Annotated in this window: 51 protein-coding genes and 1 pseudogene; 37 read left to right on the top strand and 15 right to left on the bottom strand. The window is 71.1% G+C overall.

All coding sequences use genetic code 11. From position 1 onward, the window contains the following. The 3 genes and pseudogenes from D3P35_RS14905 to D3P35_RS14915 all read left to right on the top strand — a co-directional run. A pseudogene (locus D3P35_RS14905) lies at positions 1 to 245 on the top strand (hypothetical protein); the annotation flags it as partial. Continuing rightward, positions 235 to 1,782 carry a F0F1 ATP synthase subunit alpha gene (locus D3P35_RS14910; protein ID WP_118135539.1) on the top strand — a complete coding sequence of 516 codons (1,548 nt, stop codon included), beginning with the start codon at positions 235 to 237 and terminating at the stop codon, positions 1,780 to 1,782. The pseudogene D3P35_RS14905 and the gene D3P35_RS14910, both read left to right, overlap by 11 nt. 118 nt (positions 1,783 to 1,900) lie before the next feature. Further along, complete coding sequence (locus D3P35_RS14915) at positions 1,901 to 2,749, top strand: F0F1 ATP synthase subunit gamma (protein ID WP_118135540.1); 849 nt, start codon at positions 1,901 to 1,903, stop codon at positions 2,747 to 2,749. Positions 2,750 to 3,100: 351 nt separating this feature from the next. On the opposite strand, the gene D3P35_RS14920 is transcribed toward D3P35_RS14915, so the two are convergent. The 3 genes from D3P35_RS14920 to D3P35_RS14930 are packed head-to-tail and all read right to left on the bottom strand — an operon-like array spanning position 3,101 to position 7,766. Beyond that, the gene (locus tag D3P35_RS14920; RefSeq protein ID WP_118135541.1) at positions 3,101 to 4,801 is read right to left on the bottom strand and encodes an alkaline phosphatase family protein; all 1,701 of its coding nucleotides are present in this window, start codon (positions 4,799 to 4,801) and stop codon (positions 3,101 to 3,103) included. Between the two features lie 56 nt (positions 4,802 to 4,857). After that, entirely contained in the window at positions 4,858 to 5,877 is a 1,020-nt protein-coding gene (locus tag D3P35_RS14925; RefSeq protein WP_118135542.1) for a TAXI family TRAP transporter solute-binding subunit, read from the bottom strand. Continuing rightward, the gene (locus tag D3P35_RS14930) at positions 5,874 to 7,766 is read right to left on the bottom strand and encodes a TRAP transporter fused permease subunit (RefSeq protein ID WP_118135543.1); all 1,893 of its coding nucleotides are present in this window, start codon (positions 7,764 to 7,766) and stop codon (positions 5,874 to 5,876) included. Before D3P35_RS14930 ends, D3P35_RS14925 begins: the two co-directional genes overlap by 4 nt. A gap of 160 nt (positions 7,767 to 7,926) precedes the next feature. On the opposite strand from D3P35_RS14930, the gene D3P35_RS14935 reads away from it, so the two are divergent. Next, positions 7,927 to 8,766 (top strand): helix-turn-helix domain-containing protein, encoded by an 840-nt coding sequence (locus tag D3P35_RS14935; RefSeq protein ID WP_157982164.1) that lies wholly within the window; start codon positions 7,927 to 7,929, stop codon positions 8,764 to 8,766. Beyond that, positions 8,741 to 9,712, top strand: coding sequence for a threonine dehydratase (locus D3P35_RS14940; protein WP_118135545.1), 972 nt, complete (start codon positions 8,741 to 8,743; stop codon positions 9,710 to 9,712). The genes D3P35_RS14935 and D3P35_RS14940 overlap by 26 nt, the downstream gene beginning before the upstream one ends. Here the strand turns inward: D3P35_RS14940 and D3P35_RS14945 are convergent. After that, on the bottom strand, positions 9,709 to 10,032 hold the full coding sequence (locus D3P35_RS14945) for a hypothetical protein (RefSeq protein ID WP_118135546.1): 324 nt from the start codon (positions 10,030 to 10,032) through the stop codon (positions 9,709 to 9,711). The genes D3P35_RS14940 and D3P35_RS14945 overlap by 4 nt on opposite strands. A 142-nt stretch (positions 10,033 to 10,174) precedes the next feature. Next, on the bottom strand, positions 10,175 to 10,561 hold the full coding sequence (locus tag D3P35_RS14950; protein ID WP_118135547.1) for a RidA family protein: 387 nt from the start codon (positions 10,559 to 10,561) through the stop codon (positions 10,175 to 10,177). A 251-nt stretch (positions 10,562 to 10,812) separates the two neighbouring features. Between D3P35_RS14950 and D3P35_RS14955 the strand changes: the two genes are divergently transcribed. The 10 genes from D3P35_RS14955 (at position 10,813) to D3P35_RS15000 (ending at position 19,801) form a co-directional block, all read left to right on the top strand. Next, the gene (locus tag D3P35_RS14955) at positions 10,813 to 11,805 is read left to right on the top strand and encodes an ABC transporter substrate-binding protein (protein WP_198670634.1); all 993 of its coding nucleotides are present in this window, start codon (positions 10,813 to 10,815) and stop codon (positions 11,803 to 11,805) included. 67 nt (positions 11,806 to 11,872) lie between these two features. Continuing rightward, positions 11,873 to 12,652: an ABC transporter ATP-binding protein gene (locus D3P35_RS14960; protein ID WP_118135549.1), complete on the top strand. Its 780-nt coding sequence runs from the start codon at positions 11,873 to 11,875 to the stop codon at positions 12,650 to 12,652. Then, complete coding sequence (locus tag D3P35_RS14965; RefSeq protein WP_118135550.1) at positions 12,649 to 13,506, top strand: ABC transporter permease; 858 nt, start codon at positions 12,649 to 12,651, stop codon at positions 13,504 to 13,506. Before D3P35_RS14960 ends, D3P35_RS14965 begins: the two co-directional genes overlap by 4 nt. Before the next feature lie 5 nt (positions 13,507 to 13,511). After that, positions 13,512 to 14,783, top strand: a complete 1,272-nt coding sequence (locus D3P35_RS14970; RefSeq protein WP_118135551.1) for a cytosine deaminase — start codon at positions 13,512 to 13,514, stop codon at positions 14,781 to 14,783. Next, complete coding sequence (locus D3P35_RS14975; RefSeq protein WP_118135552.1) at positions 14,780 to 16,183, top strand: FAD-binding oxidoreductase; 1,404 nt, start codon at positions 14,780 to 14,782, stop codon at positions 16,181 to 16,183. The genes D3P35_RS14970 and D3P35_RS14975 overlap by 4 nt, the downstream gene beginning before the upstream one ends. Beyond that, on the top strand, positions 16,180 to 16,764 hold the full coding sequence (locus D3P35_RS14980) for an NAD(P)H-dependent oxidoreductase (RefSeq protein WP_118135553.1): 585 nt from the start codon (positions 16,180 to 16,182) through the stop codon (positions 16,762 to 16,764). Before D3P35_RS14975 ends, D3P35_RS14980 begins: the two co-directional genes overlap by 4 nt. Beyond that, positions 16,764 to 17,369, top strand: coding sequence for an NAD(P)H-dependent oxidoreductase (locus tag D3P35_RS14985; RefSeq protein ID WP_118135554.1), 606 nt, complete (start codon positions 16,764 to 16,766; stop codon positions 17,367 to 17,369). The genes D3P35_RS14980 and D3P35_RS14985 overlap by 1 nt, the downstream gene beginning before the upstream one ends. Then, positions 17,366 to 18,283 (top strand): isopenicillin N synthase family oxygenase, encoded by a 918-nt coding sequence (locus tag D3P35_RS14990; RefSeq protein ID WP_118135555.1) that lies wholly within the window; start codon positions 17,366 to 17,368, stop codon positions 18,281 to 18,283. Before D3P35_RS14985 ends, D3P35_RS14990 begins: the two co-directional genes overlap by 4 nt. After that, a complete protein-coding gene (locus tag D3P35_RS14995) occupies positions 18,283 to 19,077 on the top strand; it encodes a creatininase family protein (RefSeq protein ID WP_118135556.1) in 795 nt (264 codons plus the stop codon). Before D3P35_RS14990 ends, D3P35_RS14995 begins: the two co-directional genes overlap by 1 nt. 76 nt (positions 19,078 to 19,153) lie before the next feature. Beyond that, entirely contained in the window at positions 19,154 to 19,801 is a 648-nt protein-coding gene (locus D3P35_RS15000; protein ID WP_118135557.1) for a class II aldolase/adducin family protein, read from the top strand. Positions 19,802 to 19,917: 116 nt separating this feature from the next. Here D3P35_RS15000 and D3P35_RS15005 read toward each other — a convergent pair whose 3' ends face one another. Then, positions 19,918 to 21,306 (bottom strand): PLP-dependent aminotransferase family protein, encoded by a 1,389-nt coding sequence (locus D3P35_RS15005; protein ID WP_198670635.1) that lies wholly within the window; start codon positions 21,304 to 21,306, stop codon positions 19,918 to 19,920. Between the two features lie 161 nt (positions 21,307 to 21,467). On the opposite strand from D3P35_RS15005, the gene D3P35_RS15010 reads away from it, so the two are divergent. From D3P35_RS15010 to D3P35_RS15035, 6 genes are all read left to right on the top strand, one after another. Continuing rightward, positions 21,468 to 22,787, top strand: coding sequence for a hydroxymethylglutaryl-CoA reductase, degradative (locus D3P35_RS15010; protein WP_118135558.1), 1,320 nt, complete (start codon positions 21,468 to 21,470; stop codon positions 22,785 to 22,787). A 46-nt stretch (positions 22,788 to 22,833) separates the two neighbouring features. Beyond that, entirely contained in the window at positions 22,834 to 23,886 is a 1,053-nt protein-coding gene (gene dctP / locus D3P35_RS15015) for a TRAP transporter substrate-binding protein DctP (protein ID WP_118135559.1), read from the top strand. Between the two features lie 88 nt (positions 23,887 to 23,974). Further along, a complete protein-coding gene (locus tag D3P35_RS15020) occupies positions 23,975 to 24,481 on the top strand; it encodes a TRAP transporter small permease subunit (RefSeq protein ID WP_118135560.1) in 507 nt (168 codons plus the stop codon). After that, entirely contained in the window at positions 24,478 to 25,800 is a 1,323-nt protein-coding gene (locus tag D3P35_RS15025; protein WP_118135561.1) for a TRAP transporter large permease subunit, read from the top strand. The genes D3P35_RS15020 and D3P35_RS15025 overlap by 4 nt, the downstream gene beginning before the upstream one ends. A gap of 57 nt (positions 25,801 to 25,857) precedes the next feature. Then, positions 25,858 to 26,202: a TfoX/Sxy family protein gene (locus D3P35_RS15030; RefSeq protein WP_118135562.1), complete on the top strand. Its 345-nt coding sequence runs from the start codon at positions 25,858 to 25,860 to the stop codon at positions 26,200 to 26,202. Positions 26,203 to 26,371: 169 nt separating this feature from the next. Continuing rightward, positions 26,372 to 27,265 (top strand): alpha/beta hydrolase, encoded by an 894-nt coding sequence (locus tag D3P35_RS15035; RefSeq protein WP_118135563.1) that lies wholly within the window; start codon positions 26,372 to 26,374, stop codon positions 27,263 to 27,265. On the opposite strand, the gene D3P35_RS15040 is transcribed toward D3P35_RS15035, so the two are convergent. Next, positions 27,253 to 28,200 carry a LysR family transcriptional regulator gene (locus D3P35_RS15040; RefSeq protein ID WP_118135564.1) on the bottom strand — a complete coding sequence of 316 codons (948 nt, stop codon included), beginning with the start codon at positions 28,198 to 28,200 and terminating at the stop codon, positions 27,253 to 27,255. The two genes, D3P35_RS15035 and D3P35_RS15040, sit on opposite strands and share 13 nt — an antisense overlap. 131 nt (positions 28,201 to 28,331) lie before the next feature. On the opposite strand from D3P35_RS15040, the gene D3P35_RS15045 reads away from it, so the two are divergent. The 9 genes from D3P35_RS15045 (at position 28,332) to D3P35_RS15085 (ending at position 37,693) form a co-directional block, all read left to right on the top strand. Beyond that, a complete protein-coding gene (locus D3P35_RS15045) occupies positions 28,332 to 30,599 on the top strand; it encodes a xanthine dehydrogenase family protein molybdopterin-binding subunit (RefSeq protein WP_198670636.1) in 2,268 nt (755 codons plus the stop codon). Then, positions 30,596 to 31,564 (top strand): dihydrodipicolinate synthase family protein, encoded by a 969-nt coding sequence (locus D3P35_RS15050; RefSeq protein ID WP_118135565.1) that lies wholly within the window; start codon positions 30,596 to 30,598, stop codon positions 31,562 to 31,564. Before D3P35_RS15045 ends, D3P35_RS15050 begins: the two co-directional genes overlap by 4 nt. 57 nt (positions 31,565 to 31,621) lie before the next feature. Beyond that, positions 31,622 to 32,170 carry a 3-hydroxyanthranilate 3,4-dioxygenase gene (locus tag D3P35_RS15055; RefSeq protein WP_118135566.1) on the top strand — a complete coding sequence of 183 codons (549 nt, stop codon included), beginning with the start codon at positions 31,622 to 31,624 and terminating at the stop codon, positions 32,168 to 32,170. 77 nt (positions 32,171 to 32,247) lie between these two features. Beyond that, positions 32,248 to 33,417, top strand: coding sequence for an ABC transporter substrate-binding protein (locus D3P35_RS15060; protein ID WP_118135567.1), 1,170 nt, complete (start codon positions 32,248 to 32,250; stop codon positions 33,415 to 33,417). A gap of 85 nt (positions 33,418 to 33,502) precedes the next feature. Beyond that, positions 33,503 to 34,423 (top strand): branched-chain amino acid ABC transporter permease, encoded by a 921-nt coding sequence (locus tag D3P35_RS15065; RefSeq protein WP_198670643.1) that lies wholly within the window; start codon positions 33,503 to 33,505, stop codon positions 34,421 to 34,423. Beyond that, positions 34,416 to 35,441 (top strand): branched-chain amino acid ABC transporter permease, encoded by a 1,026-nt coding sequence (locus tag D3P35_RS15070; protein ID WP_118135569.1) that lies wholly within the window; start codon positions 34,416 to 34,418, stop codon positions 35,439 to 35,441. Before D3P35_RS15065 ends, D3P35_RS15070 begins: the two co-directional genes overlap by 8 nt. Continuing rightward, on the top strand, positions 35,438 to 36,193 hold the full coding sequence (locus D3P35_RS15075; RefSeq protein ID WP_118135570.1) for an ABC transporter ATP-binding protein: 756 nt from the start codon (positions 35,438 to 35,440) through the stop codon (positions 36,191 to 36,193). The genes D3P35_RS15070 and D3P35_RS15075 overlap by 4 nt, the downstream gene beginning before the upstream one ends. Further along, the gene (locus tag D3P35_RS15080; protein ID WP_118135571.1) at positions 36,193 to 36,894 is read left to right on the top strand and encodes an ABC transporter ATP-binding protein; all 702 of its coding nucleotides are present in this window, start codon (positions 36,193 to 36,195) and stop codon (positions 36,892 to 36,894) included. The genes D3P35_RS15075 and D3P35_RS15080 overlap by 1 nt, the downstream gene beginning before the upstream one ends. Continuing rightward, complete coding sequence (locus tag D3P35_RS15085; RefSeq protein WP_118135572.1) at positions 36,881 to 37,693, top strand: aspartate dehydrogenase; 813 nt, start codon at positions 36,881 to 36,883, stop codon at positions 37,691 to 37,693. The genes D3P35_RS15080 and D3P35_RS15085 overlap by 14 nt, the downstream gene beginning before the upstream one ends. A 659-nt stretch (positions 37,694 to 38,352) precedes the next feature. On the opposite strand, the gene D3P35_RS15090 is transcribed toward D3P35_RS15085, so the two are convergent. From D3P35_RS15090 to D3P35_RS15120, 7 genes are all read right to left on the bottom strand, one after another. Next, positions 38,353 to 39,177 (bottom strand): sulfite exporter TauE/SafE family protein, encoded by an 825-nt coding sequence (locus D3P35_RS15090; RefSeq protein WP_118135641.1) that lies wholly within the window; start codon positions 39,175 to 39,177, stop codon positions 38,353 to 38,355. Positions 39,178 to 39,272: 95 nt separating this feature from the next. Further along, positions 39,273 to 40,859, bottom strand: a complete 1,587-nt coding sequence (locus D3P35_RS15095) for a gamma-glutamyltransferase family protein (RefSeq protein ID WP_118135573.1) — start codon at positions 40,857 to 40,859, stop codon at positions 39,273 to 39,275. A 22-nt stretch (positions 40,860 to 40,881) separates the two neighbouring features. Continuing rightward, on the bottom strand, positions 40,882 to 41,889 hold the full coding sequence (locus D3P35_RS15100) for an ABC transporter ATP-binding protein (protein ID WP_118135574.1): 1,008 nt from the start codon (positions 41,887 to 41,889) through the stop codon (positions 40,882 to 40,884). Beyond that, positions 41,886 to 42,845: an ABC transporter ATP-binding protein gene (locus D3P35_RS15105; protein WP_118135575.1), complete on the bottom strand. Its 960-nt coding sequence runs from the start codon at positions 42,843 to 42,845 to the stop codon at positions 41,886 to 41,888. Before D3P35_RS15105 ends, D3P35_RS15100 begins: the two co-directional genes overlap by 4 nt. 2 nt (positions 42,846 to 42,847) lie before the next feature. Next, positions 42,848 to 43,717, bottom strand: coding sequence for an ABC transporter permease (locus tag D3P35_RS15110; RefSeq protein WP_118135576.1), 870 nt, complete (start codon positions 43,715 to 43,717; stop codon positions 42,848 to 42,850). Beyond that, on the bottom strand, positions 43,717 to 44,664 hold the full coding sequence (locus tag D3P35_RS15115) for an ABC transporter permease (protein ID WP_118135577.1): 948 nt from the start codon (positions 44,662 to 44,664) through the stop codon (positions 43,717 to 43,719). Before D3P35_RS15115 ends, D3P35_RS15110 begins: the two co-directional genes overlap by 1 nt. Then, entirely contained in the window at positions 44,664 to 46,271 is a 1,608-nt protein-coding gene (locus D3P35_RS15120) for an ABC transporter substrate-binding protein (protein WP_118135578.1), read from the bottom strand. Before D3P35_RS15120 ends, D3P35_RS15115 begins: the two co-directional genes overlap by 1 nt. Before the next feature lie 281 nt (positions 46,272 to 46,552). Between D3P35_RS15120 and D3P35_RS15125 the strand changes: the two genes are divergently transcribed. The 7 genes from D3P35_RS15125 to D3P35_RS15155 all read left to right on the top strand — a co-directional run bounded on the left by D3P35_RS15125 (position 46,553) and on the right by D3P35_RS15155 (position 53,919). Then, positions 46,553 to 47,203 carry a GntR family transcriptional regulator gene (locus tag D3P35_RS15125; RefSeq protein ID WP_118135642.1) on the top strand — a complete coding sequence of 217 codons (651 nt, stop codon included), beginning with the start codon at positions 46,553 to 46,555 and terminating at the stop codon, positions 47,201 to 47,203. 172 nt (positions 47,204 to 47,375) lie between these two features. Further along, positions 47,376 to 48,404, top strand: a complete 1,029-nt coding sequence (locus D3P35_RS15130; protein ID WP_118135579.1) for a LacI family DNA-binding transcriptional regulator — start codon at positions 47,376 to 47,378, stop codon at positions 48,402 to 48,404. Then, positions 48,401 to 49,423: a PotD/PotF family extracellular solute-binding protein gene (locus tag D3P35_RS15135; protein ID WP_198670637.1), complete on the top strand. Its 1,023-nt coding sequence runs from the start codon at positions 48,401 to 48,403 to the stop codon at positions 49,421 to 49,423. Before D3P35_RS15130 ends, D3P35_RS15135 begins: the two co-directional genes overlap by 4 nt. Before the next feature lie 72 nt (positions 49,424 to 49,495). Further along, the gene (locus tag D3P35_RS15140; RefSeq protein ID WP_118135580.1) at positions 49,496 to 50,320 is read left to right on the top strand and encodes an ABC transporter permease; all 825 of its coding nucleotides are present in this window, start codon (positions 49,496 to 49,498) and stop codon (positions 50,318 to 50,320) included. Further along, the gene (locus tag D3P35_RS15145) at positions 50,320 to 51,099 is read left to right on the top strand and encodes an ABC transporter permease (protein WP_118135581.1); all 780 of its coding nucleotides are present in this window, start codon (positions 50,320 to 50,322) and stop codon (positions 51,097 to 51,099) included. Before D3P35_RS15140 ends, D3P35_RS15145 begins: the two co-directional genes overlap by 1 nt. Further along, positions 51,092 to 52,120, top strand: coding sequence for an ABC transporter ATP-binding protein (locus tag D3P35_RS15150; protein ID WP_118135582.1), 1,029 nt, complete (start codon positions 51,092 to 51,094; stop codon positions 52,118 to 52,120). Before D3P35_RS15145 ends, D3P35_RS15150 begins: the two co-directional genes overlap by 8 nt. 8 nt (positions 52,121 to 52,128) lie before the next feature. After that, positions 52,129 to 53,919: an adenine deaminase gene (locus D3P35_RS15155; protein WP_118135583.1), complete on the top strand. Its 1,791-nt coding sequence runs from the start codon at positions 52,129 to 52,131 to the stop codon at positions 53,917 to 53,919. 3 nt (positions 53,920 to 53,922) lie between these two features. Here D3P35_RS15155 and D3P35_RS15160 read toward each other — a convergent pair whose 3' ends face one another. Further along, positions 53,923 to 54,942 carry a LysR substrate-binding domain-containing protein gene (locus D3P35_RS15160; protein WP_198670638.1) on the bottom strand — a complete coding sequence of 340 codons (1,020 nt, stop codon included), beginning with the start codon at positions 54,940 to 54,942 and terminating at the stop codon, positions 53,923 to 53,925. Between the last annotated feature and the right edge of the window lie 221 nt (positions 54,943 to 55,163).

Raw genomic sequence — 55,163 nt, forward strand, 5'->3', positions numbered from 1 at the left:
GCGCCGGGCTCGGCGCCGACGGGCCCCTGCCGCTGCGCGCCGCCCGGCCGCTCTCGCAGGCCGAGGCGCGCGCCTGTGCCGAGGCGCTCTCGGGCGTGCTGGGCCGGCCGGTCAGCCTCGCGGTGGAGGCGGACGCGGCCCTCATCGCCGGGCTGGAGCTCGCCCTGCCGCACGCGCGGGTGCGCAACTCGTTCCGCGCCGATCTCGACCGCATTGCCACGGAGCTCACCCGCCATGACGACTGACCGGACCGACGACTGGCTGGAGGACGGCCGCGCCCGCCTCGCCCGTGCCACCCTCGCGCCGGAGGCCGAGGCCGTGGGCCGGGTGGAGCAGGTGTCGGACGGCATCGCCCGCGTCTCCGGCCTGCCCGACGTGCGGCTCAACGAACTGCTGCGCTTCGACGGCGGGCGCTTCGGCTTCGCCCTCAGCCTCGACGCCGATTCCATCGGCGCCGTGCTGCTCGACGGCGAGGAGGGTATCGCCGCGGGCAGCCCGGTGCGCGGCACGGGCGAGGTGGTGGAGGTGCCGGTGGGCCCGGGCCTTCTGGGCCGTGTGCTCGACCCGCTGGGCCGCCCGCTCGACGGCGGCGGCCCGGTGGAGGCGGAGGCGCATGCGCCCGCCGAGCGCCCCGCCCCGGCCATCATCGAGCGCGACCTCGTCTCCGCGCCGATGGAGACCGGCATCCTGGTGGTCGACGCGCTCTTCGCCCTCGGCCGCGGCCAGCGCGAGCTCATCGTGGGAGACCGCGCCACCGGCAAGACCTCCATCGCGGTGGACGCGATGGTGAACCAGAAACACTCGGAGGTGATCTGCGTCTATGTCGCCGTGGGCCAGCGCGCCACGGCGGTGGAGCGGGTGATCGAGGCGGTGCGGGCGCATGGCGCGCCCGAGCGCTGCATCTTCGTGGTCGCCCCCGCCGCCACCGCGCCGGGCCTGCAATGGATCGCACCCTTCGCCGGCATGACCATGGCCGAATATTTCCGCGACCGGGGCCAGGACGCGCTGATCATCATCGACGATCTCACCAAGCATGCCGCCACGCACCGCGAGCTTGCCCTGCTCACCCGCGAGCCCCCGGGGCGCGAGGCCTATCCGGGCGACGTGTTCTACGTGCATGCCCGGCTGCTCGAGCGGGCGGCGAAGCTCTCGGCGGCGCGGGGCGGCGGCTCGCTCACCGCGCTGCCCGTGGCCGAGACCGATGCGGGCAACCTCTCCGCCTACATCCCCACCAACCTGATCTCGATCACCGACGGGCAGATCGTGCTCGGCGCGCGGCTCTTCGCGGCAAACCAGCGCCCGGCGGTGGACGTGGGGCTGAGCGTGAGCCGGGTGGGCGGAAAGGCGCAGAAAAAGGCGCTGCGCGCGGTCTCCGGCCGGGTGCGGCTCGACTATGCGCAGTTTCTGGAGCTGGAGATGTTCACCCGCTTCGGCGGCATGTCCGACACGAGGGTGAAGGCGCAGATCGCGCGCGGCGAGCGCATCCGCGCCCTGCTCACCCAGCCGCGCTTCGCCGGGCTGCGCATGGCCGACCAGGTGGCGCTGCTCGCCGCCCTGGCCGACGGCGCGCTCGACGCCCTGCCGCCCGAACGCTTCCCCGCGCTGCGCGCCCGCCTGCCCGGCCATCTTGACGCCACCGCCGGCCCCGCCCTCGCCGCCCTCGGTGAGGGCGACGCGCTGGAGGACGCGGTGCGGGCCGAGCTCGTCGCCGCCGTGACGGCACTGGCGCAGACGCTTGCGGCCGAGGCCGGGAATACCGCCGAAACCGGGGCCGCGCCATGAGGCCGGAGCGCGCCGCGCCGGCCGGGAGGGGCCCAGCGGCGCCGCCGCGCGCCGGCCGCTGCCGCCCCGGGGGCCGGCTGTCCGAGGCTCTCCACCGCGCCGGCCCCGGAGCGCCGGCATGAGCGGCCGGCGGGGCGATATCGCCGCGCGCATCGAGACGGTGCAGAGCCTCTCCTCGGTGATCTCGGCCATGCGCGGCATCGCCGCCGCCCGCACGCGCGAGGCGCAAACCTACCTCGAGGGCATCCGCGCCTATGCCGCCACCGTGGGCACCGGCATTTCCGAGGCGCTCGCGCTGCTGCCCGAGGAGCGCGATGCGCCGCCCGCGCGCGACGGCCAGCACATCATCGTGGCGCTCTGCGCCGAGCAGGGCTTTGCCGGCACGTTCAGCGAGCGCGTTCTCGACGCGGCGGAGGCGCAGATGGCGGGGCCTGCCTCCGGGCTCTGCGTGGTGGGAGACCGGGGGCTGATGGCGGCCTCGGCGCGCAACCGCCCGGTGCTGCGCTCCGAGCCGATGATCGCCCACCCCGGGCAGGCCGCACTGCTGGCCGGCCGCCTCACCGATGCGCTGTGGAGCGGGCTGGCGGAGGGCGGGCTTGCCCGGCTCACCCTCGTGCACGCGGTGCCCGACCCGCAATCGGCGCTGCGCATCGAGACCCGCCGGCTGGTGCCCTTCGACTTCTCGCGCTTCCCGCCCGCCACGGGCCGGCCGCTGATCACCCTCCCGCCGCGCGAGTTGCTTGACGCGCTGGTGCAGGAATACGTCTTCGCCGAGTTCTGCGAGGCGATCACCCTCTCCTTCGCCGCCGAGAGCGAGGCGCGGATGCGCGCCATGGTGGCGGCGCGCAACAATGTCTCGAACACGCTGGAGGAACTCGTCGCCACCGCGCGCCGGCTGCGGCAGGAGGAGATCACCTCCGAGATCGTCGAGCTTGCCTCCGGCGCGCTGGCGCAGCGCGGGCGCTGAGGGCGGGCGCTTTCGCAGCAGGGCCGCGGGCGGTACGTGGGGATGGCCGCGGACCTACCGGGCGCGGCCGGGAGAGCACGGCTGCTGCATGCCACGTGCCCCCGTACGTGCCGCACGCCGGGCTGGCCCTGCCGCACCGCGGGGTGAGACCTGCGCAGGACTGCCGCTGCGGGCCATCCGTCCTCGCGCGTGCCGCCTGCCGCGCAGACCCTGCCTCACCGCCGGGTGAGACGCGCGGAGGACGGGCCCGGCTGCTGCGCTCCACGCTGCATTCATGCGCCGTTTTCCGGTCACCGCGCGGGGCTCCTCCGGGTTGGTCGCAGGCTCGCGGCGATGCTCGCCGCTGTCGCGCTACTCGCCGGGCGTGGTCTCCGGCCGGGCCGGTTCGGGACTCGGCTCGGGGCTTGGGGCCGGGCCGCGGTAGCGGACGGTGAGCTCCTCGGGCACTTCCGAGCCGTCGTAGAGCCCGAGCAGGATGCCGGTGCGCCGCGACTTGCCGCGCATCGACAGGATCTCGCCGTCCGAGATCGTGGTGCGCTGCGCCATGCGCCGGGCCCAGCGGCCGAGCCGCTCGTACATCACCTCGATGATGCCGGCATGGGCGGGGCTGGCGCCGAGGTCGGTGAGCTCGCCCGGGTCGGCCTGCATGTCGAAGAGCATCGGCCGGAAGCCGCCCTCCGCATGCATGAACTTCCAGCGCTTGTCCGCGATCATGAACAGCCGCGCATCACGCGGGGCGAGGCCGAGGTTCGCCGCCATCGGCGTGGCGGAGAAATCGTATTCCGACACCGCGAATTCGCGCCACTCCGCCGGCTCCTCCCCCTCGAGGAAGGGCATCAGCGAACGGCCCTCGACGATATGCTCCGGCACCTCGCCCCCCGCCGCCTCGATGAAGGTGGCGGCGAGGTCGATCTGCTCGACCAGTTCGTCGCAGACCGTGCCGCGGGTGTCATCGGCCTCGGCGCGCGGATCGTAGACGATCAGCGGCACCTTCACCGAGCAGTCGTGGAACAGGTCCTTCTCGCCCAGCCAGTGGTCGCCCAGATAGTCGCCATGGTCGGAGGTGATCACGATCAGCGTGTCCTCCATGCGCCCGCTCTGCTCGAGATAGGCGAAGAGCCGGCCCATCTGGTCATCGCATTGTTTTATCAGGCCCATGTAGGCGGGGATGACCTTGTCGCGCACCTCGTCACGCGAGAAGGCGCGGCCGATGGCGTTGTTCATGTATTGCTCGTAGACCGGATGCGGCGCCTCGCGCTCGGCCGGGCTGCGCGTGGGCGGCACCACCTGCGCGGGGCCGTACAGCGCGTGGTAGGGCGCCGGCACGATGTAGGGCCAGTGCGGCTTGATGTAGGAGAGATGGCACAGCCAGGGGGCGCCGCCGCGCTTCTCCTCCATGAACTCGATGGCGCGGGAGGTGAGCCAGGGGGTCTCGGAATGCTCCTCGCGGATGTTGGCCGGCCGGTCGGCGTGCTGCATCAGCCAGCCGGAGGCCATGTCGCCCGCCTCGGTCACGCCCGAATTTGCGTTGTCGTGCCAGGGGTTGGCGCTGGGGTAGCCCTGCGCCTTGAGGTATTCGTTGTAGGGGGAGCGCTTGCGGTCGTAGAACCCGTCCGGCCCCTCGCCCCAGAGGCCGTCGTCGCGCACCCAGGGGTCGAAGCCGCATTCGGCCACGCGCGCGCCGATCACGCCCTCGCGGCTCAGGCCCAGCTCCTCCATGCCCGCGTCATCGGCCTTCATGTGGGTCTTGCCGATGAGCCAGCTCTCCATCCCGAGGCGGCGCAGGTGGCTGCCGAGGGTGCGCTCGCCCACCTTCAGCGGGAAGTTGTTCCAGGCCGCGCCATGGCTGCTCACGTAGCGGCCGGTGTAGGTGCTCATCCGCGACGCGCCGCAGACCGGCGACTGCACGTAGGCGCGCGAGAAGCGCACCCCGCGCGCGGCCAGCGCGTCGATATGCGGGGTCTCGAGGAAAGGGTGGCCGGCGCAGCTCAGGTAGTCCCAGCGCAGCTGGTCGAACATGATGAAGAGGATGTTGCGGATCTGTCTGGTCATGGCGTGCCTGGGCAAACGGGGGTGGTTCGGGGGGCCGGGCAGCCCCCCGCGGGGTGTCAATCGGCGAGCGAGGCCTCGGGGATCTCCACCCCGATCTCCTCGTAGTAGCGCGCAGCACCGGGGTGCAGGGCCATGCCGCCCGGGCTCACCGCATAGTCGAGCGTGATGCGCTTGAGCCAGGGCGCGCTGTCGCGCATCTTCTCTGCCCCTTCCCAGAAGGCTTTCGTGATGGCGTAGACCGTGTCCTCGTCGAGGTCGGCGCGGGTGGCGACACCCACCACCGAGCCCAGCGAGTAGACGTCGTCGGTGTTCACCACGTTCGGCCCGTAGGTGCCGGCGGGGATGGTCTCGAGCGAGCGGCCGGGGATGCGCGAGGGGGCGAGCTGGTCGTCGCTCTGCGCCTCCACCTGCGCCTTGTCGGGGCCGAGCAGGCGCAGCTTGCTGGTGGCGGTGAGCTGCTCGAGCTGCGGGAAGGGCGGGATGCCGCCCACGGCATAGACATCCACCTGCCGGTCCTGGAAGGCCTGGAAGGCGGAGGACCAGGAGCCCTTGAAGTTCTCGTAATCCTCGCCCGGCTTCATGCCGGTCTGCGCCTCGATCCACTGGCGCGCGGTGTTCCAGGCCCCGCCGCCGGGGGGGCCGAGAAACACCTTCTTGCCGCGGATATCCTCCAGCGAGGTCATGCCGTCATCGGCATAGGTCACGAAATGATAGGTGCCGTAGGGAAACCAGAACACGAGGCGGACATTGCCGGCCAGCTCCGGCGCCGAGGAGAGCTTCTGGTACATGAAGCTGCCGGTCTTCATCGCGTCGTAGACCGTGGGCGAGGACATCACGAAGTCGAGCTTGCCCTGCGCGAGGTCGACCATGTGCTTGGTCGCGGCCCCGGTGGCGTCGACCGTGATCTCGTAGTCGTCCTGCTCCTGGTTCACGATGGTCGCCATGGTCGACATGGTGAGATAGGCCGAGGAGCCCGGCGCGATGGTGGCCATGCGGATCTTCTCCGCCGCCCCGGCACCCGTGCCGAGCGCTGCGAGGGCCGCGGCCGCAAGGGCCAGTTGGCGCATGGGTTTCATTCCTGTCCTCCCGTGTTTCGTGTGAGTTTTGTTGGCGCGGAGAGCGGCGCGCCGCGCCAGCGGTGCAGCGCCATGGCGGCAGCGGCGAGCCCGAAGCCCGCGACGCTCGGCTCCACCCCCGGCCAGAGGATGGCGAGGGCGGCGGCGAGCCGCAGCGCCACCTCCCACAGCTCCAGCCGCCGGGTGTCGAAGCGCGACAGCGCGGTCGCGATCATCCAGGTGGCGGAGAAGAAGCACAGCACCGCCCAGGCGAGGCCCGCCACAGTCACCCCCTCGATGATCAGGATGTCGGGGTGGTAGACGAAGAGGAACGGGATGATGAACCCCGCGATGGACAGGCGCAGCGCCTCGAACCCGGTCTCCATCGGCTTTGCCCCGGCGATGGGCGCGGCGGCGAAGGCCGCGAGGCCCACCGGCGGTGTCACCACCGAGAGCACGCCGAAATAGAGCATGAAGAGATGCGCCGCGATGGTGGGCACCCCCAGCCGCTCCAGCGCCGGGCCCATCACCAGCGCCACGATGAGATAGGCCGGCGCCGAGGGCACGCCCATGCCCATCACCAGGCAGCCCAGCATCACCAGCACCAGGCTCAGGAACAGGCTCTCGCCCGAGAGCGACAGGATGCCTTGCGCGAACTGCAGCCCCACCCCGGTCATGTTGATCACCCCGATCACCACGCCGATGGCCGTCACGATCACCATCAGCGTGGCCGAGGTGCGCCCGGCCGAGACCAGCGCCGCCCACCAGGCCGCGGGCCGCCGGAAGGCCGGGAACAGCGCGAGGCACAGCACCACCGCCACGCCGAGCGCCACCACCCCGGCAAACTGCGCCGTGCGCCCCTGCACCAACAGCCCCACGATCACGCCGAGCGGGATGAAGAAGGCGAGGCTCTGCAGCCAGTCGGCCCTCGTGATGCGCTCGCGCTCGGCCTTCGGCGTGGGGCGGATGCCCATGCGGCGCGATTCCACCAGCACCACCATGAACAGGCTCGCGTAGTAGAACACCGCCGGCAGCGTGGCCGCCACCACGATGGAGAGATAGGGAATGCCGGTCACGTCGGCCATCAGGAAGGCGACCACGCCCATCACCGGCGGCATGATCTGCCCGCCGGTGGAGGCCGCCGCCTCCACCGCGCCGGCGAATTTCGGCCGGAAGCCCGCGCGCTTGATGATCGGGATGGTGAAGATGCCGGTCGAGACCACGTTGGCCACCGCCGCCCCCGACATGGTGCCGAACAGCGCCGAGCCCACGATGGAGGCATGCGCCGGCCCGCCGGTGAAGCGCCCGGTGGCGCCGAAGGCGAGCTTGAGCAGCACCGCGCCCGCGCCCGAGGCCTGCAGCACCGCGCCGAACACGATGAACACCAGAACCACCCGGCTCACCACCTCCACCGGCCGGCCGAAGGCGCCGTCGGTGGAGTACCACAGGTTTTCCGCCACGCGGGTCCAGGCCTCGCCCGCGCCGAAAAGGCTGGTGGGCGCAAGGATATAGGCGAGCAGGAACAGGTAGACGAGCAGCATCGGCAGGCCAAAGCCCCGCCATGTCGCGTAGCCGATGAGCGCGAAGGCGGCCCAGCCCATCATCAGCTGCGCCCCGGAGATCTCGATGAAGAACTCCTCCTGCTCCAGCATCACCCCCAGCCAGTTCCACAGCAGCCAGAGGAATACCGCCGCGAGCCCGAGGTGCAGCGCATTGAGCCAGCCCGGCCGCGGCGCGCCTGCGGCCGGGCCCTGCCCGAGCAGCAGCACCAGCATGCCGAGCCCCACGCTGAGCCCCGAGACCCAGGCATTGTCGAACACGCCGAAGGCGGACGTGTACACCGCCAGGCCCGCGAGGCAGACCGACGCCGCGTCCGCGCCCGCATCAAAGGCGCGGTTATGATTATACATGGCCGTTTCCTCCCTAAGGTCGGCGGAGGGGAGGATGCTCCCGCGCCCTTGCCGCGACAATGAGCGATGCGTTAACGTGCCGCTCAGCGGCACGGGCTCGCCTGCTGTGCCGCTCGCCGGATGCGCCGCTCAATGGCGCGCGGCCCGGGGGGAGACGCCGATGGGCGCATTGGAAAACCGCTCACTCGACCGGGGCATCACCCTGATGGAGATCCTCGCGCGCAGCGGGTCGAGCTCGCTCGCCGAGCTGCACGCCGCCTCCGGCCTGCCGAAATCCTCCATCCGCCGGCTGCTGGGCACGCTGATCGCCCGGCGCATCGTGCGCCGCTCGCTCTCCGACGGGCGCTACCGCATCAACATCACCCTGCCGATGAGCACCGGCGCACCGATCCCGCACGGGCTCGCCTGGCTGGTGGACCTCTCGCTGCCGCTCGCGCTCGCGCTCACCCACCGGGTGCGCTGGCCCTCCGACATCCACGTGATGGACGGCCGGCGCATGCAGATCGTCGAATCCACCCGCCCCGCGAGCCCGTTCCACATCTACCCCGGCCGGGTGAACCGCTGGCTCAACATCTTCGGCACCGCCTCGGGCACCGCCTGCCTCTCGGCCATGCGCCGCGAGGCGGTGATGGAGGTGCACCGGCTCACCGAAGGCGACGAGACCTGGGGCCTCGCCCGCTTCGGCCTCGGCATCGAGGCCTATCTCGACATCCTGGAGGCCACGCGCCGGCGCGGTTATGCCATCCGCCTCTCGGCCTACCTGGGCGAGACGGTGTTCGACGACGGGCTCGCCGCCATCGCCCTGCCGCTCATCGAGCGCGGCCGGCCGCTGGGCGCGCTCACCCTGCTCTGGCCGCGGGTGCACCTCACCCACGAGGCCTTCGCCGCCGAGCATCTCGGCCCCCTGCGCGACACCACGCAGCGCATCTGCGCCGCCCTCGACGCGCGCACCGCCCCCCCGGAGAGGACAGAGGATGCAGTTCACCCTCAGCGAACTTGACGCCGCCCACGCGCTGGTGGCCGCGCAGATGCCGCCCAGCCCGCAATACGCCTGGCCGCTGCTGGCCGAGGCCGCGGGCGCCGAGGTCTGGCTCAAGCACGAGAACCACACCCCGGCCGGAGCCTTCAAGATCCGCGGCGGCATCACCTACATCGACTGGCTGCGCAAGGCCCAGCCGGAGGTGCGCGGCATCATCACCGCCACCCGCGGCAACCACGGCCAGTCCCAGGCCCGGGCGGCCTCCGCCGCGGGGCTGCAGCCGGTGGTGGTTGTCCCGCACGGCAATTCGGCGGAGAAGAACGCCGCCATGCGCGGCTTCGGCGCCCGGCTGCTGGAGCATGGCGCGGATTTCGAGACCGCCCGCGCCGAGGCCGAGCGGCTGGCGCAGGCCGAGGGGCTGAGCATGGTGCCGTCGTTCCATCCCGAGCTGGTGCGCGGTGTCGCCACCTGCGGGCTGGAGCTGCTGCGCGCCGTGCCCGACCTCGACACGGTCTACGTGCCGGTGGGGCTCGGCTCGGGCATCTGCGGCATGATCGCGGCGCGCGATGCGCTCGGGCATCCGGCGCGCATCGTGGGCGTGGTGGCCGAGGGCGCGCCCGCCGCGCGGCTCTCCTTCGAGGCCGGCCACCCGGTGGCCACCAACACCGCCCGCACCTTCGCCGACGGCATCGCCCTGCGCAGCGCCGACGCGGCTGCACTGGCGATCTACCGCGCCGGGGCGGAGCGCCTCATCTCCGTGTCGGACGCCGAGATCGCCGAGGCGATGCGGCTGATCTTCCGCGCCACCCACAACCTCGCCGAGGGGGCGGGGGCCGCCGCCCTCGCCGGGCTGATGCAGGAGCGCGGGCGCCTCGCCGGCCGCAAGGTGGCCGCCGTGCTCTCGGGCGGCAACATCGACACGCCGCTCTTCGCCGAGGTGCTGGCAGGGGGCGTGCCGGCGGCCTAGCGGGGCGCGCGCGCCTTCACCGCCTCGATCTCGCGCAGCATGCGGCGCAGCGCGTCGAGCGCCTCCCGCTCCTGCGGGGCAAGCGGCGTTTTCGGCTCGAAATGCGCGGCAATCACGCCGAGTGCATCGCCAATGCGCCCGAGCTGGCGGCCGTAGCTGCCGACCTCCTCGAGCACCCGCGCCTCGGTCTCCGGATCCTCGGAGCGGCCCATGTTGATGGTCACCAGGCTGAAGCTGTTGCCGATCGCGGTCATCAGCGAGGTCCACTGGCGGAAGATCTGCGAGACGTTCCCCGACAGGGGCATGTGGAATACCGGCATGAACACACTCCGTCCCGTGCCCCTCACGCGCGTCCCCCGCTGCCCAGACTGCCCGCCCGGGCCGGCGCGGAGAAGACGGCGCAATGCCGCGGAACAGAGCTGATGAACAATCTCCATTCCGCCGCGCAAGCCCGCGGAATGGCTAATTTATCGCCAGGACCTCGATCTCCACCACGAACTCCGGCCGGGTGAAGCCGCCCACGATCATCAGCGTGGAGGCGGGCGGCGGCGAGACCTCGGCCAGCCAGGCGTCGCGCGCCTTCATGTAGCCGGCCATGTGCTCGCGCGCCGTCACGAATGCATTCAATCGGATCACCGAGGCGGGGGTGGCGCCGGCCTCCGCCAGGATCGCTTCGATATTTCCGAAGCAGAGGGCTGCCTGCGCCTCCGCCCCCTCGGGTACCGTGCCGTCGGCGGCGATGCCGAGCTGGCCGGAGGTGGCGATCAGCCCGCGCCCCGGCGGCACCTCGATCCCGTGCGAGTAGCGCGCGAAGGGCGGGCGGATGGAGGGCGGTGTGAGGGCTTTCATGGCGGCTGCCTTTCGCTATGGTGATTCCGTGACGACGCCCTTTCTCGCAGGCGCGGCGGCCGGCGGGAAAGTCCGTGGCCGGCGGGCGGAGAATTTTCCCGACCATCTGGTCAGGGTTTCAGCAGCCGCGCGCAAAGCCTGTGCATTTTGGCGGCAATGCGGGGGTATCCCCGGAAAAAGCCGATATGCGCACTTGTCGACAATTCAACCGGAACGCACTCTGGCCCGGGCGACAATCAACGGAGGCGCGCATGAAGGCGGGATTCATCACGGCGGTGGCGGCATCGCTGATCGCGGTATCGGCACAGGCCCAGGACCTGGTGGAAGTGTCCTACGGCACCAACTGGCTGGCCCAGGCCGAGCACGGCGGCTTCTACCAGGCGGTGGCCGACGGCACCTATGCCGAGTGCGGCCTCGATGTCACCATCGTGCCGGGCGGCCCGCAGGTGAACAACCGCGCACTCATGCTCGCCGGGCGCATCGACTTCAACATGGGCGGCGACCTGCTGCAGGCCTTCTCGGCCGTCGAGCAGGGCATCCCGGTGGTCAATGTCGCGGCCATCTTCCAGAAGCACCCGCAGGTGATCCTCGCCCACCCCGGCGTGGCCGACAGCTGGGAGGACCTCAAGAAGCTCAAGCTGCTGATCGGCGACAACGGCTACCAGAGCTACTACCAGTGGATGATCAAGGCCTACGGCTTCACCGAGAGCCAGCGCGTGCCCTACACGTTCAACCCCGCGCCCTTCCTCGCCGACAAGGAAACCGGCATGCAGGGCTACCTCTCCTCCGAGCCCTACGTGGTGGAGAAGGAAGGCGGCTTCACCCCCAACGTGTTCCTGATCGCCGACCAGGGCTATTCCAGCTACGCCACCACCATCGAGACCATGCGCGACACGCTGGAGAGCCGCCCCGAGGTGGTGAAATGCTTCGTCGAGGGCTCGATAAAGGGCTGGTACACCTATCTCTACGCTGACGGATCGGCCGCCAACGCCCTGATCATGCAGGACAATCCGGAGATGACCCAGGACAAGATCGACTACGCCCTGGAGAAGATGAAGGAAAACGGCATCGCCGACAGCGGTGACGCGCTGGAGAAGGGCATCGGCGTGATGACCGAGGAAAAGGTGAAGGACTTCTACGACAAGATGGTGGAGGCCGGCGTGGTCTCGGCCGATCTCGACTGGCAGGCCTCCTTCGTGACCGATTTCGTCGGCCAGGGTGTCGGCATGGACATCAAGCAGTAACGGCAGAAACGGACGGCAGCCGCGCCCGGGGGCATTCTCCCCGGGCGCAGGACGACCGGGAGACAGCATGACCCCTCCAACCACAGGCCAGCGCCCCGAGCTGATGAGCGTGAACCGCGTGGGCAAGGTGTTCGGCGGCGCCACCGTGGCGTTGCAGGACATGTCGCTCACCGTGCGGCAGGGGGATTTCATCTCGCTGCTCGGCCCCTCGGGCTGCGGCAAGTCCACCGCGCTGCGGCTGATGTCGGGCCTCTCGCTGCCCACCTCGGGCGCCATCCGCTGGGCCGTGCCGCAGGAGCCGGGCGCCCTCGGCGTGGTGTTCCAGGAGCCCACGCTGATGCCCTGGGCCACGGTGGAGCAGAACGTCTGGCTGCCGATGCGCCTGCGCGGCGCCTCGCTCTCCTCCGTGCGCGGCGAGATCTCGGAGACCCTGCGGCTGGTGGGGCTCGACGGCTTCCAGCGCGCCTACCCGCGCGAGCTCTCGGGCGGCATGAAGATGCGCGTGTCCATCGCCCGCGCCCTCGTGACCCGGCCGAAGCTCATCCTGATGGACGAGCCCTTCGCCGCACTCGACGAGATCACCCGCTTCAAGCTCAACAACGACCTGCTCACCCTGCAGGCCGAGCTGGGCTGCACGGTGGTCTTCGTCACCCACTCGGTGTTCGAGAGCGTGTTCCTCTCCGACCGCATCGTGGTGATGGCCGCCCGCCCCGGCCGGGTGCTGCGCGAGCTTGCCGTGGACGCGCCCTACCCGCGCGACGAGAGCTTCCGCACCTCGGCCGAATACGCCGCCCTGTGCCGCGAGGCCTCCGCCGCCCTGCATGACGCGATGGGAGAAGCCGCATGACCAGCCTCACCGAGGGCAGCGCGCCCGAGCTCGTCGATGTCGAGGAGCGCAGCCGCCGCCGGCGCCTTGCGTTCGAGAAATGGGGCAAGTGGGTGCTGCCGGTGCTGGTGATCGGGCTCGGCATCCTCGCCTGGCACCTTGTCGTCACGCTCAACGGCATCCCGCACTACATCCTGCCCGGGCCGGTGCTGGTGTTCGAGACGCTGGTGAAGGACTGGGCGCTCCTGCTCGACGCCCTGCTCATCACCCTGCAGATCACCCTCATGGCGCTCGCCATCGCGGTGATCGGCGGCGTGGGGCTGGCGGTGCTCTTCACCCAGTCGCGGCTGGTGGAGATGTCCTTCTACCCCTACGCGGTCATCCTGCAGGTGACGCCCATCGTGTCGATCGCGCCGCTGATCTTCATCTATGTCGACAACAAGATGGCGGGCCTGCTGATCTGCGCCTGGATCGTGGCCTTCTTTCCGGTGCTCTCCAACACCACGCTGGGGCTGAACTCGGCCGACCACAACCTGCGTGACCTGTTCCGCATCTACGGCGCCACGCGCTGGCAGCGGCTGCGCTACCTGCAGCTGCCCTCGGCACTGCCGTACTTCCTCGGCGGCCTGCGCATCGCCGGCGGGCTGGCGCTGATCGGCTCGGTGGTGGCGGAATACGTGGCGGGCACCGGCGGGGTGGGCTCGGGCCTTGCCTTCACCATCCTGGAGGCGAGCTACCGGCTCAACATTCCGCGCATGTTTGCCGCACTCCTCCTGATTGCAGCGACCGGCGTGGTGATCTATGCCGGGTTGAGCTTCCTCAGCTACATGCTGCTGCACAAATGGCATGAAAGCGCCATCCGGCGCGAGGTGTAAAACGTATGGACTTCAGAGATCTTCCCAAGACCGGCTCCTACCGGCTTGAAAACATGCGCGTTCCCGCCTGCCTTGCCGGGGGTGGCGAGGGGCTGGTGCCGCTCTCGCTCACCATCGCGGGCGGGCGCATCTCGGAGGCGCCGGCCGATGCGGTGCTCGACATGAAGGGGGCGATGGTGTTTCCCGCCTTCACCGACATGCACACCCATCTCGACAAGGGCCACATCTCGCCCCGCGCGCCAAACCCCGACGGCACCTTCCCCGGCGCGCTCGCTACCGTGGGCGCCGACCGGGTGGCGAACTGGAGTGCCGAGGACGTTCGCGCCCGGATGGATTTTTCCCTGCGCTGCGCCTTCGCCCATGGCACCGCGCGCATCCGTACCCATCTCGACAGCCTCGCCCCGCAGGACGAGATCTCCTTCCCGGTGTTCCGCGAGATGCGGGCCGAATGGGCCGGGCGCATCGAGCTGCAGGCGAGCTGCCTTGTCGCCATCGACCGGATGGAGCTCGACGGCTGCTTCCGCCGCACGGCGCAGATCGTGGCCGAGAGCGGCTCCGTGCTCGGCTGTGTCGCCTACCCGATGCCGGGCATCGAGGCGCAGCTCGACGGGTTCCTCGCGCTCGCCGAGCACCACGGGCTCGACGCCGATTTCCATGTCGACGAGACCGGAGACCCCGCAGCCGACGCCCTGCGCTCCATCGCCGAGGCGGTGCTGCGCACCGGCTTTCAGGGCCATGTCACCGTGGGCCACTGCTGCTCGCTCGCCGTGCAGGAGGAGGCGGTGGCCCTCTCCACCCTCGACACGGTGGCAAGGGCCGGCCTGCACGTGGTCTCCCTGCCGATGTGCAACATGTACCTGCAGGACCGGGTGGCCGGCCGCACGCCGCGCTGGCGGGGCGTCACCATGGTGCAGGAGATGAAGGCGCGAGGCATTCCGGTGGCCTTCGCTTCCGACAACACGCGCGACCCCTTCTATGCCTACGGCGATCTCGACATGCTCGAGGTGATGCGCGAGGCCACCCGCATCGCCCATCTCGACCATGGCGCGGACGACTGGGTGCGCGCCTTCACCACCGTGCCCGACACGGCCTGCCGCTTCGCGAGCCCCGGCCTCGCGCCCGGCGCGCCGGCGGACATGGTGATCACCCGGGCGCGCAACTGGTCCGAGCTCTTCGCCCGGCCGCAGGCCGACCGCATCGTCATCCGCGCCGGCCGGCAGGTCGACCGCACCCTGCCCGACTATTCCGAGCTCGACCCGCTCATGGAGACAGCATGAAACCCAATGTCGCCGCCGCCCTCGAGGCGCTCTCGCATCTCGACACCACGGTGAACCCGGCCGCGCTGAAGGCCCAGAGCCGGGATTTCTTCTGGTACTCGCCGGTGCTCAAGGCCCGGCTCGACGGCGTGGTGGCCGATTTCGCCGTCTCCCCCGCCACGGAGGAGGAGGTGATCGAGGTGCTGCGCACCTGCTATGCGCATGACTGCCCGGTGACCACCCGCGGCGCCGGCACCGGCAACTACGGCCAGGCAATGCCGCTCGCGGGCGGCTGCGTGCTCAACCTGCGCAAGCTGAACCGGGTGAAGGAGATCCTGCCCGGCCGGCTGATCGTGGAGCCGGGCGCGATCCTGAAGGACATCGACGCCGCCACCCGCGCCCACTCCGGCCAGGAGCTGCGGATGTTCTCCTCCACCTGGGCGACGGCGAGCATCGGCGGCTTCATCGCCGGCGGCTCGGGCGGCGTGGGCTCGGTGCGCTGGGGCTCGCTGCGCGATCTCGGTAACATCATCCGCCTGCGCGTGGTCACCATGGAGGCCGAGCCGCGCGTGCTCGAGTTCCGTGGCGAGGAACTGGCCCGCGTCTCCCACGCCTACGGCACCAACGGCATCATCACCGAGCTGGAGATGCCGCTCGCCCCCGCATACGACTGGGTGGACCTCATGGTCGCCTTCGACGATTTCGCCGAGGCCGCCCGCTATGCCGACGCGCTGGCGAGCGAGGACGGCATCCTCATCAAGCTCGCCACCGTGATCGAGGGCCCGGCCCCGGCGCGCTACTTCCAGCGCCTCAAGGGGCGGGTGCGCGACGACCAGTCCCTCGTGCTGCTGATGGTGGCGCCGCACGCGATGGACGCCTTCGAGACCTTCACCGCCCGCCGCCCCGCCGCCTCGCTCCTCTACCGCTCGGACGATTGCGACTGGGAGCGCGGGCCGGGCATGGTGTTCGAATACGCCTGGAACCACACCACCCTGCGCGCGCTGAAGGTCGACCCCGCCATCACCTACCTGCAGGTGCGCTACGCCTTCCCCGACCACCTGGAGCGGGTGGAGGAGGTGCGCCGCGTCTTCGGCGAGGAGGTGCTGCAGCACCTCGAGTTCATGCGCACCAACGGCAAGGTGCATGCCGCCGGCCTCTCGCTGGTGCGCTTCACCACCGAGGAGCGGCTCGACGAGATCGTGCGCCTGCACGAGGAGATGGGCTGCATGATCTTCAACCCCCACCGCTACACGCTGGAGGAGGGCGGGCGGCAGTCGGTCGACGCCATCCAGCTCGGCTTCAAGCGCGAGGCAGACCCCAAGGGCCTGCTCAACCCCGGCAAGATGATCACCTGGGAAGACCCCGACTGGACGTATGACCGGATGTACGCCTACCCCGGTCTCAAGGAGCAGGCCGAATGAAACGCGCCCTCGTGCTCTACGCGCATCCCTGCGAGGAGAGCTTCGCCGCCTCCGTGCACCACACGGTCGTCACCCGCCTGCGCGCGAACGACTGGGCGGTGGATGACTGCAACCTCTACGAGGAGGGGTTCTCGCCCGTGCTCAGCGGCCCCGAGCGCCGCGCCTACCACGACATCGGCCCCAACACCCTGCCGGTGCAGGACTACGTGGAGCGCATCCGCCGCGCCCGGGCGCTGGTGATGGTGTTCCCGGTGTGGAACTTCGGCTATCCGGCCATCCTGAAGGGCTTCTTCGACCGGGTGTTCCTGCCCGGCGTCTCCTTCGGCATGGTCGACGGCAAGGTGCAGGGCATGCTGCACAACATCCGCCGGGTGGCGGCCGTCACCACCTACGGCGGCACCCGCACCCGGGCCACGCTGGCGGGCGACCCGCCGCGCCGCATCGTGATGCGCGCCCTGCGCAAGACCGTGCACCCCGGTGCGAGCTTCCGCTATCTCGCCCTCTACGACATGAACCGCGCCACCCACGTGCAGCGCGAGGCGCATCTCACCCGCGTCTACCGCGAGATGGACGCCTTCTGATGCGCGCGCTCGTCGTCTACTGCCACCCGAACCCGGAAAGCTACACCGCCGCCGTGCTGGCGGTGGTGCAGGCCCGGCTGGCGGCGGCAGGCGCCGAGACACGGGTGCTCGACCTCTACGCCGAGGGCTTCACGCCCGCGCTGAGCGCGCAGGAGCTGGCGGATTACGAGAAATCGCCGGAGAACATCGCCCCCGTGGCCGCCCACGTGGAGGCACTGCGCTGGTGCGACACGCTGATCTTCGTCTACCCCACCTGGTGGTACGGGCTGCCGGCGGTGCTGAAGGGCTGGCTCGACCGGGTGATGCTGCCCGACGTCGCCTTCCTGATGCCCAAGGGCGGCGACATCGGCCCCGGCCTCACCCACATCACCCGGCTGGGCGTGTTCACCACCTGCGGGGCGAGCTGGCCGCTCACCTTCTTCATCGGCGCGCCGGGCAAGCGCACGCTGCTGCGCGGCCTGCGCATCCTGTGCCACCGCCGCGCCCGCACCGCCTTCGCGGCGCATTACCGGATGGACAGCTCCACGCCGCAGAGCCGCGCCCGCCACCTCGCCCGGGTGGAGGCGCGGATGACCCGGTTCCTCGCCCGAAAGGCCCCCGCATGATCCCGGTGCTCGACCTCGCCGCCTTCCGCGCGGGCGATGCGGAGGGGTTCACCGCCGCCCTCTCCGCCGCCTGCCGCGAGACCGGCTTCTTCCTGCTCACCGGCCACGGCGTCGACGAGGGCCTCACGGCGGCGCTCTTCGGGCAGGCCGGTGCCCTCTTCGCCCTGCCGCAGGCGCGGAAGGAGGCGGTGGGCATCCACCTCTCGCCCCACAACCGCGGCTATGTCGCCCTCGGCGCCGAGCGGCTCGACGACACCTCCGGCGCGGTGGACCGCAAGGAGGCCTTCAACATCGGCCTCGACCTCGCGCCCGACGACCCCGAGGTGCTGGCCGGCAAGCCCTTCCGCGGCGTGAACCTCTGGCCCGATCTGCCCGGCTTCCGCGAGACGGCGCTGAGCTATTTCAACGCGGTCTGGGCGCTCGGGGTCGAGCTGCACCGCGCGGTCGCGCGCGACCTCGGCCTGCCGGAGGGGCATTTCGCGCCCGAGTTCACCGCGCCCATGGCCACGCTGCGCCTGCTGCGCTACCCGGCGGCCTCGGGCGGCGCGGGCGAGATCGGCGCCGGCGCGCATACCGATTACGGCTCGCTCACCCTGCTGATGACCGACGGCACCCCCGGCCTGCAGGTGCGCCCCCGCGGCGCCGGCTGGACCGACGTGCCGCATGTGCCCGGCGCCTTCGTGGTCAACATCGGTGACTGCCTGATGCGCTGGACCAACGACATCTATGTCTCCACCCCGCACCGGGTGCTGCCGCCCGCGCGCGAGCGCCGCTCGCTCGCCTTCTTCCTCGACCCCAACCCCGACACGCTGGTCGCCGCCCTGCCCGGCACCGGCACGCCGAAATACCCCGCCATCCGCGCGGCGGATTACCTCGCCGCCCGGCTGGCGGCGACCTACGAGCAGAAAGGCTGATGCCGATGCCCCGCCATTACTGGGCCCAGTACCGCACCACCGAATTCGCCGGCTTCGACCCCGCGCGCACCATCGCCGTGCTGCCCACCGCCGCCATCGAGCAGCACGGGCCGCACCTGCCCGTGGGGGTGGACAGCATGATCGGCCAGGGCATGCTCGACACGCTCACCGGCCTGCTCGACGCGGCGGAGGACATCCGCGTGCTCATCCTGCCCCTGCAGTGCGTGGGCAAGTCGAACGAGCACCTGCACGCGCCGGGCACCGTCACCCTCACCGCGGCCACCGCCATCGAGGCCTGGACGGAGATCGGCCTCTCCGTCGCCCGCGCCGGCCTGCGCAAGATGGCGATCGTGAACAGCCACGGCGGCAACGTGGACATGAATTCCATCATCGCGCGCGAGCTGCGCGTGCGCGCGAACATGCTGGTGGGCAAGGCGCACTGGGGCGCCTTCGGCACGCCGGAGGGCATGTTCTCGCCGCGCGAGAAGACCTACGGCATCCATGGCGGCGACGTGGAGACCTCGCTCATGCTGCATTTCCGCCCCGAGCTGGTGGAGATGGCCGAGGCGCAGAACTTCACCTCCACCGCCGAGGGCATGGGCAATTTCACCCACCTGCGCCCCACCGGCCCGACCTCCTACGGCTGGATCGCCTCCGACCTCAACCCGCACGGCACCGTGGGCGAGGCCGCCCTCGCCACGGCGGAAAAGGGGGCCGCCACCGCGCGCCACCAGGCGGAGGGCTTCCTCGCCTTCCTGCGCGAGCTCGCGGAGTTCGAGCTGCCCGGCCTCTGATCCTGCCCGAAGGCCGCATTGCGCCGCCCCCCGCGCCGCGCTAAGCGCGGGGGCAGCAGCCCCGGGAGGAGAGATCATGGACGCGGAAGAGCAGGCCCTGCGCGCGGCGATCATCGCGAAATGCCGCTGGATGAACGACAGCGGCCTGAACGCCGGCACCTCCGGCAACATCTCCGCCCGCTGGCGCGAGAGGATGCTCATCACCCCCTCCGCCACGCCCTACGAGGCGATGGAGCCCGAGATGCTCGCCTCCATGCCGATCGAGGGCGACTACGGTGCTTGGGACGGCCCGCTCAAACCCTCCACCGAGTGGCGCTTCCACCTCGACATCCTGCGCGCGCGGCCCGAGGCGCAGGCCATCATCCACACCCATGCGCCCTATTGCACCGCGCTCGCCATCACCGGGCGCGACATCCCGGCGGTGCATTACATGATCGCGGCCTTCGGCGGCGCCACGGTGCGCTGCGCGGGCTACGCGCCCTTCGGCACCGCCGCACTTTCGCAGAAGGCGCTGGAGGCGCTGGAGGGCCGCTGCGCCTGCCTGCTCGCCAACCACGGCATGATCGCCTTCGGACCCTCGCTGGAGAAGGCGATGTGGCTGGCGGTGGAGCTCGAAACCCTCGCGCGGCAATACCACAACGCCCTGCTGATCGGCGGCGCCGTGGTGCTCTCGGACGCGCAGATCGAGGAAACCCTCGCCGCCTTCAAGGGCTACGGGCTGTAGGACCCGCCGGCACCGGCAGGCTGAGGCCACTGCGCCCGCCTGCTCTCAAAGGCGCTTTCGCTGTTACACGAAGAACGCACCGCAAGCAACTGCCACAGAATGCTTTTCCGACTCGTTCAGCCCCCGCGCCCACTCCGTGCAAACAGCTCGCGGGCGAAGGCGTGGAAGGCCGCGTCCGTGCCATAGGCCACGTTCACCCGGATATGCGCCCGGCCCGGCGCGCCGCCGGGCGAGAACACCGAGCCGGGGGCGATGAAGATCCCGGCCTCCGCACCCTCATGCGCGATGTCGGCCTCGCTCACCCCCTCGGGCAGGCTGGGGTAGAGGTAGTAGCCGGGCCCGGTGCCGAAGGGCAGGCCGAAGCCGGAGGCGCGCAGGGCGGCGGCGGTTTCGGCCACGCTGGCGCTCACCCGCTGGCCGAGGCGGCGCAGGTGGCCGGCGTATTGCCCGGCGTCGATGAGCTCGAAGATGAAGCGCTCGATGTAGGAGGAGGTGGCGACCGTGCCGAGCATCTTCAGCGCCACGAGCTGTCGCACCACCTCCGGAGGCGCGCTCACGAAGCCCGAGCGCAGGCTGGCCGAGAGGGTCTTGGAGAAGGTGCCCACGTGGATCACCTCGCAGCGCGAGGGCAGGCTCGCCAGCCGCACCGTGCCGGGGGGCACGAGATCGGCGAAGGTGTCGTCCTCCACCACGAAGAGCCCGCCCTGCCCGGCGAGTTGCAGCACGGCGGCGCATTTCTCCGGCGAGGTGGTGGTGCCGGTGGGGTTGTGCGCCACGGTCTGGGTGAACAGGCCGCGCGGCCGGTGGCGGGCGATCTTGCGGGCGAGGTCGTCGATGTCCGGCCCGTCGGGCAGGCGGCGCACGCCGATCAGCCGCACCCCGGCGAGGCGCAGCTTGGCGAAGAGCGGGTAGTAGCCCGGCTCGTCGACCAGCACGCAGTCGCCCCGGCTGAGATACTGGCGGGTGATGAGGTCGAAGGCGTGGTTGGCGCCGAAGGTGGTGAACACGGTGTCGGGGCTCGCGGCGATGCCGCGCTCCTCCAGCCGCCGGGCGAGCAGCCGGCGCAGCGGCATGTAGCCCGCCGCCTCGCCATAGCCGTAGTCGGTGCCGCTGCGCACCGAGATGCCGAAGCGGAAATGGCGCTGCAGCTCGGAGGCCTCCAGCCAGCTCGCGGGCGGGCGGCCGTCGCCGATGCGGGCGTCGAAATTGCGGTCGAGCTGCTCGCGCAGCAGCGAGATCGCGTCCGTCGCCTCGCGGAAGGACTGGCTGGTGCGCTCGCCCATCCGCGGCAGCGCATGCGCCACGTAGAAGCCCGAGCCGCGCCGCGCCACCACCAGGCTGTCGGCCACCAGCCGCTCGTAGGCCTGCACCACCGAATTGCGCGAGATCCGCATCTCGTCGGCCATGCCGCGGATCGGCGGCAGGCGCTCTCCGGGCTCCAGCCGGCCGGCTTCGATCTGGCCGCGCACGCGCTCGTACACCTCGTCGACCCGGCGCACGGGCACGCGGCGAATCCCTCTCCCCTGTCGCAAAGCGTCTCCCCATTCTTCCGCAACACATTGAAAAGGCGCGCGGAAATTGTTTGTCAGAATTGTACCTTGTGTCTGATTGTGCGCCGTATAGCGTTCGCAGGCAAGACATCAACAAGACTGCCCGGAGGAAAGATATGGGTTCGCAGACCCCGGCCGCCGCTCCCAGCGCGGCCTACAGTTCCCGCATCGCCAATGCCCGCAACATGACCCCGGCCGAGCGTCTCGCCGCCGTGGCGGAGGCCGTGGGCCTCACGGCCGAGGAGCGCGCCCTGCTGGCAGACCCCGCCGCCCTGCCCCTCACCGCCGCCGACGGGATGATCGAGAACGTCATCGGCACCTTCGGCATGCCGATGGGCATCGCCACCAACTTCGTGGTGAATGGCCGCGAGGTGCTGGTGCCGATGGCGGTGGAGGAGCCCTCGGTGGTGGCCGCCGCCTCGTACATGGCCCGCATCGCGCGCGATCACGGCGGCTTCATGACCTCGAGCTCCGCCCCGATCATGCGCGCCCAGGTGCAGGTGATCGGGCTGAGCGACCCGCATGGCGCCCGCCTCGCCCTGCTGCGCGCGCGTGACGAGATCGTCACCACCGCCAACGCGCGCGACGCGCTGCTGGTGAAGCTCGGCGGCGGCTGCCGCGACATCGAGGTGCATGTCTTCGAGCAGAGCCCCGCCGGCCCGATGGTGGTGATGCACCTGCTGGTGGACGTGCGCGACGCGATGGGCGCCAACACCGTGAACACCATGGCCGAGGCCGTGGCCCCGATCGCCGAGCGGGTGACCGGCGGCCAGGTGCGGCTGCGCATCCTCTCCAACCTCGCCGACCTGCGGCTGAGCCGGGCGATGGTGCGCATTCCCGAAGCCGCCCTCGCCACGAAGGATTTCGACGGCGCGCGCATGGTGAGCGGCATCCTCGAGGGCTACGCCCTTGCCGCCACCGACCCCTACCGTGCCGCCACCCACAACAAGGGCATCATGAACGGCATGGACCCCGTGGTGGTGGCCACCGGCAACGACTGGCGCGCCATCGAGGCAGGCGCCCATGCCTGGGCGGCGCGCAAGGGTTCCTACGGCTCGATGAGCGTGTGGGAGCGCGACGCGGCCGGAAACCTGGTGGGCTCGATGGAAGTGCCGATGGCCGTGGGCCTGGTGGGCGGGGCGACCAAGACCCACCCGCTCGCCCGGCTGGCGCTGAAGATCATGGGCGTCTCCTCGGCGCAGGAACTGGCCGAGGTGATCGTGGCCGTGGGCCTCGCGCAGAACATGGCGGCGCTGCGCGCGCTCGCCACCGAGGGCATCCAGCGCGGGCACATGGCCCTGCACGGGCGCAACATCGCCATCCTCGCCGGGGCCACCGGCGCCGAGGTCGAGACGGTCGCCAAGCGCATGGCCGCCGAGCGCGACGTGCGCGTGGACCGCGCGCAGGAATTGCTGGCAGAGATGCGCGGGGCGTGACATGCCCCGCGGGATGAACAACAAACCATAAGGGGAGGAAATCATGATGACCCGAATGACACGACGCCGGGCGCTGGCCCGTCTCACCGGCACGGCGCTCGCCGCACCCGCCATCGTGGCGGCCGGCAGCCTTGCCACCCGCGCGCAGGACAAGGTGCGCTGGCGCATGCAGGCGCTCTGGGGCGGCGGCACCAACCCGCAGGTCTACGAGGAGAAGTTCGCCGCCCGGGTGGCCGAGCTCACCGACGGCGCCTTCGAGATCCAGACCTTCGCCGGCGGCCAGATCGTGCCCGCCGCCCAGGCCTTCGACGCGGTGCGCGGCGGCGCTTTCGAGATGATGAAGACCTTCGACGGCTACACCGCCGGCAAGATCCCCGCGCATGGCTTCACCTCCACCGTGCCCTTCGGCTTCCCGGAGGCGGACCAGTACGAGGCGTGGTTCTACGAGCGCGGCGGCCTGGAGATGGCCCGGCGCTCCTACGCGCCGGCGGGGCTGAGCTATGTCGCCCCCACCATCTACGGCGAGGAGCCGATCCACTCCAAGATCCCGCTCAACACCATCGCGGAGATGAGCGGCAAGAAGGGGCGGTTCGTGGGCCTCGCCTCCTCGGTGATGGCGGAATTCGGGGTGGCGGTGTCGCCGCTGCCCACCTCGGAGGTCTACTCGGCGCTCGACAAGGGGCTGATCGACTTCGCCGACCGGGGCGACCTGCAGGCCAATTACGAGGAAGGCCTGCACGAGGTGGCGAAATACATCATCCTGCCGGGCTTCCACCAGCCCACCACCGCCACGGCCTATGTGGCCAACACCCGCGCCTACGAGGCGCTCTCGGCGCAGAACAAGGCGGTGCTGGCGGTGGCGGCGCGCGAGATTTCCGGCTCGCTGCGCCAGGACATCATCGTGAAGAACGTGGAATACCTGCAGAAATACCGCGACGCCGGCGTGGAGGTGATCACGCTCGACCCCGCGGACGTGCAGGAAAACCGCGGCCGCGCCGTGGAGGCCTGGCGCAAGGCCACCAACGGCGACGCGCTGGCCACCGAGATGCTCGAGTCGCAGATGGCGTTCATGCAGGACCTCGGCCTGCTCGACGCCTGAGCCCACGCCCGTCGCGGCCCCCGGAGCCGGCCCCTTCGGCCGCCCCGGGGGCCGTTCCGTCTTTCCCTGCTTGCCCTGAGGCCCGCCGATGCTCGCGCTCGCCGCCGCTGTCACCGCGCTGAACCGGACCCTGTTCCGGGGCGTGAAATGGATCGTCTTCCTGATCGTGGTCCTGATGCTGTGGGAGGTGGTGTCGCGCTACGCGTTCAACGCCCCCACCGGCTGGGGGCCCGAGCTCGCCACCCTGCTCTTCGGGCCCTATTTCCTGCTCGGCGGCCCCTGGCTGCTGCACGTGGGCGGGCACGTGGCGGTGGACATCCTCTCGGCGAAGGCCGGCCCGCGCAGCGGCGCGGTGCTCGCGGCCATCGCGGCCCTGATGGCGCTGGTGTTCGGCGCCATCCTCACCTGGTTCGCCCTGCCGCTGGCCTGGCAGTCCTGGAGCTACGGCGAGACCAGCTTCTCGGCCTGGAACCCGGTGATCTGGCCGGCCAAGGCCATGCTGCCGCTCGCCACCATCCTCTTGTCGCTGCAGGCGGCGGCCGACCTCGTGTTCCTCGCATACGGTGACGCGCGCGGCCGGGAGGCGCAGGCATGACCGGCTCCTCCTTCGTGCTCATCCCGATGTTCCTCGCGCTGGTGGGGCTGATGCTCACCGGCGCGCCGCTGGCCTTCGTGCTCGGCTCGGTCGCCTTCATCTTCACCATCGCGGTCTGGGGGCCGGGGGCGCTCATCGTCTCGGTGCTCAACACCTTCGAGACCATGACCTCGGATTCGCTGATGGCGATCCCGCTCTACATCCTCATGGCCTCGATCCTGCAGAAATCAGGCATCATCGAGGACCTCTACGCCGCGATGGAGAAATGGTTCGGCCGGCTGCCCGGCGGGCTCGCCATCGGCACCATTGCCATCTGCACCGTGATGGCGGCGATGACCGGCGTGGTGGGCGCCGCGGTGGCGGCCATGGGCATCCTCGCCCTGCCCTCGATGATGAAGCGCGGCTACGACCGGCCGATGGCGCTGGGGGCGATCTGCGCCGGCGGCACGCTGGGCATCCTCATCCCGCCCTCGGTGGTGACCATCGTCTATGCCATCACCGCGCAGATCTCGATCGGGCAGATGTTCATCGCCGGCATCGTGCCGGGCCTCGCACTGGCGCTCGCCTATTGCGCCTACATCCTGATCCGCACCACGCTCAACCCCGCCCTCGCCCCGCGCCCGGGGCCCGAGGAGCCGCGCGTGCCCACGGCCGAGAAGCTCGCCGCCCTGCGCACGCTCATCCTGCCCGGGCTGATCATCCTGGGTGTGCTCGGCACGATCTATGCCGGCATCGCCACCCCCACCGAGGCGGCGGCCGTGGGCGTGCTCGGCGCCGTGATCTCGGCGCTGGTGACCGGGCGTTTCAGCGTGGAGCAGCTCTCCGCCTCGGCCACCGACACGCTGAAGGTGACGGCGATGATCCTGTGGATCACCATCGGCGCGCGCACCTTCATCTCCGTCTTCACCGCCACCGGCGGGGCCGACGGGCTGCTCGACTTCATCCGCGGCATGGAGACCTCGCGCTGGCTGGTGCTGGCGGCGATCCTGGGCGTGCTGATCTTCCTCGGGCTGTTCCTCGACGAGATCGGCATCATCCTGCTCTGCGTGCCGGTGTTCCTGCCCATCGTGCGCGAGCTCGGGTTCGACCCGCTGTGGTTCGGCATCCTGTTCATGATCACCGCGCAGATGGCCTACATCACCCCGCCCTTCGGCTACACGCTGTTCTACCTCAAGGGCGTGCTGCCACCGGGCGTGGGCATGGGGGAGGTCTATCGCGGCGTGGTGCCCTTCTTCCTCATCCAGCTCGGCATGCTGCTCCTGTTCATCCTCTGGCCCGAGCTGGTGACCTGGCTGCCCGAGCGGATGATGGCGGGCTGACTTGACGGCGCCGGCCCCGCGCCGCCACACTCCGCCCCGAGAGCCGGGGAGAGGGTGATGGCGCGGGCGCAGCCGACCGAATTCGTGATGCACATGCTCGAGGTGCTGGAGCCCCTGGGCCCGATTTCGGTCACCCGGCTGTTCGGCGGCTGGTCGATGCGGCTCGACGGGGTGCAGTTCGGCGTGGTGCTGCGCGACACCTTCTACCTGTGCACCGACGCGGCGATGCGCGCCGAGCTGTCGGAGCTCGGCTGCGAGCCCTTCCGCTACACCCGCCGCAAGTCGGGCCGCGAGGTGGAGGTGCCGCGCTTCATCTCCCTGCCCGATGCCTGTCTCGACGACCCCGACCTCGCGGTGGAATGGGCCGGCCGCGCGGTGGAGGCGAACCGCCACCGCGCCTGAGAGGCGCCGCCCCCCCCCGCAGTGCCGGACCGCGACGGGCCTCGCCCGCCCCCGGGCCCGGGGGCCCTCCGGCCGGCGGCGCAGCGGGGTTGCATCGCGGCCGCGCCGGGGTCTAGGCTGCGCGCGCAGAGTTTCCCGGCCGGTCCCGGCCCTTTCCCGGAAGGCGTACATGTCTGATATTGCTGCCGAAGCCGGCTGGCCGCGCGCCACGCTGGATGTCGATTACAATGCCCGCGCCTCTGTCGCGCTGCCCGAATTCGAAGCCGCCACCGCCGCCTACCGCGCGCTCTCCGAGCCGGCGCGGGCGCTGCCGGGAGCCCTGCTCGACCTCGTCTACGACACCGCCAGCGGCCAGACGCTGGACCTCTTCGGCGCCGCCCCGACCGGCGCCGCGCCCCGACCGGTGTTCGTGTTCATCCATGGCGGGTACTGGCGCATGCTCTCGAAGGAGGATTCCGCCTTCATGGCGCCGATGCTCGCCCGCCACGGCATCGCCACCGCCGCGGTCGACTACCGGCTCGCCCCGGGGGTGAGCCTGGCCGAGATCGTGCGCGAAGTGCGCGCGGCCGTCGCCTGGCTCTGGCGTGAGGCCGACACCCTGGGCATCGACCGCAACCGCATCTACGTGGGCGGCAGTTCGGCCGGCGGGCATCTCACCGGCTGCGTGATGGCCTCGGGCTGGCAGGAGGCGTTCGGCCTGCCCGACGCGCCGCTGGCCGGCGCCCTGCCGGTGAGCGGGCTGTTCCACCTCGGGCCCATCGCGGCGAGCTTCGTGCAGGAGTGGATCTCGCTCGATGCCGAGGGCGTGGCCGCCCTCTCGCCGCTGGAGCATGTCTCCCCCGCTTCGGGCTGCCCCGCGGTGGTGGCCTGGGCGGCGGGCGAGCCGGCGGGCTTCTCGCGCCAGTCGCGCGCCTATGGCGCGGCCTGGCAGGCCGCCGGCCATCCGACCACGCTGATGGAAGTGCCCGGCCGGCACCATTTCGACGTGATCCTGGAGCTCGCGGACGAGGCGAGCCCGCTGGGCCGCGCCCTGCTCGGGCTCATCGGCGCTCAGCCCTCCTGAGGGCGGCGCCCCGTTGCATGCGCGGGGCCGCGGCCGGGAAACTGCCGCTGCACCGTGCGCCGCAGCACGCCGGCAAAGGCCGCCACCGCCGGCGACGGGCTGCGCCCGGTGGGGTGGATCAGCGTCACGTCGCGGTCGATCGCCGGGCCGGTCATCGGGCGGCTCACCACCATGCCGTCGCGCAGGGCGGCGAGCGCGTAGGTGGGCAGCACCGCCACGCCCAGCCGCGCCTCCACCAGCGAGAGGGCGGTGGTGATCTGCGACACCTCGAAGGCCGGGCGCAGCGCCACGCGCGCGCTCTCGAAGCCGATCTCCACCAGCAGGCGGATGCCGCTTTCGCGGGTGAGGGTGATCACCGGCAGCCCGTCGAGCGCCGTCCAGGGCACCGGCCCCGTGCCCTGGGCCAGGGCCGTGCCGGCGGCGGCGAACACCATCAGGCTGTCGCGCATCAGCGCGACGCGCTCCACCCCCTGGCCCGAGGGCGGGAAGGTGCCCAGTCCGCAATCGGCCTGGCCCGAGCGCACCCGCTCCACGATCTGGTCGGTTCCGAGGTCGGCGAGCTCCACCGTAACCCCCGGGTGCAGCTCGCGAAATTCCGCCATTGCGCGCGGCAGCACGGCGGAGGCGAGCAGCGGCGGGGCGGCGATGCGCACCCTGCCCCGGCGCCGGGCCGCGAGGTCGCGCATGTCGCGCACAGCCTGGTCGAGGTCCTCGACCACCTTGCCGGCGGTGCCGCGAAACTCGGCCCCCGCCTCGGTCAGCTCCACCCGCCGGGTGGTGCGGTCGAAGAGCCGCATGTCGAGCGCGCCCTCCAGCTCCTTCACCGCCTGCGAGAGCGCGGGCTGGGCGATGTTCATCTGCCGCGCCGCGGCCGAGAAACTGCCCGCCTCCGCCACGGCGAGGAAACAGTGCAGCTGCCTGAGGGTGAAGCTCATCGCGGGGGCTCCGGAACATCCATTGATTCTGCCGATCAATTAATACGAATAACCGAGATTGTTATATAGATCACGGAATGCTCTCCTTTTCGCAAGCGGCAGGGGCCCTGCCGCGCAACGGGGAGCCCGCCTTGAACGCAAGCGACGAGATGGCCCGCAAGGGCGGAACCTGGATCGGCCAGCGCCTGCTGCGCCGCGAGGATCCGCGCCTGCTCACCGGCGGCGGGCGCTATGTCGACGACCATGCGCCCGAGGGCTGCCTGCATCTCGAATTCGTCCGCGCCGAGGAGGCGCATGCCCGGATCCTCGCCATCGACACTGCGGAGGCCGCCGCCGCCGAGGGCGTGGTGGCGGTGTTCACCGCGGCCGACCTCGGCCTCGCGGGCGTCTCGGCGGTGAACCTGCTGGTGGACGACGTGACCCCCGTGCCGCTGCAGGTGCTGGCGGAGGGGGAGGTGCGCGCGCTCGGCCAGCCGCTCGCCGCCGTGGTGGCGCGCAGCCGCAACGCCGCGCGCGACGCGGCTGAGCTGGTGTCTGTCGAACTCGAGGCGCTGCCGATCCCACAGGGCGAGGACCGCCCCGTGGTGATGCGCGCCGCCTGGGCCGCGGGCGAGGTGGACGCCGCCTTCGCGGAGGCCGCCGTCACCGTCTCGGTCACCTGCCGGCACGCGCTGGTGGCCCCCTTCCCGATGGAGCCGCGCGCGGCGCTGGCCGATGGCCGCGGCGACACGCTCACCGCCTGGTTCTCCACCCAGACCCCGCACCGCGCCCGCGAGGACCTCGCCCGCATCCTCGGCCGGCCGCTCGAGAGCATCCGCGTGATCGCGCCGGACGTGGGCGGCGCCTTCGGCGGCAAGGCCTCGATCTACCCCGAGGACGTGATGGTGGCCTGGGCCGCCGCCCGCCTGCGCGCCCCGGTGAAATGGTGCGCCACGCGCTCGGAAGACCTGCTCTCGGCCACGCAGGGCCGCGGCGCGGTGAACCGGGCCGAGCTGGCGGTGAGCGCCGACGGCATCCTTACCGGGCTGCGCGCCCGGCTCGACTACCCGCAGGGCGCCTGGATGCCCTATTCCGCCGTGGTGCCGGCGCGCAACGCGGGCCGCATCCTGCCCGGGCCCTACCTGCTGGAGACGGTCGACATCGCCGCGCGCGGCCTGCAGGACCACCGCGCCGCCGTGGGCATCTACCGCGGCGCCGGGCGGCCGGAGGCGGCGATGCTCATGGAGCGGCTGATGGACGAGGCGGCCCGCGCCCTCGCCCTCGACCCGCTGGAGCTGCGCCGGCGCAACATCATCCCCACGGACCGTTTCCCCCACCGCAGCGCCACCGGCGAGACGCTCGATTCCGCCGATCTTCCCGGCCTGCTCGACACGCTGGAGCGCGAGACCGGCTACGCGGAGCTCAAGGCAGGCGTGGCCGCGCGCCGGGCGGCGGGCGAGGCCGTGGGCCTCGGCCTGTCGCTCTACGTCGAGCCCTGCGGCCAGGGCTGGGAAAGCGCCACGCTCGCGCTGATGCCCGACGGCAGCTTCACCGCCACCACCGGCTCCTCCGCCCAGGGCCAGGGGCGGGAGACGGCGATCTCGCAGATCGTGGCCGAAACCCTCGGGGTGGACGCGGGCCGGGTGGCGGTGCTGCACGGCGACACGCAGACCACCCCCACCGGCACCGGCGCGCTCGCCAGCCGCTCCACGGCCATCGGCGGCTCGGCGATGCTGCGCGCGGCACAGGCGCTCGGGGCGCAGGTGCGCGCGGCGGCGGCTCGCACGCTCGGCGTGCCGGAGGCCACGGTTTCGCTGGGGCCCGACGGGGTCTCCGCCCCGGGCACGCGGCTGGGCTGGGAGGCCTTCGCCGCCGCCCTGCCCGGTCTGCCCGGCGGCGCCGCGCTGCATGTCTCCGAGACGTACACCGCCGCCGGCGAGGCCTGGAGCTCCGGCGCCTGCCTCGCCGTGGTGCGCATCGATACCGACACCGGCGTGCCCACGGTGGAGCGCCTCGCCTGGGTGGATGACGCGGGCGTGGTGCTGAACCCCATGCTGGTGCAGGGCCAGCTCGAGGGCGGCATGGCCCAGGGTCTCGGCGAGGCGCTGATGGAGGGGCTCGCCTATGACGGCGAGGGCCAGCTCCTCACCGGCTCGCTGATGGATTACGCCCTGCCGCGCGCGGCCGACGTGCCGCCCGTGGCGCTCTTCAAGCAGGAAACTCCCGCGCCCAACCCCATCGGGGCCAAGGGCGTGGGCGAGGCGGGCTGCATCGGCATTCCCGCCGCCATCTTCAACGCCGTGCGCGACGCGCTCGGCCCGGATCGGGGGCGCGATCTGCAGATGCCGCTCACCCCGGAACGCCTGTGGCGCGCCCTCTCGGAGGAGCCCGCGCCGGAACCCCCCACGAGGCAGCGATGAAATACGCGAAGAAAGACGCGAAGGCCCATGCCTTTGCCACGATGAAGGGCGTCTGGGCCGCCGCACTCACCCCGTTCGTGCCCGGCAGCCTCGCGCTCGACGAGGACGGCTTCCGCGCCAACATCCGCCACTGGGTGGACGACCTCGGCATCGACGGGCTGTTCATCTGCGGCAAGCAGGGCGAGTTCTTCTCCATGTCGGTGGAGGAGCGCAAGCGCAGCTTCGAGCTTGCGGTGGAGGCCTGCGGCGACCGGGGCCAGACTATCATGTCGGTCTCCGACCAGAACATGGACGTGGTGATCGACCTCGCCCGCCACGCCCAGGACGTGGGGGCGGATTACGTGGTGATCCACGCCCCGGTGCTGCATTTCCTCAAGGCGCAGGACGAGACGCTGCTGCGCTACTACGAGACCATCGCGAGCAAGATCGACATCGGCATCGCGCTGTGGAGCCACCCGGACTCGGGCTACCTGATGAGCCCCGAGCTGTGCAACCGGCTGGCGGACATCGAGAATGTCGTCGCGATCAAGTATTCCGTGCCGCGGCCGATGTATGCCGAGCTCACCCGCCTCGCCTCGGACCGCATTCTGGTGAGCACCGCCTCGGAGGAGGAGTGGCTCGACAACATCCTCGAGCTGAACTGGCAGCTCTACCTGTGCTCCTCGCCGCCCTACCTGATCCAGACCGCCGCCGACCGCCGCATGCGCGACTATACCGACGCGGCCTTCGCCGGTGACGCGGCGCGCGCCCGCGCCCTGCGCGACAGTCTCGACCCCGTGCGCGCCGCCCTGCGTGACACCCGGCCGCTGGAGAAGCCGCAGGCGCATCAGAAATACTGGCAGGAACTGCTGGGTCAGGTCGGCGGCGCGGTGCGCGTGCCCATGCTGGAGCTGACCGAGGCCGAGAAATCCGCCACCCGTGCCGCCTTCGAGGCCTGCGGGCTGAAACTGCCCGTAACCGCCTGAGCGGAGAGAAAAACCCGCCGCGGGCCCGCCCCGGCGCCGATTGAGGAGAGACCAGCGATGACGAAACAGCGCCTGAACGCCTTCAACTTCGCCAAGTGGATCGACGAGCACAAGCACCTGCTCAAGCCCCCGGTCGGCAACCAGCAGATCTGGGAGGATGCCGGCATGATGGTCACCGTCGTCGGCGGGCCCAACAAGCGCACCGATTACCATGACGACCCGGTGGAGGAGTTCTTCTACCAGCTCAAGGGCGACATGGTGCTCAAGGTGGTGGATGACGGCACTTTCTACGACGTGCCGATCCGCGAGGGCGAGATCTTCCTGCTGCCGCCGCATGTGCGCCATTCGCCCCAGCGCCCGCAGGAGGGCTCCATCGGCCTGGTGATCGAGCCCAAGCGCCAGCCGGACGAGATCGACGCCTTCGAATGGTACTGCTTCGAGTGCTCGGCGCTGGTGAACCGCGTGGAGGTCTCGCTCAAGAGCATCGTGAAGGACCTGCCGCCGCTCTACCAGGCCTTCTACGCCGACGAGGCCGCCCGCACCTGCCCCCAGTGCGGTGCCGTGCACCCCGGCAAGGAGCCGCCCGAGGGCTGGGTGGTGGTCTGACCGCCCGCAACTGACTGAACCAGAATGAAAAACCGGCCGCCCGAAAGAGGCGCGCCACCCCGACAAGGAGAGCCAAGATGAAGACCAGCCTGCGAGCCGCCCTGATGCTGACCGCGCTTGGCGCGGCCCTGCCCGCCTTCGCCGCCGACCCGGTGAAGATCGGCATGATCACCACCCTCTCCGGCCCGGCCGGCTACCTCGGCGCGGACATCCGCGACGGGTTCGCGCTCGCGATGAAGGACGGCACGCTGGGCGGCGTGCCGGTGGAGCTGATGGTCGAGGACGACGCGCTGAAGCCCGGCCAGGGCCGGCAGATCGCCGAGCGCTTCATGACCAACGAGGACGTGAAGCTGTTCACCGGCATCGTGTTTTCCAACGTGGCCGGCGCCACCGTGCCCGACATCGTCGACAACGGCGGCTTCTACGTGAGCGCCAATGCCGCGCCGTCGAACATGGCCGGCGAGGAGTGCCACGAGAACTACTTCGCCATTGCCTGGCAGAACGACAGCCTGCACGAATCCGGCGGGCTGGTGGCCAACGAGCTGGGCTACGAGAATGCCTTCATCCTCGCGCCCAACTACCAGGCCGGCAAGGACGCGCTCACCGGCTTCAAGCGCACCTTCAAGGGCGAGATCGCGGGCGAGATCTACACCCGCCTCGACCAGACCGACTTCGCCGCCGAGATGGCGCAGATCCGCGCCGCCAACCCGGCGATGGTCTACCAGTTCCACCCCGGCGGCCTCGGCATCGCCTTCATGCGCCAGTACCAGCAGGCGGGCCTGCTCGGCACCATCCCGATGGTGGTCTCCGAGCCCTCGCTCGACGCGGTGATCCTGAAGGCGGTGGGTGACGCGGCCCTCGGCATCAACGTGGGCTCGCACTGGAACGCGGATTTCGACAACGAGGCGAACAAGACCTTCGTCGCCGCCTGGGAGCAGGCCTACGGCGCCGACCGGCCCATCACCACCTATGCCGAGCAGGGCTACGAGGTGGGGCTGCTCTATGCCTCCGCGCTGGAGGCCACGGGCGGTGACATCGCCGACGAGGACGCCTTCCGCGAGGCGCTGCGGGCGGCCGATTTCGCCTCGCCGCGCGGCAACTTCTCCTTCGGGCCGAACCAGCACCCGGTGGAGGACTGGTTCGCCCTCGAGGTGGTCGCGGGCCCGGACGGCACGCCGATGCTCCAGACCAAGTCGAAGGTGGTGGAGAATTACGGCGACTTCTACTCCGAAGACTGCCAGATGTGATCCGGCGCGGCCTTCCGCGCCGCGCCAGGGGGGTCGGGCCGCGCGCCCGGCCCCCGCACCCGTTTCCTCGCCTCTCCGGGAGCCCCTGCCCATGACCCTCCTGCTCGAGCAATTGCTCAACGGCCTGCAGTTCGGCGTGATGCTGTTCCTGCTCGCCGCCGGGCTCACGCTGATCTTCGGCATCATGGGGGTGATCAACCTCGCCCATGGCTCGCTCTACATGGTGGGCGCCTATGCCGGCACCTGGGTGGCGGCGCAGACCGGCTCGTTCTGGCTCGGCATTCCCGCAGCCCTCGGCGCCGCCGCGCTCACCGGTGTCGCGATCGAGGCGCTGGTGGTGCGCCGCCTCTACGCGCGTGACCACCTCGACCAGGTGCTCGCCACCTTCGCCATCCTGCTGATGGCAAACCAGCTCGTCACCCTGATCTTCGGCCGACAGCCGCTCTACACCGCCATGCCCGAGGCGCTCTCGGGCTCGGTGGAGCTCTTGCCGGGGCTGTTCTACCCGCCCTACCGGCTGGCGATCATCGCCGTGGGCCTGCTCGTGGCGCTGGGGCTCTGGGCGCTGATCAACCGCACGCGCATCGGCATGCTGGTGCGCGCCGGCTCGACCAACCGCGAGATGGTGCGCGCGCTCGGCGTCGACATCCGGCTGCTCTACACGGTGGTGTTCGGGCTGGGGGCACTGCTCGCGGGCCTCGCGGGGTTCATTTCCGGCCCGGTGATGGCGGTGCAGGTGGGCATGGGTGAGCAGATCCTGCTCTCGACCTTCGTGGTGGTGGTGATCGGCGGCGTGGGCTCGATCCGCGGCGCCTTCGTGGCGAGCCTCGCGCTCGGTGTCATCGACACCTGCCTGCGCGCCTACCTGCCCGGCCTGCTGCGCCAGGTGATGGCGGGCCCGGAGGCCGACGCGCTCGGCATCGGCATCTCCTCCATGGGCATCTACCTGCTCATGGCCATCGTCCTTCTCGTGAAGCCCAAGGGACTTTTCGCCGGCAATGGCTGACATCGACCTCACCCACGGCGCGCAGGCGCCCGGCCGCGCGCCGCTGCTCCGGGCCCTCGCGGCCCTGGTGGTGCTGGCGGCCCTGCCCACGCTGGCCTCGGCCCTCGGCTACCCGGCGCTCACCTCGCTGGTCACCCGCATCCTGATCTACGGCATCGCGGCGGCGAGCCTGAACTTCATCCTCGGCTACGGCGGGCTGGTGAGCTTCGGCCACGCCGCCTTCTTCGGCATCGGCGGCTACGTGGTGGGCATCCTCTACCAGAACTACTCCGACGAGACGCTGTTCCTCGGCCTCGTCCCCGGCAGCAACCAGATGCTGATCACCCTGCCCGCCGCGGTGCTGGTGGCGGGGGCCTTCGCTGCGGTGATCGGCGCGCTGTCGCTGCGCACCGGGGGCGTGCAGTTCATCATGATCACGCTGGCCTTCGCGCAGATGTTGTTCTTCCTCTTCGTCTCGCTCAAGGCCTACGGCGGCGATGACGGGCTGATCATCCGCCGCACCAACGAGCTGCCGGGCCTGAACATGCGCGACAAGGAGGTGGTCTACTATGTCTGCCTCGGCATCGCGGCGCTGTTCTTCGCCGGTCTCGCGCGGCTCATCCGCTCGCCCTTCGGCAACGTGCTCAACGGGCTGCGGCAGAACGAGCGGCGCATGGTGGCGCTCGGCGTCGCCCCCTACCGCTACCGGCTGGTGGCCTTCGTGCTCTCGGGGATGGGGGCGGGGCTCGCGGGCGCGCTGATGGCCAATTTCCTGCGCTTCGTGAGCCCGGACATGATGCACTGGACCAAGTCGGGCGAGCTGCTGATCATGGTGATCCTCGGCGGCGTGGGCACGCTCTTCGGGCCCCTGATCGGGGCTGCGGCCTATCTCGTGCTCGAGACGCTGCTCGCCTCCTGGACCGAGTACTGGCAGCTCGGCCTCGGGCTGGTGCTGCTCTTCGTGGTGATGCGGGCGCGCGGCGGGGTGCGCGCGCTGATCGTGGCGCTCGGCGCCCTGTTGCCCGGGAGGCAGAAATGACCGCTCCGCTCCTGCAGGTGACCGGCCTGGTGAAACGCTTCGGCGGCCTCACCGCCACCGACCACGTGACGCTCGACGTCGTGCCCGGCGAGATCCACGCCCTGATCGGCCCGAACGGCGCCGGCAAGTCGACCCTCATCAACCAGCTCTGCGGCGAGCTTGCGCCCGACGAGGGAAGCATCGCCATCGACGGGGCGGAGGTCACCGCCCTCTCCGCCCCCGAGCGCGCCCGCATGGGCCTCGCGCGCACCTTCCAGGTCACCTGCCTGCTCGACGAGGAGACGGTGCTGTGGAACGTCGCCATGGCGCTCGACGTGGGCCGCGGCCACTCCTTCCGCTTCTGGCGCGACATCCGCCGCGACGAGAGCCTCACCGCCGAGGCGCGCCGCGCGCTCGCCGGCACCGGGCTGGAGGGGCGCGCGGGGGTCACGGTCTCCGAGCTCAGCCACGGCGAGCGCAAGCAGCTCGAGCTGGTCACCGCCCTCGCCCAGCAGCCCCGGCTGCTGCTGCTCGACGAGCCGATGGCGGGGCTGGGCCACGTGGAAAGCCAGGCGATGATCGGCATGCTGGCCGGGCTGAAGAGCCGCTGCGGCATGCTGCTGGTCGAGCATGACATGGACGCGGTCTTCGCCCTTGCCGACCGGGTGTCGGTGCTGGTCTACGGCCGGATCATCGCGACCGACCTGCCGGGCGCGATCCGCGAGAACCCGGCGGTGCGCGAGGCCTATCTCGGCGAGGGGGAGGAAGCCTGATGCTCGATGTCTCCAACCTGCAGGCCGCCTATGGCGCGAGCCAGGTGCTCTACGATGTCTCCCTGCGCGTGGGCGAGGGCGAGGTGGTCACCCTGCTCGGGCGCAACGGCATGGGCAAGACCACCACCGTGCGCTCGGTGATGGGGCTGATGACCCCGCTCTCCGGCGAGATCACGCTCGGCGCGCGCCCGGTGGCCGGGGCCACGCCCGAGGCGGTGGCCCGGCTCGGCGTGGGGCTGGTGCCCGAGGGGCGACAGGTGTTCCCCACGCTCAGCGTGCGCGAAAACCTCGTCGCGACCGCGGCGAACCGGCTGAAGCGCCCCGACCCCTGGACGCTGGAGCGGGTCTACGCCCTCTTCCCCCGGCTGCGCGAGCGCGCGGCCCAGGTGGCCGGCACGCTCTCGGGCGGCGAGCAGCAGATGCTCGCCGTGGGCCGCGCGCTGATGACCAACCCGCGCCTGCTCATCCTCGACGAGGCGACCGAGGGCCTCGCCCCGGTGATCCGCGCCGAGATCTGGGCCTGCATCCGGGCGCTGAAGGCGGAGGGCCAGTCCATCCTGCTCATCGACAAGAACCTCGCGGTGCTCAAGCGCCTCGCCACCCGGCACTACATCATCGAGAAGGGCCGCACGGTGTGGCAGGGCAGCTCGGCCGAGCTGGAGCGCGACGCGGCGGAGGTGCAGCGCTATGTCGGCCTCTGAGCACCCGTTCCGCATCGCCCTCATCGGCTGGGGCGCGATCGGCGCCACGGTGGGGCGGATGCTCGCCGAACGGCCGGGGGTTGAGCTCGTCGCCGTCGCGGTGAGCGACGCCTCCCGCCCGCGCGCCGGCCTGCCCGAGGTCACCCGGCTGATCGACCGGCCGGAGGCGCTCGCCGCCCTCTCCCTCGACATGGTGATCGAGGCGGCCGGGCGGGCTTCCGTGGCCATCTGGGCGGAGGCGGCGCTGCTGGCGGCCCCGGCCTTCGCCGTCTCCTCCACCTCCGCCTTCGTCGATGACGCCTTCCTCGCCGACCTGCTGGCGCGGGCCGAGCGCTCCGGCGCGCAGATCGTCGTGCCGCCCGGCGCGCTCGGCGGCATCGACGCGCTCGGCGCCGCCGCGCTGATGGGGCTGGAGCGGGTGGAGCATTTCGTCACCAAGCCGGCGCTGGCCTGGGCCGGCACCCCGGCGGAGCAGGCCTGCGACCTCGCCACCCTCGCCGGGCCGCTGGAGTTCTTCCGCGGCAGCGCGCGGGCCGCCGCCGATGCCTATCCCAAGAACGCCAACGTGGCGGTGATTTCCTCGCTGGCGGGCCTCGGGCTCGACCGCACCGAGGTGGTGATGGTGGCCGACCCCGGGGCCGTGCTCAACAGCCACCGCATCGTGGCCTCCGGCGCCTTCGGGCGCATGGACATGACCTTCGAGAACGCCCCCCTGCCGGACAACCCCAAATCCTCCGCCATGACCGCGCTGAACCTCGTGCGGATGGTGGAGAACCGGGTGGCGGTTCTGGCGGTCTGAGGCGGCCACCCCTCGCCACAGAGGGCCGGCGCCTGTCCGCGGGTGGGCGCTGCCCGGCCTGTGCCCCGCGGTTCATGGTGACGTTGCTGCCGAGTTCAGGCGTGAGCGCTTCTGTCGACGAAGCGCCCGCCCCTGGGGGCGGACGGGCGCTGGCCCGGCGGCGCTGCGCGCCTTGATTCCGGGCCGGGTGCTTCGCTCATGCCGGTGGAAACGTGGGCTTTTGCCGGAGCGCACCTCTTCGCAACAGAGGGCCGGCGCCCGTCCTTGGGTGGGTGCGGCCCGGCCCGTGCCACGCGTTTTATGGTGACCATGCTATCGAGCTCGGGCGTAGGCGCTTCTGTCGACGAAGCGCCCGCCCCTGGGGGCGGGCGGGCGCTGGCCCGGCGGCGCTGCGCGCCTTGATTCCGGGCCGGGTGCCTCGCGCATGCCGGTGGAAACGTGGGTTTCTGCCGGAGCGCTCCCCGGCGTAACAGAGGGCCGGTGCCCGTCCGTGGGTGGGCGCTGCCCGGCCTTTGCCACGTGTTTCATGGTCAAGTTTCTGCCGAGTTCAGGCGTGAGCGCTTCTGTCGACGAAGCGCCCGCCCCTGGGGGCGGACGGGCGCTGGCCCGGCGGCACTGCGTGCCTTGTTCCGGGCCGGGCGCCTCGCCCGGGTCGGGCTTCAGGCGCCGAGCGCCTTCACCAGCATGTTCACCGCCATAAGGAAGATGAACACCGCGAAGATCCGCTTCAGCGGTTTCGCCGGCAGCGCATGCGCCAGCCGCACACCGATGGGCGCGGAGATCAGCGTCATCGCCACCACGATCACGAAGGCCGGGATGTTCACGTAGCCCACGGTGAAGGGCGGCTTGTCCTCGATGCCCCAGCCGGTGAGCAGGAAGCCGATGAAGGACGGCACCGCGATCAGCACGCCGAAGCCTGCCGCCGTGGCCACCGCCCGGTGGATGGGCTGGTTGTAGAGCGTCATCAGCGGCACGCCGAAGGAGCCGCCACCGATGCCCATCAGCACCGAGAGAAACCCGATCACCGGGCTCGCGATCGACCGCCCCAGCAGGCCCGGCATGCTCTGCCCCAGCCGCCAGTGCTCGCGCCCCAGCGCCATGTAGACGCCCACGATGCAGCCGAGCACGCCGAAGACCAGCATCAGCATGTGCGACTTCAGCCCCGCCGCGATCACCACGCCGAGCGCTGAGCCGATCACGATGCCCGGCCCCCACTGCCGCAGGATGGTGAAATCGACGGCGCCGCGCCTGGCATGGCTGAGAACAGAGCGGATCGAGGTGAACACGATCGTGCCCAGCGAGGTCGCCACGCAGATCTGCATGAGCTGGTCGGGCACATGGCCGAGGCTTGCGAACACCCAGTAGAACACCGGGACGAGAACGATCCCCCCACCTACACCCAGCAGGCCCGCGACGATGCCGGCAAAGAAGCCCACGGCCAGAAGGACCCCGAGCAGCGGAAGGAGAACAGAGAGTTCGGGCACGTCGGCCACTCCGTGAATTGAGGAGACAGATCGGGACGGATGCTCCTTGCCTGCTCCGGGGGCAAATGTCCACCGGAGCAGGCGGAAGGCCGCGCTCAGAACCCGAGGGCGGAGCCGTCCTTGCGCGGGTCGGAGCCGCCGCGCAGCAGGCCCGCGCCCGCCTCGGCGAGGATCGCCTGCGAGCCGCCGATGGGTGCTGCCGCCACGCGGATCTCGTGGCCCCGCGCGGCGAGTTCGTCGCGCACCGCCTGCGGCACGGTGGGCTCCAGCTCCAGCACGCCGCCGAAGGCGAAATGGCGCGGCGCGTCCATCGCCGGCTGCAGCTCGAGCCCGAGGTCGATCACGCCGGAGAGGAAGGCCGCGTGCCCCGCCGCCTGGTAATGCCCGCCCATCACGCCGAAGGGCATCACGCCCTCGGGCCCGCGCAGCATGCCGGGGATGATGGTGTGCATGGGCCGCTTGCGCGGGCCGATGGCGTTCGGGTGCCCCTCGATCAGCCGGAAGGAGGCGCCGCGGCTGTGGAACAGCACGCCGGTCGCGGGGTCGAGCCGGGTGGAGCCGAAACCGTGGAAGATCGAGTTGATGAAGGAGAGCGCGTTGCCCTCGGCATCGACCACGCAGAGGTAGATCGTGTCGCGGTGCTCCGGCTCGTCCCAGAGCGCGGGCGTGCCGGCGCGGGCGGGGTCGATGCGGGCGCGCAGGGTGGCGACCACCTCCTCGCTCAGCAGCTTCTCGGTGAGGCCGGGGCAGCCCGCGGGGTCGCCCAGCAGCGCGTCGCGGTGGTGATAAGCGAGCTTGGTCGCCTCCGCATGCAGATGGATGCGGTCGGCGAGGGGCACGTCGGGGCCGAGGTCGAAACCCTCGAGAATGCGCAGGATCAGCAGGGCGGCGAGGCCCTGGCCGTTGGGCGGGCACTCGAACACCTCGTGGCCGCGGTAGCTGGCGGAGATCGGCTCCACGTATTCGGCCGCCGCGGCGCCCTCGGCGAAATCCTCCTCGGTGTGCAGGCCGCCGAGACTGCGCAGGTGGGCGACCATGGCCGCCGCGGTCTCGCCCTCGTAGAAGCCCGCGGTGCCCTTCTCCGCGATCTCGCGCAGGCGGGCGCCGAGCAGCGGATGGCGCATGCGCTGGCCCACGGCGGGGGGCGTGCCCTCGGGCAGGAACACCGCTGCCGCATGCGGGTCGGCGCCGATCAGCGCCGCGTTCGCCGCCCAGTCCTGCGCCACGCGGGGGGTGACCGGAAAGCCCTCCTCCGCGTAGGAGATGGCCCGCGCGAAGACGCGGGCGAGCGGCAGGCGGCCGTGGTCTCCGTGCAGCCGGCACCAGGCCGAGACCGCGCCGGGCACGGTGATGGAATGCGGGCTGGTCTGGGGGATCTCGCCCTCGAGGCCCAGCTCCTTCAGCGCCGCCACGCTGGCGGCGGCCGGCGCGCGGCCCGAGCCGTTGAGCGCCACCGGGGCGCCGCCCTTGGGCGCGTAGATCGCGAAACAGTCGCCGCCGATGCCGGTCATCAGCGGGTCGACCACGCTCTGCACCGAGACGGCGGCGAGGGCAGCATCCACCGCGTGGCCCCCGGCGGCGAGGATCTCGAGCCCGGCCGCGGTGGCGAGAGGGTGCGAGGTGGCGATCATCGCGTCGCGCGCAAGCGTGGTGGGGCGGGCGGTGGAGAAGAAGTCGTGCATTCGAGGGGTCCTTCTGGCGCGGTCAGGCGCCGGTGGCGAGAGGGTGGAGGCAGGCGGCCGTCCGCCCCGGTGAGAGGCTGGTAAGGGCGGGGTCGGTGCCCTGGCAATCGGCCTCGGCGCGCGGGCAGCGCGAGGCGAAACGGCAGCCCGGCGGCAGGTCCACCGGGCTGGGGATCTCGCCGGGCAGCGGCTCGGCGATGGGCGCGAAGAACTGCGGCGAGGCCGCGCGCAGGGCGGCGGTGTAGGGATGGGCCGGGGCCTCCAGCACCGCGTTGGTGGGTCCGGCCTCGACGATGCGACCGAGATACATGATGGCGATGCGCTCGCAGAGATAGCTCGCGACGCCGAGGTCATGGGTGATGAACAGCAGGGTGAGGCCCATGCTCTCCTTGAGGTCGGCGAGCAGGTTGAGGAGCTGCGCCTGGGTGGAGACATCGAGGCCGGAGACCGCCTCGTCGGCCACCAGCACGCTCGGCTCGGCCGCCAGCGCCCGGGCGATGGCCACGCGCCGCACCTGGCCGCCGGAGAGGGCGGCGGGGTAGCGCTGTGCCACATCCCCCGGCAGGCCGACGCGGGCCAGCAGCTCCGCCACCCGGGCGGGCAGCTCGGCCGCGGTGCACAGGCCGAAATGACGCAGCGGCTCGGCCACGAGATCGGCCACCGCCATGCGCGGGTTGAGCGAGCCGCGGGCGTCCTGGTAGATCATCGCCACGTCGCGGGTGAAGCCGGAGGCGGCGGCGGCGCGGGCCTCCGCGATCGGCCGGCCGCGGTAGAGCGCCTGGCCGTTGGTGGGCCGGGTGAGGCCGAGGAGCACGCGCAGCAGCGTCGACTTGCCCGAGCCGCTCTCGCCCACCAGCGCGGTGGAGGAGCCGCCGGGCACCCGTAGCCGCACCCCGTCGAGGGCGGCGAGCCCGCGGGTTTCGCGGCGCAGGAAGCCGGCGGGCCGGGTGACCTGGTAGACCTTCTCCACGTCGAGCAGCTCGAAGACCGGGGCCGCGGGCGCTGCGGCCTGTGCGAGGGGCGCGCTCATTCGGGGTTCCAGCAGGCCAGCGCCCGCCCTCCCTCTTGCGTGAGCGGCGGCTTCTCGCCCGCGCAGCGCGGCAGGGCGCGCGGGCAGCGCGAGGCGAAGCGGCAGCCGGCGGGCATCTCCTCCCAGGGCGGAACACCGCCCGCGGGCGGCTCCAGCCGGGCGGTGCCGATCTCGAGCACGCAGGATTTCAGCAGCCTGGTGTAGGGGTGGCGCGGGGCCTTCAGCACCTCGGCGCTGCTGCCCGCCTCCATCACCTGGCCGGCGTAGAGCACCACGATCCGGTCGCAGGACTGGCTGGCAAGGGCGAGGTCGTGCAGCACGAAGATGCAGCTCGCCCCCCGCGCCCGGGTCTGGTCGAGGATCAGCCGCACGATCTGCGCCTGGATGGTGACATCGAGGGCGGAGGTGGGCTCGTCGGCGAACAGCAGGTCGGGGTTGCAGGCAAGCGCTATCGCCACCATCACCCGCTGCTGCATGCCGCCCGAGAGCTGGTGCGGATAGGCCGAGAGCCGGGCGGCGGCATCGTTGATGCCCACGCTGTCGAGCAGCTCCACCGCCCGCGCCCGCGCCGCCGCCCGGCCCAGCCCGAGCTTGCGGCGCAGCACCGAGGTGAGCTGGCTGCCCACGGTGAAACAGGGGTTGAGGGCGGCGCCCGCGTCCTGGAACACCATGGCGAGCCGGCCGCCGCGCAGCCCGCTCCAGCGCCGCTCCGGCAGGCCGAAAAGGTCGCCCTCCCCCGCAAGCTCGGCCCGGCCCTCGATGCGCGCCTCCGAGGGGCGCAGCAGGCCCATCAGCGCCACGGCGATGGTGGATTTGCCGGCGCCGCTCTCGCCCACCAGCGCGAGGGTCTCGCCCCGGCCGAGGGAGAGGTCGACACCGTCGAGGATGCGCCGCGCGCCGCGGTGCAGGGTGAGGCCGCTCACGCTCAGGAGCGGGTCTGCCGTGCTTGTCTGCATGCTCAGGCTCCGTCACGCAGCTTGGGGTCGAACTCCTCGCGGATGCCGTCGCCCACCAGCGACAGCGCGATGAGCAGGATGGCGAGGGCGGCGCCGGGCATGCCCGACATCCAGGCCGCGAAGCTCACGAAGCCGCGGCCCTCGGCGATCATCAGCCCCCAGTCCGGCGTGGGCGGGGTGACGCCGATGCCGAGGAAGGAGAGCGAGGAGGAGACGAGGATCGCCTCGGAGATGCGGATGGTCACCTGCACGGCGAGCGGGTAGACCACGTTCGGCAGGATGTGGCGCCAGATGATGCGCAGCCGCGCCACGCCCATCAGCCCCGCCGCCTCGACGAAGAGCTGCACGCGCACCTGCATCACGTCGGCGCGCACGGTGCGCGCGAAGGGGCCGATCATCGCGATGCCCACGGCGATGATCACCTTGTCCACCCCCTGGCCGAGAATGGCGATGAAGGCCACGGCCATGATCAGCGAGGGCATGGCGAGGATCGAGTCGATCAGCCGCATCAGCAGCCATTCCACCAGCCCGTCCGAGAGCCCCGCCGCGAGCCCGATCACCAGCCCGCCGAGCGCGCCGATGGCCACCGAGCACAGGCCGATGGCGAGCGCGTAGCGCGCGCCGAAGATGATGCGGCTCAGGATGTCCTGGCCGTAGCTGTCGGTGCCCAGCCAGTGCTGCGCGCCCGGCCCGGTCATCATGAACTCGATGTCCTGGAAGGTGGGGTCGTAGGGCGCCACGTAAGGAGCGAAGATCGCCGCCAGCGCGAAGGCGAGCGCCACCGCGAGGCCGAGGGTGAAGAACGGCCGGCGGCGCAGCATCGAGGTGCTGCGGCGGCGCGCGCGCGGGGCCACGGTTGCGGTATCGGTCATCAGCGCGGCCTCAGGCGGGGGTCGAGGAAGGGATAGGCGAGGTCGACCGCGAGGTTCACCAGCACGAAGAGCGTCGCGGTCATCACCACGCCGGCCTGCACCACGCCGTATTCGCGCCCCAGCACCGCGGAGGTGATCATCTGCCCCGCCCCGGGCAGGGAGAACACCGTCTCGGTGAGCACCGCGCCCTGCAGCAGCGTGCCGAGCTGCAGCCCGATGATGGTCACTAGCGGCATCGCGATGTTGCGCAGCCCGTGCACCCAGACCACCCGCCAGCCCGGCTCGCCCCGCGCCCGCGCGGCGGCGATATAGGGCTGGGCCAGCACCTCCACCAGCGTGGCCCGGGTGAGGCGCACGATCATGGCGATGAAATAGGTCGAGAGCGTGAGCGCGGGCAGGATCATGTGGTAGAGCCCGCCCCAGAAATCTTCCCAGGGGGGCACGAAGCCCATCACCGGGAACAGGCCGAACTTCACCCCGAACACCCAGATCAGCAGGATGCCGAGGAAGAACGAGGGGAAGGCCGTGCCGGTGAGGGCGAAGACCGCCGCGCCCGCGTCCCAGGCCGTGTCCTTCTTCACCGCCGAGAGCACGCCCAGCGGCACGCCCAGCACCACCGCGAGCCCCAGCGAGAAGGCCGCGAGCGTGAGGGTCACCGGCAGGGCCTCCACGAAGGCATAGGTGAAGATGTCGGCGCGCGCGATATAGGAGGTGCCCCAGTCGCCGGTGACGAAATTCCCCAGCCAGTCGAGGTATTGCGTCACCAGCGGCTGGTCGAGCCCGAGCTGGCGGACGAGGGCGGCATGCGCCTCGGCCGAATACTCGGAGCCCAGCATGATCTCCACCGGGTCCCCCGGCGCCAGCTTCAGCAGGCTGAAGCTGGCGACAGAGACGATGAACAGCACGAACACCGTCTGCAGGACCTTCTTCAAGGCCATCAGCAGCATCAGCCGATACTCACCGTGTGCAGGTTGAGCAGGTCGGCGGGGATGTACTGGAAGCCCTGCACCTTGGTGGACAGCACCTTGTAGACCGGCATGTGCGCCATCATGGCGATGGGCGCCTCGTCCATCAGGATGTCCTCCGCCTTGTGGTAGAGCTCGGCGCGCTTCGGCACGTCGAGCACCACCTGGGCCTGGGTGCAGAGCTCGTCGAACTCGGGCGAGGACCAGCCGGGGAAGTTCCACGCGCCGCCCGACTTGAACTCCGGGAAGAGCGTCTCGTCGGGGTCGAGGTCGGCCACCCATTCGAAGTCGAACAGGTCGAAGTCGCCGGCGTTGCGGCGCTGCACCCAGGTGGCGGGCTCGATCAGCTCCAGCTTTGCCTTGATGCCGATCTGCGCCAGCATCGGCGCCACGGTCTGGGCGACGCGGGTGCCCACGGGGCCGCGCTCGGACATCATGTAGACCGCCTCGATCTCGCCCTGGTTCGCCGCCTTGGCGCGGAATTCCTTCGCCTTGTCGAGGTCGAACCACTGGCCGCGGCCGGAGGAGGCGATCTCGGGGTCGTAGAAGCCGGTCATCGGCGGGGAGATCGGGGTGAAGGCCTGGATGGCGCGGCCGAAATAGGCCTGCTTGAGCAGGGTCTCGCGGTCGAGCGCCCAGGCCACGGCGCGGCGCAGGTTGATGTCGTCGAAGGGCGCCTTGCGGGTGTTCATGCCCACGAAGGTGTAGTTGCCCTCGATCTCGCCGTAGAGCGTGGCGCCGGGGAAGGCGTCGACCTGGGAGACGAGCTGCATCGGGCAGTCGGTCATCCCGTCCACCTGCCCCGCCATCAGCGCGGCCACGGCGGAGGAGGGCTCCTTCATCAGCTTCCAGGTGGCGCGGTCGAGCCTGGGCAGGCCCTCCTCGAAGTAGTCGGGGTTCTTCTCGAGCTCGATGGCGTCGTTCTCGCGCCAGGAGACGAACCTGAACGGCCCGGTGCCCACCGGGTTGCGCCCGTAGTCGGCGCCGTATTTCTGCACCGCGGCCGGGCTCACGATGGTGCCCGCGCGGCCCGTGGAGCCGTTGAGCGCCACCGGCAGGAAGGCGTAGGGCTTGGAGAAGGTGAGCTTGATGGTGAGCGGGTCCTGGATCTCGATGGTCTCGAGCAGCGAGAGCTTCCAGGCATGCGGCGAGGCGGGCTCGCCCTCCTTCACGCGCAGCAGCGAGAATTTCACCGCTTCCGCGTCGCACGGCGTGCCGTCGTGGAATGTCACGCCCTCGCGCAGCTTGAAGACATGGGTCACGTCGTCGAGCAGCTCCCAGCTCTCGGCGAGATCGGGCTCGAAGGTGACCGCCTTGCCGTCATAGACGATCTTCAGCAGGCCGTTGTGGATGTTGTTGATCACCTGGATCGCGGCGAGAAAGCCGGTGAAATGCGGGTCCAGCGTGTCGATGTGGTTGAGTGCGGCGATGGTGATATGCCCGCCGGACTGGGCCGAGGCCAGCCGCGGCGCGAGGCCGGATGCGGCCGTGGTCAGCAGCCCCGCCCCCATGCCCTTGAGCACCGCGCGCCGGCCGAGGCCTGCGGCTATCCGGGTGGCAAGGACCTTCTTGTGATCGATCTTGTCCATTGTTTTACCTCTCCTGTCGACATTTCGTCTCCTCCCGGGAGTTGTGTCCGGCGGATCGATCCGCTCTTGGACGTTGTGTCGACACTCCTTGGCAGAGGCGCGGGGCGCAGCCCGCCGCAAACCCGCCCTTCCCCGCGGGGCGGAGAGCGCGTGCATTGCGGTGAGGAATGACCCGCGACCCCCTCGCTCAGGGCATCGCTGTTGATTTCATGCCGACAGATTGCGCAGTTATGTATACATAATCAACTGAAAATATACCAATGGCACGAATGGATACGAAAGTGACGGTCAGGACCGCCGAGGTCATCTACGCCGAGCTGGTGCGGCGCATCGTGGAAGGGCAGCTCGGGCCCGGGGATGCGCTGAACGAGGTGCCGCTGGCGGCGGAATTCGGCGTGTCGCGCACGCCGGTGCGCGAGGCGCTGCAACACCTGAGCATCTCGGGGCTGGCCGAGCGCGGGCCGCGGCGGGCCTTCGTCGTGCGCCGCACCGACGTGCCCATGCTGGAGGATCTCTTCGAGGCGCTCGGCGAGATGGAGGCGCTCTGCGCCCGCATGGCCGCCCTGCGCATGACCGCGATCGAGCGCCACCGGCTCGCCGCCACGGTGGAGGAGGCCGACGGCGCGGTGCGCGACGGCGACCACGCGGCCTACTCGGGCCTGAACGCCCGCTTCCACGCCGCCATCTGCAGCGGGGCGCACAACCGCGCGCTCGACGCCGCCACCCAGGTGCTGCGCATGCGCACCCTGCCCTGGCGCGAGGCGCAGTTCCGCGCCGCCGCCGCCCGGCTGGAGAGCAGCCAGGCCGAGCACCGCGGCATTCTCGAGGCCATCCTCGCGGAGGATGGCGAGGCGGCCCACCGCGCCATGCGCGGACATATCGCGGCCTCGATGCTGCTGGTCACCCGCATGGCGCGCGAGCGGGCGGGCTGAGGCCCTCCGCCCGCGCCCTGCCCGCCCGCGGCGGTTGACTCGCCCGCCCCGGGCCCGCAGCATGTCCGCTTGCCGCAGGCCTGCCCGCCGCCGCCGCGCAGCATCCGGCCTTGACAATCCGCTCCTGCACCGCCATTGCGGGTTAATCGTTTAACCTAGCCGCGACAGGCCGATGAGCACCCGACCCCGCGCCAGCCTCAAGGATATCGCCGCCGAGCTCGGCGTTTCGGTCGCGACCGTGTCGAACGCGATCTCGGGTAAGGGGCGCGTGTCGGAGGAGCTGGGCGAGCGCATCCGCGCCACCGCCCTGGCGCGCGGCTACGTGCCCAGCCTCACCGGGCGGGCGCTGCGCACCGGGCGCTCGGGCGTGCTGGGGCTGGTGCTGGCGGATATCGCCAACCCGCTGTTTCCCAAGATCGCCCAGGCGGTGGAGGCGGCGGCCGCCACTTCCGGTTACGGGGTGCTGATCGCGGATTCGCGCGGCGATGTCACCGAGCAGACCCAGGCCATCCGCCGGCTGATGGAGCGCGGTGCCGACGGGCTGATCGTGGTGCCGCGGCGCGGCACGCGGGTGGGCGAGATCGGCCTGCCCGTGGCGGTGATCGACACGCCCTCCACCCCCGGCAACACCGTCTCGGCCGACCATTGGGGCGGCGGGCGGCAGGTGATCGGCCATCTCGCGGGGCTGGGCCACCGGCATTTCGTGCTGATCGGCGGCAGTGCCGCCTCCAACGTGCAGAACGACCGGATCTCCGGCATGCGCTCGGCCCTGCCGGCCGGTGCGCGCCATACGCTGCTCTGGGCCGAGGGCCCGGGGCGCGCGCCGGGCGCCCCCCTCGGCCTCGCGGCCCTCGCGGCGGGAGGCGCCACCGCCTTCGCCTCGGTGAGCGACCTCATCGCCCTGCGCGCCCTCACCGAGCTGCAGAGCGCCGGGCTCGCCGTGCCGGAGGATGTCTCCGTGACCGGGTTCGACGACATGGTCTGGGCCGGCGTGGTCACCCCCGGGCTCACCACGCTGCACCAGGACATGCCGACCATCGCGCGCCACGCGGTCGACGAGCTTCTGCGCATGATCGAGCATCCCGAGACCGCATCGGCCGTGCCGCCCGGCGGCGTGCCGATGCGCCTCGTGGTCCGCCAGTCCGCCGCGGCGCCCCGCGCGGCAAGAACCTGTCCAACAGAAGGAGCAAAACCGACATGATCCGTTCCACCCTGCTCGCCGCCACGGCGCTGGCCTGCGGCACGCTGGCCGCCCAGGCCGCCGACCGCACCCTCACCATCTCCGTCTACGGCTTCGCCCAGGACGAGTTCTCCGAGATCCTCTACAAGCCCTTCGAGGAGCAGTGCGGCTGCGAGGTGGTGGTGGAGACCGGCAACAGCGTCGAGCGTCTCGCCAAGATGGAAGCCAATCGCGAAGGCCCGGTCATCGACATGGCGGTGCTCTCCACCCATGACGCGCTGGCCGCGAACCGCGCCGGGCTGATCGACACCATCGACACCTCGAAGCTCTCCAACTACGACAAGCTCTACGACATCGCCAAGGACCCGCTGGGCGACGGCACGGCCGTGGGCTACACCTTCTACGCCACCTCCATCGTCTACCGCTCCGACAAGGTGACGGTCGACAGCTGGGCCGACCTGTTCTCCGACGAGCTCAAGGGCCAGGTCGCCTTCCCGAACGTGACCACCAACCAGGGCCCCCCGGCGCTGTGGATGCTCGGCAAGGCCATGGGCGAGAGCGACCCCACCCTCGCCGGCGCCATCTCGGAAGTGGGCGAGAAGCGCGACGACGTGGTGACCTTCTACGTGCGCTCCTCCCAGCTCGTGCAGCTGATGCAGCAGGAAGAGATCTGGGCGGCACCCATCGGCCGCTTCGCCTGGAAGGGCTTCGCCGACATGGACCTGCCCATCGCCTGGGCCACGCCCGAGGAAGGCCAGACCGGCGGCATGAACGTGATGGTCGTCACCAAGGGCTCGAGCAACCGCGAGCTGGCGCTCGAGTTCATGGACTACTGGCTCTCCACCCCGATCCAGACCGCGCTGGCCGAGGGGCTGGTCGACAGCCCGGCGAACGCCGAGGTCGAGGTCTCGCCCGAGGTGGCCGACAACCTCACCTACGGCGCCGAGACGGTCGACAGCCTCGACCTGATCCCCGCCGATGTCTGGCTCGACAACCGCGAGGGCTGGCTCTCCGACTGGAATGCGAAGGTCGGCCAGTAACCACCTGAAGTGAAAAGAAAGGCGTGCCCCGCTGCCCGGGGCGCGCCCCCCTGTGCGGGGAGAGGTCGAGACATGTTCCAGAACAGACGCGAAGGGCTCGCGCTGGCGCTGCCGGCGGCGGTTTTCGCCTGCGTGGTGTTCCTCGTGCCGGTGGCGATCCTGCTGTCGGAGGGGTTTCGCGGCGCGGCGGGGTTCTCGCTCACGCCATACGTGGAGTTCTTCTCCTCGCCCCTCAACCGCGCGGTGTTCCTGCGCACGCTCAAGCTCGGCGCGCTGGTGACACTGGTGGCGGCCGTCATCGGCTATGCCGCGGCCTATGCCATCGTGAACCTCTCGCCGGCAAACCGCGGCCGGGTGTTCGGCCTCGTGGTGCTGCCGCTGATGATCTCGCCGGTGGCGCGCACCTATGCCTGGCTGGTCATCCTCGGGCGCACCGGCTTCGTGAACCAGGCGCTCACCCTCGTGGGGCTCACCGACGAGCCCATCCGCTTCCTCTTCACCGAGACGGCGGTGTTCATCGGCCTGCTGCAGCTCTTCCTGCCGCTGATGATCATCTCGCTGATCTCGGCGCTCGAGAACATGCCGCGCGACGCGGTGCCCGCCGCCCGCGTGCTGGGGGCAAGCTGGCTGCAGGTGTTCACCCGGGTGATCCTGCCGCTGACGAAGGAGGGGCTGGTGATCGGCGGCACGCTGGTGTTCACCGGCTCGCTCACCGCCTACATCACGCCGGCCATCCTCGGCGGCTCCAAGGTGCTGATGCTCGAAACCCTGCTCTACCAGCGGGTTACGGTGGCCAATGACTTCGCCTCCGCCGCCGTGATCGCGATGATCCTCATCGTGATGAGCTTTTCCGCCAATCTCCTGCTCAAGCGGCTGGCCCGCGCCCGGGGGCGCTGATGAAACGCAACCTCTCCACGGTCCTCGTGCTGGGCCTCGTGCTCGCCTTCCTCATCGGGCCGTTCCTGATCATCATCGCGGCCTCGCTCTCGGCCGGCAACTCGCTCGCCTTCCCGCCGCAGGGCCTGTCGCTGAAATGGGTGGCGAAGGTGTTCACGGTGGAGAGCTTCCGCGAGAGCTTCGCCACCTCGATGTTCCTCGCCATCTTCGGCACGCTCGCGGCGCTCGCCCTCGGGGTCCCGGCCGCCTATGCGCTCAACCGCTACCGGCTGCCCTTCTCCGAGACCGTGCGCACCGTGGTCTCGGCCCCCATCATCGTGCCGGGCATCATCGTGGGCCTCGCGCTGCTGCGCTACCTCGTGATCCCGGCCGGGGTGCCGGTGATGCTGGCGCTGTTCTGCGCCCACACCGCGCTGGTGCTGCCCTACGCGGTGCGCGTGGTCTCGGCCAGCCTCGGAAACCTGCGCTCGGACATCGAGGAGGCCGCGGTGCTGCTGGGCTGCACCCGCTCCGGCGCCTTCTTCCGGGTGGTGCTGCCCAACATCCGCGGCGGCATCCTCGCGGCGTTCATCCTCGGCTTCGTGACCAGCTTCAACCAGGTGCCGGTGTCGCTGTTCCTCTCCGGCCCCGGCGTGCGCACCCTGCCCATCGACATGCTGGGCTACATGGAAATCAACTACGACCCCTCGGTGGCCGCCCTCTCGGCGCTGCTCGCCTTCATGTCGATCGGCATCGTCTTCCTCGCCGAACGCTTCCTGGGATTCTCTCGCTATGTCTGACGATACCTGCCTCGCGCTCGAGCGCCTCACCCTCGCCTATGGCGACACGGTCGCGGTGGACGCGCTGGACCTCACGGTGAAGCGCGGCGAGCTGATCGCCCTGCTCGGCCCCTCGGGCTGCGGCAAGACCACCACCATGCGCGCCATCGCCGGCCTGCTGGAGCCGCGCTCCGGCACCATCCGGCTCGAGGGCGCCGACATCACCCGCCGCCCGGCCAACAAGCGCGAGATCGGCCTCGTCTTCCAGTCCTACGCGCTGTTCCCGCATCTCTCGGTGTTCGAGAACGTGGCCTTCGGCCTGCGCCTGCGGCGTGAGCCGCGCGCCGCGGTGGAGGCGAAGGTGGCCGAGGGGCTGCGCACCGTGGGGCTCGACCACCTCGCCGCCCGCAAGCCGGCCGAGCTTTCCGGCGGCCAGCAGCAGCGCGTGGCGCTTGCCCGCTCGCTGGTGATGGAGCCCAAGCTGCTGCTGCTCGACGAGCCGCTGTCAAACCTCGACGCCCGCCTGCGCCTCGAGATGCGCGCCGAGCTGCAGCGGGTGCAGAAGGCCTCCGGCATCACGATGATCTTCGTCACCCATGACCAGGGCGAGGCGCTGGCGCTGGCCGACCGTATCGTGGTGATGCGCGGCGGCGCCATCGAGCAGCTCGCGACGCCGGAGGAGATCTGGAACCGCCCGGCCTCCGGCTTCGTGGCCGAGTTCGTCGGCTTCGAGACCGTGCTCGGCCTGCGCGACGGCAAGCTCGACACGCCCGCCGGCCTGGTGCCGGTCTCGGGCGATGTGCCGGCCGGAGCCGCCGGCCTCGCCTGGCGGCCGGGCGCCGTCACCCTCGGCACCGGCCCGTTCGAGGGCGAGGTGCTGGGCGTGTCCTTCGCCGGCGAGAGCCGGGAATATCTGCTCGACAGCCCGCTCGGCCGCATCAAGGCCGATGCGCCCGCGAGCCTCGCGATGCACGGCATCGGCGCGAAGGTGGCGTTCGACCTGCCGGCCGCCCGCGCCGCCGTGCTCCCCCGCCTGGGATGAGCCGCGCCATGACCCCGCGCCCCGAACCGGAGCTGAACACCCCCGCCCTGCGGGCCCGCGCCGTTGCCGCCGCCCGCGGCGACGCGCCTTTCGATGTGCTCATCACCGGCGGCACGCTCATCGACATGGTGACAGGCGAGGCCCGCCCGGCGGATGTGGGGCTCGTCGGCCCGCTCATCGCCTCGGTGCATCCGCAGGGCACCCGCAGTGACGCGGCCCGGGTGATCGACGCCGCCGGCGCCTTCCTCTCCCCCGGGCTGATCGACACGCACATGCATGTCGAGAGCTCGATGGTCACCCCGGCGGAATATGCCCGCGCCGTGCTGCCGCGCGGTGTCACCACCTGCGTGTGGGACCCGCACGAGTTCGGCAACGTGCACGGGATCGCGGGGGTGGACTGGGCGCTCGATGCTGCCGCGGCGACGGACCTGCGCTTCCTCGTGCTTGCCCCCTCCTGCGTGCCCTCCGCCCCGGGGCTGGAGACATCGGGCGCCGATTTCGACCCGGAGGTGATGCAGGGCCTGCTCGCCCGCCCCGGCATCGCCGGCATCGCCGAGGTGATGGACATGCGCGGCGTGATCGACCAGAGCCCGCGCATGGCCGGCATCGTCGGCGCCGGGCTCGCGGCGGGCAAGCTGGTCTGCGGCCATGCCCGCAGCCTCGAGGGCGCGGAGCTGCAGGCTTTCGTCACCGCCGGCATCGGCTCGGACCATGAGCTGGTCTCGGGGCCGGACCTGCTGGAGAAGCTGCGCGCCGGGCTCACCATCGAGCTGCGCGGCTCGCATGACCACCTGCTGCCCGAGCTGGTGGCGGCCCTCGCCACCCTGCCCGCCCTGCCGCAGACCGTGACCCTGTGCACCGACGACGTGTTCCCCGACGACCTGCACCGCGCCGGCGGGCTCGACGACGTGGTGCGCCGCCTCACGGCCTACGGCATGCCGGCCGGCCAGGCCCTGCAGGCCGCCACGCTGAACGCCGCCCGGCGGCTGGGCCGGCACGACCTCGGACTCATCGCCCCCGGCCGGCGCGCCGATATCGTGCTCTTCGAGGATCTCGAGGGCTTCGCCACCCGCGCGGTGCTCGCAAGCGGGCGCGTGGTGTCGGAGGCGGGCCGCCTCACCGCGCCGCAGGCGGATACCGACGACACGCCCCTGCGCGGCTCGGTGCAGGTGCCGGCGCAGGAGGCGGCGGCCTTCACCACCCGGGCCGAGGGCGCGCGCATCCGCCTCGCCACCATCGACCGGCCGCGCTTCACCCGCTGGGGCGAGGTGGAGGCCGAGGTGCTGGCCGGCGAGGTGCAGCTGCCCGAGGGCGCCACGCGCCTTGCGGTGATGCACCGCCACGGGCGGGCGCAGGCGCGCATGCGGGTGGGCTATCTCACCGGCTGGGGCGCCTGGCGCGGCGCCTTCTGCACCACCGTGGCGCATGACGGGCACAACCTCACCACCTTCGGCGCCGAGCCGGAGGACATGGCCGCGGCGGCGAACGCGGTGATCGCGGCAGGTGGCGGCATGGCCGTGGCGCGCGGCGGCGAAGTGGTGGCGCAGGTGGCGCTGCCGCTCTCGGGCCTCGTCTCCGACCGGCCGCTGGCCGAGGTGGCCGAGGGCTTCGCCGCCCTGCGCGCCGCGATGGACGCGGTGGTGGACTGGGCGCCGCCCTACCTCGTGTTCAAGGCCTGTTTCGGCGCCACGCTCGCGTGCAACGCGGGGCCGCACCAGACCGACCTCGGCATTGCCGATGTCAGCCGCGGCACGGTGCTGGTGAGCCCGGTGCTGGGGCCGGTGCTGGGAGCGGCCTGAGGCTCAGATCGGCTCGGGCGGCGGCGGGGCCGCGGCCGCGCCGCGGTCGATGAAGCGCCGCCGCACCAGGTCGTGGATGATCTGCGAGGCGGGCGACAGGCTCTGCCCCGGCAGCGACACGATGGAATAGGGCGAGATCGAGATCACCTGCGCCAGCGGCAGCGCCTCCAGCCGGGCGCCGAAATCGGCACTCGCCCCGAAGAATTCCGCCACCGAGCGCGCCACCGGGGTGATGGCGTTGGTCTGCGAGATGGTGATGAGCGTGAGCAGCAGCGAGGAGGTGGAGAGCACCTTCGCCGGCAGCGGCACCGAGAGCTGCTGCAGCCGGTCCTCCACCGTGCGGCGCAGCAGCGCGCCCTCGGGCTGCATCACCCAGTCGAAGCGCACGCAATCCTCCAGCCGCACCGGGCTGTGGCGCAGCAGCGGGTGGCCGGGGCGCACCACCAGGCTCACCGGCTCCTCGGCGAGGAACTCGGCGCCGTAGCGCCGCACGTCGCGCGTGGCGGGGATGCGGCCGAGGAAGAAGTCGATGCGCCCGCTGTCGAGGATGCCGCAGAGCTCGTCCGACGTGCCCACCTCCACCGAGATGTCGATCCCCGGGTAGTTCACCCGCGCCTGGCGGATGGCGGGCAGCAGCAGCTCGATCGCCGCCCCGGTGACCGCGCCGATGCGCACCCGGCCAGAGAGGCCGGAGCGCAGCTCGGTGATCTCGCGGTCGGCCTCGTCGAGCTCGCGCAGGATGGTGCGGGCGCGCCGGGCGAGGCGCTGGCCGTAGACCGTGAGCTCCACCCCCCGGCCCGTGCGGCGGTAGAGGCTGACGCCGGTCATCTCCTCCATCTCGGCGCAGAGGCGCGAGGCGGCGGGCTGGGACATCGCCAGCGCCGAGGCCGCGGCCGAGATCTGCCCCGTGCTCTCCAGCGCCGCCATCAGCCGCAGGTGCGGCAGGCGCATGCCGCGCCGCACCAGCCGGTCCTCGCGGCGGCGCAGGGCGGCGCCCTCCTCCTCCGGCATGCGCTCGGGCATCGCTCCTGTCCTCCGACCGTTTGCACGGGTGACGCAACGTCCGGTTGCACCCTGCCGCGCGATTCCCGCACTCCGGGACCATTCCCGGCAGAGGTTCTGCCTCGACATATCGTAATCCATATATCTGGATCATGTAATAGAATTTGAATGCTATAGAGCTCGCGACATAACGTCCCGAACGGATCCGGGGCATCAACGTTCCGTTAACCGAACACACGAAC

Origin of the sequence: Oceanicella sp. SM1341 (assembly GCF_003448965.1) — a bacterium.
GTDB lineage: Bacteria > Pseudomonadota > Alphaproteobacteria > Rhodobacterales > Rhodobacteraceae > Paroceanicella.

What these genes read in the sequence shown, in the direction of transcription:
- D3P35_RS14910 (WP_118135539.1), top strand. Translation starts at nt 235, where the DNA reads ATGACGACTGACCGGACCGACGACTGGCTGGAGGACGGCCGCGCCCGC.
- D3P35_RS14915 (WP_118135540.1), top strand. Translation starts at nt 1,901, where the DNA reads ATGAGCGGCCGGCGGGGCGATATCGCCGCGCGCATCGAGACGGTGCAG.
- D3P35_RS14920 (WP_118135541.1), bottom strand. Translation starts at nt 4,801, where the DNA reads ATGACCAGACAGATCCGCAACATCCTCTTCATCATGTTCGACCAGCTG.
- D3P35_RS14925 (WP_118135542.1), bottom strand. Translation starts at nt 5,877, where the DNA reads ATGAAACCCATGCGCCAACTGGCCCTTGCGGCCGCGGCCCTCGCAGCG.
- D3P35_RS14930 (WP_118135543.1), bottom strand. Translation starts at nt 7,766, where the DNA reads ATGTATAATCATAACCGCGCCTTTGATGCGGGCGCGGACGCGGCGTCG.
- D3P35_RS14935 (WP_157982164.1), top strand. Translation starts at nt 7,927, where the DNA reads ATGGGCGCATTGGAAAACCGCTCACTCGACCGGGGCATCACCCTGATG.
- D3P35_RS14940 (WP_118135545.1), top strand. Translation starts at nt 8,741, where the DNA reads ATGCAGTTCACCCTCAGCGAACTTGACGCCGCCCACGCGCTGGTGGCC.
- D3P35_RS14945 (WP_118135546.1), bottom strand. Translation starts at nt 10,032, where the DNA reads ATGCCGGTATTCCACATGCCCCTGTCGGGGAACGTCTCGCAGATCTTC.
- D3P35_RS14950 (WP_118135547.1), bottom strand. Translation starts at nt 10,561, where the DNA reads ATGAAAGCCCTCACACCGCCCTCCATCCGCCCGCCCTTCGCGCGCTAC.
- D3P35_RS14955 (WP_198670634.1), top strand. Translation starts at nt 10,813, where the DNA reads ATGAAGGCGGGATTCATCACGGCGGTGGCGGCATCGCTGATCGCGGTA.
- D3P35_RS14960 (WP_118135549.1), top strand. Translation starts at nt 11,873, where the DNA reads ATGACCCCTCCAACCACAGGCCAGCGCCCCGAGCTGATGAGCGTGAAC.
- D3P35_RS14965 (WP_118135550.1), top strand. Translation starts at nt 12,649, where the DNA reads ATGACCAGCCTCACCGAGGGCAGCGCGCCCGAGCTCGTCGATGTCGAG.
- D3P35_RS14970 (WP_118135551.1), top strand. Translation starts at nt 13,512, where the DNA reads ATGGACTTCAGAGATCTTCCCAAGACCGGCTCCTACCGGCTTGAAAAC.
- D3P35_RS14975 (WP_118135552.1), top strand. Translation starts at nt 14,780, where the DNA reads ATGAAACCCAATGTCGCCGCCGCCCTCGAGGCGCTCTCGCATCTCGAC.
- D3P35_RS14980 (WP_118135553.1), top strand. Translation starts at nt 16,180, where the DNA reads ATGAAACGCGCCCTCGTGCTCTACGCGCATCCCTGCGAGGAGAGCTTC.
- D3P35_RS14985 (WP_118135554.1), top strand. Translation starts at nt 16,764, where the DNA reads ATGCGCGCGCTCGTCGTCTACTGCCACCCGAACCCGGAAAGCTACACC.
- D3P35_RS14990 (WP_118135555.1), top strand. Translation starts at nt 17,366, where the DNA reads ATGATCCCGGTGCTCGACCTCGCCGCCTTCCGCGCGGGCGATGCGGAG.
- D3P35_RS14995 (WP_118135556.1), top strand. Translation starts at nt 18,283, where the DNA reads ATGCCGATGCCCCGCCATTACTGGGCCCAGTACCGCACCACCGAATTC.
- D3P35_RS15000 (WP_118135557.1), top strand. Translation starts at nt 19,154, where the DNA reads ATGGACGCGGAAGAGCAGGCCCTGCGCGCGGCGATCATCGCGAAATGC.
- D3P35_RS15010 (WP_118135558.1), top strand. Translation starts at nt 21,468, where the DNA reads ATGGGTTCGCAGACCCCGGCCGCCGCTCCCAGCGCGGCCTACAGTTCC.
- dctP (WP_118135559.1), top strand. Translation starts at nt 22,834, where the DNA reads ATGACCCGAATGACACGACGCCGGGCGCTGGCCCGTCTCACCGGCACG.
- D3P35_RS15020 (WP_118135560.1), top strand. Translation starts at nt 23,975, where the DNA reads ATGCTCGCGCTCGCCGCCGCTGTCACCGCGCTGAACCGGACCCTGTTC.
- D3P35_RS15025 (WP_118135561.1), top strand. Translation starts at nt 24,478, where the DNA reads ATGACCGGCTCCTCCTTCGTGCTCATCCCGATGTTCCTCGCGCTGGTG.
- D3P35_RS15030 (WP_118135562.1), top strand. Translation starts at nt 25,858, where the DNA reads ATGGCGCGGGCGCAGCCGACCGAATTCGTGATGCACATGCTCGAGGTG.
- D3P35_RS15035 (WP_118135563.1), top strand. Translation starts at nt 26,372, where the DNA reads ATGTCTGATATTGCTGCCGAAGCCGGCTGGCCGCGCGCCACGCTGGAT.
- D3P35_RS15040 (WP_118135564.1), bottom strand. Translation starts at nt 28,200, where the DNA reads ATGAGCTTCACCCTCAGGCAGCTGCACTGTTTCCTCGCCGTGGCGGAG.
- D3P35_RS15050 (WP_118135565.1), top strand. Translation starts at nt 30,596, where the DNA reads ATGAAATACGCGAAGAAAGACGCGAAGGCCCATGCCTTTGCCACGATG.
- D3P35_RS15055 (WP_118135566.1), top strand. Translation starts at nt 31,622, where the DNA reads ATGACGAAACAGCGCCTGAACGCCTTCAACTTCGCCAAGTGGATCGAC.
- D3P35_RS15060 (WP_118135567.1), top strand. Translation starts at nt 32,248, where the DNA reads ATGAAGACCAGCCTGCGAGCCGCCCTGATGCTGACCGCGCTTGGCGCG.
- D3P35_RS15070 (WP_118135569.1), top strand. Translation starts at nt 34,416, where the DNA reads ATGGCTGACATCGACCTCACCCACGGCGCGCAGGCGCCCGGCCGCGCG.
- D3P35_RS15075 (WP_118135570.1), top strand. Translation starts at nt 35,438, where the DNA reads ATGACCGCTCCGCTCCTGCAGGTGACCGGCCTGGTGAAACGCTTCGGC.
- D3P35_RS15080 (WP_118135571.1), top strand. Translation starts at nt 36,193, where the DNA reads ATGCTCGATGTCTCCAACCTGCAGGCCGCCTATGGCGCGAGCCAGGTG.
- D3P35_RS15085 (WP_118135572.1), top strand. Translation starts at nt 36,881, where the DNA reads ATGTCGGCCTCTGAGCACCCGTTCCGCATCGCCCTCATCGGCTGGGGC.
- D3P35_RS15095 (WP_118135573.1), bottom strand. Translation starts at nt 40,859, where the DNA reads ATGCACGACTTCTTCTCCACCGCCCGCCCCACCACGCTTGCGCGCGAC.
- D3P35_RS15100 (WP_118135574.1), bottom strand. Translation starts at nt 41,889, where the DNA reads ATGAGCGCGCCCCTCGCACAGGCCGCAGCGCCCGCGGCCCCGGTCTTC.
- D3P35_RS15105 (WP_118135575.1), bottom strand. Translation starts at nt 42,845, where the DNA reads ATGCAGACAAGCACGGCAGACCCGCTCCTGAGCGTGAGCGGCCTCACC.
- D3P35_RS15110 (WP_118135576.1), bottom strand. Translation starts at nt 43,717, where the DNA reads ATGACCGATACCGCAACCGTGGCCCCGCGCGCGCGCCGCCGCAGCACC.
- D3P35_RS15115 (WP_118135577.1), bottom strand. Translation starts at nt 44,664, where the DNA reads ATGCTGCTGATGGCCTTGAAGAAGGTCCTGCAGACGGTGTTCGTGCTG.
- D3P35_RS15120 (WP_118135578.1), bottom strand. Translation starts at nt 46,271, where the DNA reads ATGGACAAGATCGATCACAAGAAGGTCCTTGCCACCCGGATAGCCGCA.
- D3P35_RS15130 (WP_118135579.1), top strand. Translation starts at nt 47,376, where the DNA reads ATGAGCACCCGACCCCGCGCCAGCCTCAAGGATATCGCCGCCGAGCTC.
- D3P35_RS15135 (WP_198670637.1), top strand. Translation starts at nt 48,401, where the DNA reads ATGATCCGTTCCACCCTGCTCGCCGCCACGGCGCTGGCCTGCGGCACG.
- D3P35_RS15140 (WP_118135580.1), top strand. Translation starts at nt 49,496, where the DNA reads ATGTTCCAGAACAGACGCGAAGGGCTCGCGCTGGCGCTGCCGGCGGCG.
- D3P35_RS15145 (WP_118135581.1), top strand. Translation starts at nt 50,320, where the DNA reads ATGAAACGCAACCTCTCCACGGTCCTCGTGCTGGGCCTCGTGCTCGCC.
- D3P35_RS15150 (WP_118135582.1), top strand. Translation starts at nt 51,092, where the DNA reads ATGTCTGACGATACCTGCCTCGCGCTCGAGCGCCTCACCCTCGCCTAT.
- D3P35_RS15155 (WP_118135583.1), top strand. Translation starts at nt 52,129, where the DNA reads ATGACCCCGCGCCCCGAACCGGAGCTGAACACCCCCGCCCTGCGGGCC.
- D3P35_RS15160 (WP_198670638.1), bottom strand. Translation starts at nt 54,942, where the DNA reads ATGCCCGAGCGCATGCCGGAGGAGGAGGGCGCCGCCCTGCGCCGCCGC.